Genomic DNA, 57,671 nt, shown 5'->3' on the forward strand with positions numbered 1-57,671 from the left:
AAGCTCCTTGAAGCTATGACCTTGCTTCCTAAGTTCATAGATCTGGACTTTATCCTCATAAGTTAATTTCATAACAAAACACCCCAAAAGTTAGATTTTTTCTGTCTAACTTTTGGGGTGCAGTTCATTTGACAGGAGATTTTTTTATTACAATATTGTAAATATTAGTTTACAGACAATTGACCATCTTTTACTGTAAATACACTGAGATTATCAGGTAAGTTCTGAAGATGCTCTAAACTAGTTGTAGTAATAAAGGTTTGAATGTTTTGAGATATAGTCTCTAATAATTTAAGTTGACGAGTATTGTCAAGTTCACTCATAACATCGTCAAGTAAAAGAATAGGCGCTTCCTTGGTAATACTCTCCATCAACTCAATTTCAGCTAGTTTGATAGAGAGGACAAGGCTACGATGCTGTCCTTGACTGCCAAAACTTGCTTCTATACCGTTGATTAAGAAAATCATATCATCTCGATGAGGACCAACTCCAGTATTCTTCTTAAATAAATCTCTTGATCTACTTTTTTGAAGTGCTGCATAGAAAGATTCTGCTAGTTTTCCCTTGTCAGTGAAGTTTACGGATGGTTGATAACGAATTGACAACTCTTCTAATTGGTCTGAAATATCAAAGTGCTTTTCACGACCAAAAGATTCCATTTTTTTTATAAATTCTTCTCTGTGGACCATCACCCGACAACCGTAGTCTACTAGCTGGTCATCTAGAACAGATAAAAATGTTTCGTCAATCTGATTCGCTGATTTTAAGTAGGTATTTCTTTGTTTGAGCACATGGTTGTAGCTTGACAAGTCTGACAAGTATATGGGTTTGATTTGTCCTAGTTCCATATCTATAAACTTACGTCGGATAGCAGGTGCTCCTTTGACAAGTTGTAAATCTTCGGGTGCAAATAGAACAACATTCATGTGTCCAATATAGTCAGATAGCCGAGCTTGTTTTAAGTGATTAACTTTAGTAATCCGACCTTTTGGAGTCAAGTCAATCTCAAGTGGAACAGTAGCCGTTCGTTTTTGAAGAATTCCAGAAACTTGAAGCTGTTCTTCTTCAAATTGAATTAAATTTTTGTCTGTCTTTGTCCGATGGCTTCTAGTTAAAGCTAAAAAGTAAATACTTTCCAGGAGATTGGTTTTGCCTTGTGCATTTCGACCAACAAATACATTCAATTTAGGATTAAATTCAATTTCAGTATCCTGATAGTTTCGAAATTGTTTGATGGATAAATTTTTCAGCCACATACTTATCTACCTGGGAAACGTGGCGCAGTTTTTGTTTCAGCTTTCTGGGTCTTTTTTGTTGGCTTTTTTTTGACCGTCTTATTCATTTCTTTGACAAGTTTAGCCACACGTTCTTTCTCAAGTTTTTCTTGAAGATATTCTTCCTGTTCTTCTTGACTAGGTTGAGTCAAAATGATGTGGATTTTCAAATCAGGAATGTCGATGGAGTCTCCGATTCTTACTTTTTTCCCACGACGATTTTCCAATTCGCCATTAAAGTAGACAAGATGCTCAGCTAAAAAGGATTTAATGGCTCCGCCACTGTGTATAATACCAAGTTCTTTCAAGAGAGCTTGGAGAGTGATAAATTCTTCAAATAATTTGTATTCCATAGTTCACCTCAATCTTTGGTATTATACCATATTTTACCTTGAAATGGCAGAGGTAAATTCATTAGAAATGAAAGCGATTTTAATTCTAAAAGGAATAAAGAGAACAAGAAAATTTTCTCTTTTCATGGTATAATAGAACTCTATGTAGAAGGAGGTAAGCGATGGAGTTAGTACCTGGAATTGCAGTGCATTTTATCCAATCAAAAAAATTTAAAACTAATAAAATTACTGTGCGTTTCACAGCTCCATTGTCTTTGGATTCAATTTCAAGTCGCATGTTAAGTGCCAGTATGTTTGAAACTGCCAACCAAAGTTATCCAACTGCTCAACTGTTTAGAAAACGTTTAGCAACCTTGTATGGAACTGATTTGTCAGCGCACGCCTATCGAAGAGGACAAAGTCATCTTGTGGATTTGAATATTACCTATGTGCGTGATGAATTTTTAAGTAAGAAAAACGTATTAACTTCTCAAATTTTAGAATTACTGCACCAGGTTCTGTTTACACCATTGTCGGATGAGGATGGATTTGAGAAAAATGCTTTTGACATCGAGAAAAAACAGATCTTATCAAGGCTAGAATCAGAATTGGAAGACCCATTCTTCTTTGCACATAAAGAGTTAGATCAATTGTTTTTCCAAGAAGAATCAATGCAGCTAGTTCCAAAAGATTTGATTTCTAGAATTTCAGAAGAGAATTCAAAAACATGTTTTTCAAGCTATCAAAAAATGCTAAAAGAAGACCAAATAGATATTTTCTTCTTAGGCGATTTTAATGAAATTGAAGTTTTAGAGTTTTTACATAAATTTCCGTTAATAGGTCGTAAATCAGCTGTAAACATTCAATATCAGCAACCCTATTCTAATATTCTTAGAGAAGGTATTGTTAGAAAGAGATTAGGACAGTCTGTTTTAGAGATGGGCTACCATAGTTCAGTGGCATATGGTGATGAAGAACAGATGGCAGTGCTTTTTGTCAATGGTCTTTTAGGAGCCTTTCCTCATTCGAAACTATTTACCCAAGTGAGAGAAAAAGAAGGACTGGCCTATACGGTATCAAGTCATTTGGATCTCTTTAGTGGATTTTTACGATTGTTTGCTGGAATTGATCGGCAAAATCGAAACAAAGTAAGAAAATTGATGAATCATCAGTTACTTGACATAAAAAATGGCAAGTTTACAGATAAGGAAATTGATCAGACCAAACAAATGATTCGTCGATCCTTACTACTTGCTCAGGATAATCAAGATTCTATCGTCGATAAATATTATCTGTCAACTTTTTTTGGGAAGGCGAATCTTGACACAAAATCTTTAATCGATAAGCTTGAACAAGTTGATAGAGAAGCAATTTGTGAAGCAGCAAACAGTTTTAAGTTGCAGGCTATTTATTTTATGGAAGGAGCAGAATGACCAGACCTACTTTTCAAAAGAAATATTATCCTGCTGTAAAAGAAACTTTGTATCAAACTAGATTAGAAAATGGTTTGACAGTTACTTTACTACCTAAAAAGGACTTTAACGAGGTTTATGGCGTTGTAAGTGTCCAAGTCGGTTCTGTTGACACAAGGTTTACAGTGGATGATAAGGACTTACAACAATATCCACAAGGAATCGCTCATTTCTTAGAACATAAGCTTTTTGAAAGAGAAGATTCTGGAGATGTTATGGCAGCTTTTACAGAGTTGGGTGCTGAAAGTAATGCCTTTACGAGCTTTACGAACACTAGCTATCTTTTCTCGACTTCTGAAAATGTTCTAGAGTGTTTAGATTTGCTAGAAGAACTTGTCACTACTTTCAATATGACTGAAGAATCTGTGGAACGCGAAAAGGATATCATTCAACAGGAAAGAGAAATGTATCAGGATGATCCGGATTCTTGTCTATTTTTCAAGACTTTGGCAAATCTCTATCCAGAAAGTTCTTTAGCTTCAGATATTGTTGGTAGTGAAAACTCTATTGATGCTATTTGTTTGGAGGATTTAAAAGAGAACTTTAAAGAGTTTTACAGACCTGTCAATAGTAATATCTTTTTAGTGGGGAATTTTGATTTTGAACTCCTTGAAGATTATTTTGCTAAGAAATCTCATCCTCAAGAAAAAAAACATGAGTTTAAGAGAGAAAAAATACCTTTACATCCTGTAAAGACTACTGAAAGTTTACGGATGGACGTGGCTTCTCCAAAACTAGCAATCGGTATTAGAGGAAATGAAGATATCGGAAGTCGAGATCAGTATCGTTATCATCTTTTATTGAAATTGTTGTTTACAATGATGTTTGGTTGGACTTCACAAAGATTTCAAAAATTATATGAGACAGGTAAACTGGATGCTTCCCTGTCTCTAGAAATAGAAGTTGATCCTCGTTTCCATTTTGTGATATTAACAATGGATACAAAGGAACCTGTGGCACTTTCTCATCAATTTCGTAAAGCTATTCGCAATTTTATGAAAGATGAGGATGTAACTGAGGATCACTTGGATATTGTAAAAACTGAGATGTATGGAGAATTTCTTCATAGTATGGATTCCCTAGAATACATTGCCACTCAGTATCATCCAACCGATACAGGTTCTACCCTGTTTGACCTTCCTAAACTTTTGCAGGAAATTACTCTTGAGGATGTTCTAGAAGCAGGACATGATTTGATAGATAATAGCGACATGGTTGATTGTACAATTTTTCCGATATAATCGCTAGAAAATACACTAGAAAGAAGGAATGTTAAGTATGAGAAAAAAAACAATTGGCGAGGTCTTACGCCTTGCAAGGATTAACCAAGGACTGAGCTTAGAGGAATTGCACAGAAAGACAGATATTCAGCTGGATTTGTTGGAGGCAATGGAGTCAGATGATTTTGACAAACTACCGAGTACTTTTTATGCTCGTTCATTTTTGAGAAAGTATGCTTGGGCTGTTGAATTAGATGAAAATATCGTTCTAGATGCCTATGATTCGGGAAGTATGATTACTTATGAAGAAGTTGATGTAGATGAGATTGAACTTTCAGGACGTAGACGGTCTAATCGAAAGAAAAATTCATTTCTCCCGCTATTTTACTTTGTTCTTTTTTCTTTATCAATTTTAATTTTTGTAACCTACTATGTGTGGAATTATATTCAAACCCAACCAACTGCGTCTTCTGCAGCAACTTATAGTGTTGTGAGTTCAACAAGTAGCTCTAGTAGTGTAGAATCAAGTAGTAGTCAAGCTACTAGTTCATCAAGTTCGAGTGAGGCAACTACTTTGACTGTTTCAGGTCAGGGAGATGCTTTATCAGTGGAATATAAGACATCTAAAGATTCTGCGGAGCTTCAATTATCTGTAACAGATGCAACAAGCTGGATTAGTGTTTCGGATACTGATTTAGCAGGAGGAGTGACTCTTGAACCTAATAATAAAACAGCTAAAACAACCATTTCTAAAGGATCTCCAGTAACCATAACATTGGGTGTTGTTAAAGGAGTGTCGGTGAAAATTGATAATAAGGAAATTGACACTTCAAAATTAACTGGTCAAACTGGTTGGATTACTCTAACATTAAGTTCAAACTAAAGGAAGGATAACATGAAAAAAGAGAATATTCCTAATATGCTTACGCTTGGTAGAATTTTATTTATTCCGATTTTTATTCTCCTTCTATCAGTTGGACCATCTCCTGTGTTACATAAAATAGCAGCAGTTATTTTTGCTATTGCCAGTATCACTGACTATCTAGATGGTTATTTAGCTAGAAAATGGCAAGTGGTTAGTAATTTCGGAAAGTTTGCGGATCCAATGGCTGATAAGTTATTGGTCATGTCAGCCTTTATCATGTTGGTTGGTCTAAAGATGGCACCAGCTTGGGTGGTAGCAGTTATTATCTGCCGTGAACTTGCTGTCACCGGTTTACGCTTGCTCTTAGTTGAAACAGGAGGTACTGTTCTAGCTGCTGCTATGCCTGGAAAAATCAAGACATTTAGTCAGATGTTTGCGATTATATTCTTGCTACTTCACTGGAATGTGCTTGGTCAGATAACTCTTTATATTGCCTTGTTCTTCACAGTTTATTCTGGTTATGATTATTTCAAGGGAAGCGCATATTTGTTTAAAGGAACCTTTCGTTAGATATGGAATCGATTATTGAGATAAAAGACCTGTCTTTTCGATATCAGGCAGATCAAGAACATTATGATGTTCATAACATTTCGTTTCACGTGAAACGTGGAGAATGGTTGTCTATCGTTGGTCATAATGGTAGTGGAAAATCAACGACAGTTCGCTTGATTGATGGTTTGCTCGAGGCTGAATCTGGAGAAATTTGGATAGACGGTGATTGCCTAACTCCAGAAAATGTCTGGGAAAAAAGACGTAAGATTGGTATGGTCTTTCAAAATCCTGATAACCAATTCGTAGGAGCAACTGTTGAAGACGACGTTGCTTTTGGACTGGAAAATCAAGGAATCCCACTTGAAGAGATGAAGAAACGCGTTTCTGAGGCTTTATCATTGGTTGGAATGGCTGAATTTGCTAAAAAGGAACCAGCCCGCTTGTCAGGAGGTCAGAAACAGAGAGTAGCTATTGCAGGTGTTGTTGCTCTGCGACCAGATATTTTAATCTTGGATGAGGCTACAAGTATGTTGGACCCTGAGGGACGATTAGAGTTGATTAAGATAGTCCAGAAGATTCGCAAAGACCATCAGATGACAGTCATCTCCATTACGCATGATCTGGATGAGGTGGCCATGAGTGACAGAGTTTTGGTGATGAAAAAAGGAGAAGTCGAGTCAACTAGCACTCCTAGAGAGTTATTTTCTAGATCGGATTTAGATCAAATTGGCTTAGATCAACCCTTTGTCAACCAATTAAAAGATTCGCTACGCACTAGTGGCTTGAAATTACCAGAGCACTACCTGACCGAGGAGGAGCTCGAGGAGGCTTTATGGGAATTATTCTAGAGAATGTTAGTTATACGTATCAAGAAGGAACGCCGTTTGCCTCAGCTGCCTTGTCCGACGTCAGTTTGTCAATAGAGGATGGCTCTTATACTGCGATTATTGGGCATACAGGAAGTGGGAAATCTACAATTCTACAACTCTTGAATGGTTTGTTGGTTCCTACAGAGGGAAGTGTTCGTGTCTTTGATACATTGATTACACCAACATCCGTCAATAAGCAAATTCGTCAAATTCGCAAACAAGTTGGGTTGGTATTTCAGTTTGCAGAAAATCAAATATTTGAGGAAACTGTCCTAAAAGATGTGGCTTTTGGACCTCAAAATTTTGGAGTTTCTGTAGAAGAGGCAGAAGCTATCGCGCGTGAAAAACTAGCTTTAGTAGGAATCGATGAATCCCTCTTTGAACGAAGTCCATTTGAACTTTCAGGGGGACAAATGAGACGGGTTGCTATTGCTGGAATTTTGGCGATGGAGCCTAGCATTTTGGTCTTAGACGAACCAACAGCTGGTTTGGATCCAATTGGTCGAAAAGAGTTGATGGACTTGTTTAAAAAGCTTCATCAAAATGGCATAACAATTGTTTTAGTAACCCACCTTATGGATGATGTGGCCGAATTTGCTGACCAAGTTTATGTGATGGAAAAAGGGAAATTAGTTAAGGGTGGGAAGCCAAGTCTTGTCTTTCAAAATGTCGAATTTATGGAAAAAATCCAACTGGGTGTTCCTAAAATCACACGATTTGCTCAAAGGCTAGCTGACAGAGGAATTTCTTTCGAACAATTACCGATAACGATAGAGGAGTTTAAGGAGTTTATCAATGGATAATATGATTTTAGGTCGATACATACCAGGAAATTCGATTATTCATCGTCTAGATCCTCGTAGTAAGTTAATAGCAATGATTTTATTGATCATCATTGCTTTTTGGGCCAATAATCCAATTACAAATTTCATACTCTTCATTGCAACAGGCATATTTGTCGTTTTATCAGAAGTTCCCTTATCTTTTTTTATAAAAGGTTTGCGATCTATGTTTTTTCTGATTGCTTTTACAACCCTTTTTCAACTGTTCTTTATATCTGGTGGTCAAGTCTTGTTCGAGATGGGATTTATAAAAATTACAAGCTATGGTATTGAGCAGGCAGGAATTATTTTTTGTCGTTTTGTGTTGATTATCTTTTTCTCAACCTTGCTAACCTTGACGACCATGCCACTTAGTTTGGCAACAGCAGTTGAATCCTTGCTTGGACCTTTAAAAAGATTTAAGGTTCCAGTTCATGAGATTGGGCTCATGTTGTCTATGAGTTTGAGATTTGTACCAACCTTGATGGATGATACGATTCGAATCATGAATGCTCAAAAGGCGCGTGGTGTAGATTTTGGAGAAGGAAATGTAATTCAAAAGGTTAAGGCTATGATTCCTATTTTGATTCCTTTGTTCGCTACCAGTTTGAAACGAGCAGACTCTCTTGCTACAGCTATGGAAGCTAGGGGGTATCAAGGTGGGAATGGACGCAGTCAGTATCGACAGTTAAATTGGATGAACAGAGACAGTATAGCGCTATTATTTGTTTGTGTATTGGGTGCAATTCTATTTTTGCTAAAATCTTAGAATATAATATAAGGTAGAGGTATGAACCATTTTAAAAAATCAAAATATATCATTGTTCTATTTGTCGTTGTATTAGTAGTATCCGTTTTTTTAGTGACAACACAATCAAGTGCAGTTGTAACAAAAGCTGGAGATGGCATTTCATTAGTCGATAGAATAGTGCAAAAGCCTTTTCAATGGCTTTCTTCCGTAAAATCTGATTTAGGTCGTTTGACCAGAACCTATAACGAGAATGAAACTCTCAAAAAAGAACTCTATCAGATGAAGAAGGAAACGAATGAAGCAGACAGTCTGAAGGAAGAAAATGAGCAACTGCGTCAGTTATTGGATATGAAGTCAAAATTGAGTGCAACCAAGTTAATTGCTTCTGACGTCATCATGAGAACTCCTGCAACCTGGAAACAAGAGTTGACAATTGATGCAGGTTCTCAACAAGGCGTGACAAGCAATATGCTTGTGATTGCTGGTGGGGGACTGATTGGAAGCGTGGGAAAGATTGAAGATAACTCTACTGTGGTCAACTTATTAACCAACGCTGAAAATACGGAGAAAATCTCCGTTAAAATTCAGCACGGTTCGACTAGTATATATGGTATTATCATTGGGTACGACAAAGAAAAAGACTTGCTTAAAATAAGCCAGTTAAATAGTAGTAGTGATATCAGTCAAGGAGACAAGGTAGTAACTGGTGGTCTTGGTAATTTTAATGCTACTGACATTCCAGTAGGTGAGGTCGAATCTGTGACGCATAGCAATGACTATCTGACAAGAGAAGTGTTAGTCAAACTTCAGTCTGATTCAATGAATACCAAAGTCGTAGAGTTAGTGGGGAATCCATCATGAGACTGTTGAAGCAGATAGGAATGTTTTTGCTCTTGCCTATAGTTGTATTAATAGACAGTCATTTAGGGCAATTTGTAAATAGTTTTTTTCCACATTTTCAAATTGTGAGTCACTTTATCTTCATCTTCTTGTTGTTTGAAACTATTGAAGTATCGGAGTATCTATTTTTAGTTTATTGCTTATTTATTGGTCTTATATACGATATTTATTTTTTCCATTTAGTAGGGATTGCTAGTCTACTTTTCGTTATAATTGGCGCAATTATTTATAAAAATAATGCGATCATTTTATCAAATAGATGGACTAGACTATTAGCTATTTTAATGATGACTTTCTCTTTTGAATTTGGTAGTTTTCTTCTAGCGCAAATGATTGGATTAACTGCTGAAAGTATAACAGTCTTTATCGTTTATGGTCTAGTTCCGTCAATGATATTAAACTGTCTATGGATGTTAGTTTTCCAGTTTATTTTTGAAAAAATATATCTATAAGAAAGAAACAAAACTGTAATAAAGGCGTAATATTTATTAGGCCTTTTTTTGATATACTAGTATTGTCTTAAAAGAAGGAGTATTCACACTTATGAAGAAAAAAATCCTAGCATCACTTTTGTTAAGTACAGTATTGGTCTCACAAGGAGCTGTTCTTTCAAGTGTTAAAGCAAATACAACAGATGAAAAGATTGCTGCTCAAGATAGTAAAATTAGTAACTTGACAGCTCAACAGAAAGAAGCTCAAAAACAAGTAGACGAAATTCAAACTAAAGTTTCAGCTATTCAATCAGAGCAAGAAAAATTGCAATCTGAAAACGAAAAACTTCAAGAAGAATCTAAAAAACTTGAAGGTGAAATCGCAGAGCTTTCAAAAAATATTGTAGCTCGTAATGCATCGCTTGAAAACCAAGCTCGTAGTGCACAAACGAACGGAACTGCTACAAGCTACATCAATACGATTATTAACTCTGACTCAATCACAGAAGCTATTTCTCGTGTAGCAGCTATGAGTGAAATCGTATCAGCAAACAATAAAATGTTGCAGCAACAAAAAGAAGATAAGAAAGCTATCTCTGAAAAACAAGTTGCAAACAACGAAGCAATCAATACAGTCATTGCTAACCAACAAACACTTGCTGACGATGCTCAAGCTTTGACAACAAAACAAGCAGAATTGAAAGTAGCTGAGTTAAATCTTGCAGCTGAAAAAGCTACAGCAGAAAATGAAAAAACTAGCTTGTTGGAGCAAAAAGCAGCAGCAGAGGCAGAAGCTAAAGCGGCAGCAGAGGCAGAAGCAGCTTATAAAGCTAGACAAGCAAGTCAACAACAATCAGTTGCAGCATCAGCAAATACAAGCTTTGCTGCACAAGTGCAAGCAACTTCAAGTTCTTCATCATCAGATGATGATTCAAGCTACACACCTGTAGCTACTCGTACAACATCACGTCCAACATATAGTACAAATGCTTCAAGTTATCCAACTGGTGAATGTACTTGGGGAGCTAAAACATTGGCACCTTGGGCTGGAGATTACTGGGGTAACGGAGCGCAGTGGGCAACAAGTGCAGCTGCAGCAGGATTCCGTACTGGTTCTCAACCACAAGTTGGTGCGATTGCATGTTGGAATGATGGAGGATATGGACACGTAGCGGTTGTTACAGCTGTTTCATCATCATCAAGTATTCAGGTATCTGAATCTAACTACGGTGGAGATCGTACAATTGGTAACAAACGTGGATGGTTCAACCCAACTACAACTTCTGAAGGTTATGTTACTTACATCTATCCAAACTAATGAAAAAATTGAGACTCAGATTGGGTCTCTTTTCTTATTTATAAGATGGTGAAATCCCAAGTTTGAGTTTTCGCTAAATACCCAAACTAAGTTCCACCGCTAGTACGAGTGGAAGTTAATCTGATAAAAATTGTAAAAAACAGTGGAATTCCGTGTCAGAGTAAGTTCCACTATGGTAGAAGTTAGTCTGAGACGTTTGAGTTTTCATTGAAAAACTAGCAAAATTACTTGAAAAAAAGGCTCAACTATGATACAATGTAATTTGTCGTGTAAACGATAATACTCATTCTTGATGAATTGTGAAGCTGTTGCCTTCAGGTCGTTTTGCAAGCTGAAATCAAGAAGAGGAAAAAAACAAAAAGGAGAAATACTCATGGCAGTAATTTCAATGAAACAACTTCTTGAGGCTGGTGTACACTTTGGTCACCAAACTCGTCGCTGGAACCCTAAGATGGCTAAGTACATCTTCACTGAACGTAACGGAATCCACGTTATCGACTTGCAACAAACTGTAAAATACGCTGACCAAGCATACGATTTCATGCGTGATGCTGCAGCTAACGATGCAGTTGTATTGTTTGTTGGTACTAAGAAACAAGCAGCTGATGCAGTTGCTGAAGAAGCAGTACGTTCAGGTCAATACTTCATCAACCACCGTTGGTTGGGTGGAACTCTTACAAACTGGGGAACAATCCAAAAACGTATCGCTCGTTTGAAAGAAATCAAACGTATGGAAGAAGATGGAACTTTTGAAGTTCTTCCTAAGAAAGAAGTTGCACTTCTTAACAAACAACGTGCACGTCTTGAAAAATTCTTGGGTGGTATCGAAGATATGCCTCGTATTCCAGATGTAATGTACGTAGTTGACCCACATAAAGAGCAAATCGCTGTTAAAGAAGCTAAAAAATTGGGAATCCCAGTTGTAGCGATGGTTGACACAAACACAGATCCAGACGATATCGATGTAATCATCCCAGCTAACGATGACGCTATCCGCGCAGTTAAGTTGATTACAGCTAAATTGGCAGACGCTATCATCGAAGGTCGCCAAGGTGAAGATGCTGTTGCAGCAGTTGAAGCAGAATTTGCAGCTTCAGAAGCTCAAGCAGACTCAATCGAAGAAATCGTTGAAGTTGTAGAAGGCGACAACGCTTAATTCATATAAATAGTAATTACCTAGGAGGGCGGGGCTTAGCCCGGCTCTCCTATTTTTTAAAAATATAGGAGAATCAAAATGGCAGAAATTACAGCTAAACTTGTTAAAGAGTTGCGTGAAAAATCTGGTGCTGGTGTTATGGACGCTAAAAAAGCATTGGTTGAAGTTGAAGGCGATATCGAAAAAGCGATCGAATTGCTTCGCGAAAAAGGTATGGCAAAAGCAGCTAAGAAAGCTGACCGTGTTGCTGCAGAAGGTTTGACTGGTGTTTATGTTGACGGTAACGTTGCAGCAGTTGTTGAAGTAAATGCTGAAACTGACTTCGTTGCGAAAAACGCTCAATTTGTTGAGTTGGTAAACGCAACAGCTAAAGCAATCGCTGAAGGAAAACCAGCTAATAACGAAGAAGCTCTTGCTTTGACAATGCCTTCAGGTGAAACTCTGGAAGCAGCTTATGTGTCTGCAACAGCAACTATCGGAGAAAAAATCTCATTCCGTCGCTTTGCTTTGATTGAAAAAACAGATGCACAACACTTCGGAGCATACCAACACAACGGTGGACGTATCGGTGTTATCTCTGTAATCGAAGGTGGAGACGAAGCACTTGCTAAACAAATTTCAATGCACATCGCTGCTATGAAACCAACAGTTCTTTCATACAAAGAGTTGGATGAGCAATTTGTTAAAGATGAGTTGGCACAATTGAACCACGTTATCGACCAAGATAACGAAAGCCGTGCTATGGTTGGTAAACCAGCTCTTCCACACTTGAAATATGGATCAAAAGCTCAATTAACTGATGAAGTGATTGCTCAAGCTGAAGCTGATATTAAAGCTGAGTTGGCTGCAGAAGGCAAACCAGAAAAAATCTGGGATAAAATCATCCCAGGTAAAATGGATCGTTTCTTGCTTGACAACACTAAAGTTGACCAAGCATACACACTTCTTGCACAAGTTTACATCATGGATGACAGCAAGACAGTTGAAGCTTACCTTGAATCAGTTAACGCTTCAGTAGTTGAGTTCGCTCGCTTTGAAGTTGGTGAAGGTATCGAAAAAGCTGCAAACGACTTTGAAGCAGAAGTTGCAGCTACAATGGCAGCAGCCTTGAATAACTAATAAAAAAGTAAGGAAGCTAATCTGCTTCCTTTTCTTTTGTTGGAAGGGGACCTATATGAATCCTTTTTTTATTTTATACTCTTCGAAAATCAAAATCAAACCACGTCAGCTTCGCCTTGCCGTACTCAAGTACAGCCTGCGGCTAGCTTCCTAGTTTGCTCTTTGATTTTCATTGAGTATTAAAAGGTAAACAAAAAGCCCCATACAAGGGCTTAGTGTATTTAGGAGACTACACTTCGAATTCATAGAGTGCTGTAGATAGGTAACGTTCTCCGTTATCTGGTGCAAGCGCAAGGACTTTTTTACCTGCTCCAAGTTTTTTAGCGACTTCAATTGCTGCATAGATAGCTGCTGCAGAAGAAATACCGACTAAGAATCCTTCTTTTCCACCGATTTCACGGCCAAGTGCAAGAGCGTTATCTGATGTTACACGAACGATACCATCGTAAGCTTTTGTATCAAGTGTATCTGGAATGAATCCAGCAGAGATACCTTGAATTTTGTGAGGACCTGGCTTTTCACCAGACAAGATAGCTGACTCGTCTGCCTCAACAGCAAAAACTTGAATGTTTGAGTTAGCAGTTTTAAGAGCATGAGAAACACCAGAAATAGTTCCTCCAGTACCAACACCAGCAACAAAGGCGTCTAAACCATCAGCTCCGAAATCAGCTAGAATTTCAGCTCCTGTTGTTCTTTCGTGAACCTCTGGGTTAGCTTGGTTATTAAACTGTAATGGTAGGAAACCATCACGCTCAGCAGCAATTTCCTGCGCTTTTGCAATCGCACCTTTCATTCCTTCGCTACCAGGAGTGAGGACTAGTTCAGCTCCATAAGCTTGGATAATTTTACGACGTTCCACGCTCATTGTTTCAGGCATAACGATAACAACTTTGTAACCTTTAGCGGCACCAACCCATGAGAGACCAATACCAGTGTTCCCACTAGTTGCTTCTACAATGGTAGAACCTGGTTTCAATTTACCTTCTTGTTCTGCTTTTTCAATCATGCTTAGGGCGATACGGTCCTTAACTGACGATCCTGGGTTAAAAGCTTCAAGTTTTACATAAACATCTGCTGCACCTTCTGGTACAATGTTATTTAATTTAACAATCGGTGTTCTACCGATGAGTTCTGTGATATTGTTATAAATTGCCATATTAGCACCTCTTTATATAAGATGCTACTAGTATAACGCTAACTTTAACTTTTGTAAAATATAGAAATCCTATCGGAGTGATAGGATTTTTTTATATCAGTGATTCAAACCATTCATATTCAAACGATTATGATAAGCTAAGTCAAATAGATAGGTGTAAAGAGGTACAATATCAGTTTTCTTTGGAAATTCAAATTTGTGAGAATTAAAATGCTCATTGTGAGATTTTAAAAAGGCATTTTCTAAATAAGTAATCGTAATCTCGCTATCATCAATCCCAAGTCCAGCAGTTTCCATTTCAACATTGACGATGTTCATGAGGAAAATTGATTTGATAGACATCTTCCGTCCGGTTGCCCCTTGTTTATCTGTAAAGATGATTCGGATATTAGTAAAGATAATTGAATCACGAATGAGTTTATATCCGCTTTGAATTTCCTCCTTGTCCAATAAATACTGTCCAAATTCTTTGGTAAGAGCCTCTTTACTTTGTTCACTAAAGTTTCCAGCTAATCCCTGAATTAATCTTCCAAAAGCCATATGATATTTCCTTTCTTTACGATAGATTTACAGGTACTTCAACTTCACGTAAACCTTTGTCAGTTAGAGTAACTTTTCCATTGAAAAATTCAATGAGATCAGCCTTGATATCGTCTTTCCTTTCTTTGTCAACGAAAATCATTGTGTCAACTTGGTCTGTAAAGTTTGTCTCTAATTCTATAAGATTATGCTCTTTAAGAAAATTCCCATATTCTTGATACTGGGCATAGGTCATGTGAATCTGTATCCCTGCCTGCTCTTTGATTTCAATAATGCCAATTTCCTTAACTGCTAGGGCAACACTACCAGCATAAGCGCGAATCAAACCACCAGCCCCTAGTTTGATACCACCAAAATAACGAGTAACTACAACACAGACATTAGTAAGGTTGTGATTCTCCAGAACTCCTAGCATAGGAACGCCAGCAGTTCCACTAGGTTCTCCATCATCACTAGTTCGCTTGATTTCACTACGCTCACCGACAATAAAAGCAGAGCAGTTGTGGGTAGCTTTATAGTGTTCTTTTTTGATAGCTGTGATAAAGTCACGAGCTTCTTCCTCACTATAGACACGTTTGGCATGACAGATAAAGCGTGATTTTTTGATTTCTTCTTGGACTTGTCCGTCCTCTTTTATAGTTCTGTATTCCATATTTTTATTGTACTAAAAAATAGCGTAAAGTTCTACATTTTACGAATAAAGAAATATGAAAGTAAATCCAAATTATCTCGGTCGCCTTTTTACCGAGCAAGAATTAAGTCATGAGGAGAGACAACAAGCAAAACAAATTCCATCCATGAAAAAAGAAAAGGGACAACTATCTTGTCAGCGTTGTGGTAGTCAGATAGAAGAGGAATGGCATTTGCCTATTGGTGCTTTTTATTGTCGAGAATGCTTGATTATGAAGCGAATAAGAAGTGATCAAAAACTCTATTACTTTCCGCAAGAATGTTTTCCCAAACAAGATGTACTCAAATGGTCAGGTCAACTGACTCCATTTCAAGAGCGGGTATCACAAGGCCTCCTTCAGGCGGTAGATAAGAAGGAGGCTACCTTGGTACATGCAGTGACAGGAGCTGGTAAGACTGAGATGATCTACCAAGTTGTCGCTAAGGTGATTGATCAAGGTGGAGCTGTTTGTCTGGCCAGTCCACGAATTGATGTTTGCCTAGAGCTCCATAAACGACTACAAAATGATTTTGCATGTGATATTGCGCTACTACATGGGGAGTCGGATCCCTATTTTCGTACACCTTTAGTTGTAGCAACCACTCACCAACTATTAAAATTTTATGAAGCTTTTGATTTATTGATTGTGGATGAAGTGGATGCCTTTCCTTATGTTGATAATCCAGTGCTTTACCATGCTGTCAACAATTGTGTAAAGGAAAATGGATTGAGAATATTTTTAACAGCAACGTCAACAGATGAGTTAGATAGAAAAGTTAAACAAGGGGAGTTAAAGCGTCTCAGTTTACCTCGTCGCTTTCATGGAAATCCTCTCATTGTTCCCAAGCCAATCTGGTTATCGCATTTTAATAGATATTTAGAAAAAAATGACTTACCTCCAAAATTAAAACTTTACATTGAGAAACAGAGAAAGACGGCCTATCCCTTACTAATCTTTGCCTCTGAGATTAAAAAGGGAGAAAAGCTAAAAGAAATTTTGCAGGCGAAGTTTCCGAATGAGAAAATAGGCTTTGTATCTTCAATCACAGAAGACAGATTAGAGCAGGTACAGGCCTTTCGAGATGGAGAGTTGACGATATTAATAAGCACAACTATATTAGAGCGTGGAGTTACCTTCCCTCGTGTAGATGTTTTTGTGGTGGAAGCCAATCATCAACTCTTTACCAAGTCAAGTTTAGTACAAATTGGTGGGCGAGTTGGAAGAAGCATGGATCGTCCTACTGGAGAACTGATATTTTTCCATGACGGACTCAATCTGTCCATTAAGAAAGCCATAAAGGAGATTAAGCAAATGAATCAGGAGGCAGGAGTATGAAGTGTTTATTGTGTGGTAAAAATTTGCAAAAAGAGATAACCTTTACTAACCTGCTCTGTTTGAAAAAGGAGGAGGAACTAGTCTGTGAATCCTGTATTTCGTCTTTCGAGAGCATTGGTGGTAATCATTGTCCGAGTTGTTTTAAAAAAGGAATGTCAATCATCTGTCAAGATTGTCAATTTTGGTGTAAAAAAGGTGTAAAGGTTGATCATGTGGCTCTTTATTCCTATAATCAGGCCATGAAAGAATATTTTAGTCGCTATAAATTTGATGGTGATTATCTTCTTAGAAAGGTATTTTCTGAGACATTGCAAAAAGAGTTAAAGAAGTATAAGAACTATCAGATTGTGATTGTTCCTCTGAGTGACCAGCGTTTAAAAAGCAGAGGTTTTAATCAAGTTGAAGGTTTGATAAAGGATACTGGGTTAGCATATCTGGATATTTTGGTTAAAAAAGAAGTGGAGGCTAGTTCTTCAAAAAATCGATCGGATCGCTTACTTGCAGAATTTCCCTTTTTGCTGAAAGATGGCGTGAAGCTTCCAGAAAATATCTTACTATTTGATGATATTTATACTACTGGAACTACCTTGAATCGTCTTAAAAGTATGCTATTAGAGGCTGGTTGTCAGAATATTAAAACTTTTTCCCTCGCAAGATGAGGAAAAAGTTTGCAAAAAAAATATGAAAGCGTTATAATATAGTTAGAAAAACAAATATGTTTAGAAAGAAGGTACTTATATGATTAAATATAGTATCCGTGGTGAAAACCTAGAAGTAACAGAAGCAATTCGTGATTATGTAGTTTCTAAACTCGAAAAGATCGAAAAATACTTCCAAGCAGACCAAGAATTGGATGCGCGTGTTAACTTGAAAGTTTACCGTGAAAAGACTGCTAAAGTTGAAGTAACCATTCCGCTTGGATCTATTACTCTTCGTGCAGAAGATATTTCTCAAGATATGTACGGTTCTATTGATTTGGTGACAGATAAGATTGAACGTCAGATTCGTAAAAACAAAACTAAAATTGAACGTAAGAACAGAAATAAAGTATCTACAAGTCAACTCTTTACAGATGCTTTAGTTGAGGACTTAGATGTAGCACAACCAAAAGTTGTTCGTTCAAAACAAATTGATTTGAAACCAATGGATTTGGAAGAAGCTATCTTACAGATGGATTTATTGGGACATGACTTCTTCATCTATGTAGATGTTGAAGATGAAACAACAAATGTTATCTATCGTCGAGAAGATGGAGATATCGGTCTTCTAGAAGTTAAATAATCAAAAAAATTAGTCTGTAAAGGTGGTTTACACTAGTGTAAACCACTTTTTAGTTTGGATATTTTACGATTATCTGAATATAGGGTTCCCTCTTTAAAAGTCGCTTTTTGGCTACATTTGTGGTATAATAATGCGCAAGAGGTTTGTAATGAAAAAAAATGAAATAAATCCCTTTTTTATGTATCTGATTGCTATGGTAACCTTTACGATTATGACCATTTTGATTGTATTAGTAAAGGATAATCTGATCACTATAGCAAGTCTATTTTTATTTATTGTATTCTATGTTTTGCTATTTAATTTCCAGAAAAAATATTACAAAAAAACAGATATCGAGCAAATCCAGTATGTCAATCATCAGGCTACTGATAGTTTGAGTGCCCTCCTAGAGCAAATGCCTGTCGGAGTTGTTAAATTAAACATGAACAGCAGTGAGATTGAATGGTTCAATCCCTATGCGGAATTAATTTTAACAACTGAGGATGGAGAAATTGATTTTCCTCAATTTCAAAAGATTTTAAAGAGTTCGATTTCTACTCCAGGGGCTTATGCCATTGTTGGGGAGAAACGATATGCAGTGCATTTAGATAGAAATTCAGGTGTCTTATACTTTTTTGATGTTTCTGGTGAGTATGAGGCTACTGCTGAGCTTGTGACAAGTAGACCGGTAATCGGGATTATCTCAGTTGATAACTATGATGATTTGGAAAATGAAACGTCTGAATCAGACATTAGTCATATTAATAGCTTTGTTGCAAATTTTGTTTCAGAATTTAGTACAAAACATGCCATGTTTTCTCGTAGAGTGAGCATGGATCGGTTTTATCTATTTACTGACTACACTGTACTTGATCACTTGATGCAGGATAAGTTTTCTGTTATTGATACCTTTCGTGAGGAAGCTAAGCAACGAAATTTGCCACTAACGATGAGTATAGGAGTTTCCTATGGTGATGGGAATCATGACCAGATTGGGAAGGTTGCTCTCCTCAATCTCAACTTAGCGGAAGTTCGTGGTGGTGACCAAGTAGTTGTAAAAGAGAATGATGAAACCAAAAATCCAATCTACTTTGGAGGTGGTTCAGCAGCATCTGTTAAACGAACTCGGACACGAACTCGTGCTATGATGACAGCTATCTCAGATAAACTTAAAAGTGTCGATCGAGTTTTTGTTGTTGGTCACAAGAATCTTGATATGGATGCTCTTGGTTCAGCAGTTGGAATGCAGTTGTTTTCGAGTAATGTACTAGAAGATAGTTATGTGGTTTATGATCCTACACAGCTGTCTCCAGATATCGCTCGAGCGGTCAATTATTTGGAAGATGAGGGTGTTTCAAAACTTCTTCCTTTAAATCAAGCGATGACAATGGTTACCAAACGCTCCTTACTGGTGATGGTTGACCATTCTAAGACAGCTTTAACATTATCCAAAGAGTTTTATGACTTGTTTACCCAGACGATTGTCATTGACCATCATCGTCGTGACCAAGATTTTCCAGATAATTCGGTCATTACCTATATCGAGAGTGGAGCTAGTAGTGCTAGTGAACTAGTAACAGAATTGATTCAATTTCAAAACTCTAAGAAGAAACGTTTGAGTCGTATTCAGGCTAGTGTTCTTATGGGGGGAATGATGTTGGATACTAAAAATTTCACCTCTCGGGTAACTAGTCGAACTTTTGATGTTGCAAGTTATCTCAGAACGAGAGGGAGTGATAGCATTGTCATTCAGGAAATTTCAGCTACTGATTTTGAAGAATATCGATTGGTAAATGAACTCATTTTGCAGGGGCAAATGGTACAGCCATCAATCCTGGTTGCTCAAGCTTTGGAGGATAAAGAGTACGATACGGTTGTTATTAGTAAGGCTGCTGATGCTATGCTTGCCATGTCTGGTATAGAGGCCAGCTTTGTACTTGCTAAGAATAGTCAAGGAGCAATCTCCATTTCTGCGCGAAGCAGAAGTAAGATCAATGTCCAGCGAATTATGGAAGAGTTAGGTGGCGGTGGTCACTTTAACTTAGCTGCAGCGCGGTTGACAGATATGAGCCTGCAAGAAGCAGGAGATAAACTGAAAACAGTTATTTTTAATGAAACAAAAGAAAAGGAGTCAGAAGAATGAAAGTAATCTTTTTAGCAGATGTTAAAGGTAAAGGGAAAAAAGGTGAAATTAAGGAAGTGCCAACTGGATATGCACAAAACTTTTTAATTAAGAAAAACCTTGCTAAGGAAGCTACAGCTCAAGCCATTGGTGAGTTGCGTGGTAAGCAAAAATCAGAAGAAAAAGCACATGCAGAGATGCTTGCAGAAGCGAAGGAAATTAAAGCAAAACTGGAAGCAGAAGAAACAATCGTTGAGTTTGTCGAAAAAGTTGGTCCAGACGGACGAACTTTTGGGTCAATTACTAACAAGAAGATTGCAGAAGAATTGCAAAAACAATTTGGTATTAAAATTGATAAGCGCCACATTCAAGTTCAATCACCAATTCGAGCAGTTGGTTTGATTGATGTTCCGGTTAAGATTTATCAAGATGTAACAAGTGTAATCAATCTGCGTGTCAAGGAAGATTAATTTACGATTGGTTGACAATATTGTAAAAGGAAGGAAAGTCTGATGGCAGAAGTTGAAGAACTGCGTGTTCAGCCTCAAGATATCCTGGCAGAACAATCTGTTTTAGGAGCCATTTTTATTGATGAGACTAAACTCGTTTTTGTCCGAGAATATATCGATTCACAGGACTTCTTTAAGTATGCTCACCGTTTGATTTTTCAAGCTATGGTTGATTTGTCTGATCGTGGAGATGCTATTGACGCAACCACAGTTCGGACGATACTAGATAGCCAGGGTGATTTACAAACTATCGGGGGCTTGTCTTATCTGGTTGAGATTGTCAATTCGGTGCCAACCTCTGCCAATGCGGAATACTATGCTAAAATTGTAGCAGAAAAGGCTATGCTTAGACGTCTAATTGCTAAGTTGACAGAGTCTGTAAACCTAGCCTATGAAGCTTCTCAACCTGCTGACGAGATTATTGCTCGTGCAGAAAAAGGCTTGATTGACGTCAGTGAGAATGCCAATCGAAATGGCTTTAAAAATATTCGTGATGTATTGAATATCAACTTTGGGAATTTAGAAGCTCGTTCTCAACAGACTTCGGATATCACGGGTATTGCGACAGGTTATCGAGATTTAGATCACATGACGACAGGTCTGCATGAGGAAGAATTGATTATTTTGGCAGCTCGTCCTGCGGTTGGTAAGACAGCCTTTGCTTTGAATATTGCGCAAAATATCGGAACCAAACTAGACAAGACAGTTGCTATTTTCTCTCTGGAAATGGGTGCTGAAAGTTTGGTCGATCGTATGTTGGCTGCGGAAGGATTGGTAGAGTCGCATTCTATCCGTACAGGGCAATTGACTGAGGAAGAATGGCGCAAGTATACGATTGCTCAGGGTAATCTGGCTAATGCAAGTATCTACATTGATGATACACCAGGGATTCGGATCACAGAAATTCGCTCTCGTTCCCGTAAACTGGCTCAGGAAACAGGTAATCTAGGCTTGATTTTGATTGACTATCTTCAACTTATCACAGGGACTGGTCGAGAAAATCGTCAACAAGAAGTATCTGAGATTTCCCGTCAGTTGAAAATCTTAGCGAAAGAACTCAAAGTTCCAGTTATAGCTCTTAGTCAGCTTTCTCGTGGTGTAGAGCAACGTCAAGATAAGAGACCAGTTTTGTCTGATATTCGTGAATCTGGATCTATTGAGCAGGATGCTGATATCGTAGCCTTTCTCTATCGTGATGACTATTATGATCGTGGTGGTGAAGAAGAGGAAGGTATTCCAAACAATAAAGTAGAAGTGATTATCGAGAAAAACCGTAGCGGTGCTCGTGGAACGGTAGAATTGATTTTCCAAAAAGAATATAATAAATTTTCAAGTATTTCGAAGATGGAGGAAGCAAGATGACAGACGCATTTACAGATGTGGCTAAAATGAAAAAAATTAAAGAAGAAATTAAGGCGCATGAGGGACAAGTGGTGGAAATGACCTTAGAAAATGGTCGTAAACGCCAAAAAAATCGTTTGGGAAAACTAATTGAGGTTTATCCATCGCTCTTCATCGTTGAGTTTGGAAATGTTGAAGGAGACAAACAGGCAAATGTCTATGTTGAATCTTTCACCTATTCAGATATTTTAACAGAAAAGAACTTAATTCATTATTTAGATTAAGGATAATCATGAAAGTGGGAAGTTTCTCACTTTTTTCTTTTTCTTTCGAATGATATAGATGAGGTCAACCTCAAAAATCTAATTATTTGAAGGAGAATACATGACATTTACTAAAGCAGGACATAAAAAGGGAACTTTTCTCAGAAAGACAGCTGTAGGCTCAGCTTCACTAGTTTTAGCAGGTATTTTTTTATTTAGTGGAGGAACTGTTCATGCCAACCAGGCAAACAATGGATCACTAGCACGAGGAGATGATTATCCTACTTATTATAAAAATGGGAGTCAGGAGATTGATAAATGGCGCATGTATTCTCGTCAGTGTACTTCTTTTGCAGCCTTTCGTTTGAGCAATATCAATGGTTTTGAAATTCCGGCGGCTTATGGAAATGCTAATGAATGGGGATATCGTGCTAAACGAGAAGGTTATCGCGTAGATCAGCGCCCAGCAATTGGTTCTATCGCTTGGGATACGAGTGGACAGTATGGTCATGTCGCTTGGGTATCCAATGTTTTTGGTGATATGATTGAAATTGAAGAATACAATTATGGAGTCAGAGAAAGGTACAATCGACGAACGGTAAAGGCCAATTCTATGACTGGATTCATTCATTTTAAAGACGTGGGGAATGCTAGCTCAGGAAATTATCAGTTATCACTCGTATCTAGCGGGACACATATTTTTACAGAAAAAGCAGCCATTATGGATCAGCCATCACTAACAGCAACGATTATCGATTATTACTATGCGGGAGAAAGTGTTCATTATGATCAAACCCTTGAAAAAGATGGGCATAAATGGATTAGTTATATTTCACGAAGCGGGAACAGACGTTATATCCCCTTAACTAAAACAAGTAGCTCTAAAAATGGTTGGGAAAAAGAAGGAACTGTTTGGTATTATTATGAAAATGGTCAGAAAGCAGTCGGTTGGAAGAAGATTAATGGGAACTGGTATCATTTGCAAGCTGATGGTACAATGACGACAGGTTGGTTAAAAGATGGTTCTAAGTGGTATTATTTGAAATCATCTGGCGAAATGCAGACAGGCTGGTTAAAGGATAACGGAACATGGTACTATCTTGAAAGCTCAGGTGCTATGAAGGCTAGCCAGTGGTTTCAGGTTTCAGGGAAATATTATTACGTGAATGCATCTGGAGAATTGGCAGTAGATACGACTATCGATGGTTTCCAAGTTGATAGTAGTGGTGCACGCGTGGAAAAAGCATCCCAATAACTCTTCTCCGCTAATCTAACTCTTCCCGATGGTATTTTTCCCTGCTTTCCTTTATAATGGGTGTATGGACAAGAAAAAATTATTATTGATTGATGGATCTTCAGTTGCTTTTCGAGCTTTTTTCGCTCTTTATCAGCAGCTGGATCGTTTTAAAAATGACAATGGATTACATACCAATGCAATCTACGGTTTTCACCTGATGCTAAATCACCTACTGGAACGTGTCCAGCCAAGCCACATTTTGGTTGCTTTTGACGCAGGGAAGACGACTTTCCGTACAGAGATGTATGCAGACTATAAGGGTGGTCGTGCCAAGACTCCGGATGAGTTTCGCGAGCAATTCCCTTTTATTCGTGAGTTGCTAGATCATCTTGGGATTCGTCATTATGAGTTAGCCCAGTATGAGGCGGATGATATCATTGGTACCTTGGGTCGTTTGGCTGAAAAGGATTCATTTGATGTAACTATCGTCAGTGGAGACAAGGACTTGATCCAGTTGACAGATGAACATACAGTGGTTGAGATTTCTAAGAAAGGTGTAGCTGAGTTTGAGGCATTTACGCCGGTTTATCTTATGGAAAAGATGGGAATCACACCAGCTCAGTTCATTGATCTTAAAGCCCTCATGGGAGATAAGTCAGATAATATCCCTGGCGTAACCAAGATTGGTGAAAAGACTGGGATCAAGCTCTTGTTAGAACACGGATCGCTGGAAGGTATTTATGAAAATATCGATGGCATGAAGGCTTCCAAGATGAAGGAAAATCTCGTTAATGACAAGGAACAGGCCTTTTTGTCTAAAACACTAGCGACCATCGACACGAAAGCGCCAATCGAGATAGGTCTAGATGATTTGGTCTATAGCGGTCCAGATATTGAAAACCTCGGAAAATTCTACGATGAGATGGGCTTTAAACAACTCAAGCAGGCTTTAAATGTATCATCAGCTGATGTGGCTGAGAGTTTGGACTTTACTATTGTTGACCAAGTCAGTCAAGATATGCTAAGCGCGGACTCCATCTTTCACTTTGAACTTTTTGGTGAAAACTACCATACAGATGACTTGATTGGTTTTGCCTGGTCATGCGGAGACAAGCTCTATGCTACAGATAAGCTGGAAATTCTGCAGGATCCGATTCTTAAGGATTTTCTAGAAAAAACACCTCTGAAAGTATATGACTTTAAGAAAGCTAAAGTTCTCTTAAATCGCTTTGGTTTGGACTTGCAGGCTCCTGCTTTTGACAGTCGCTTGGCCAAATACCTTCTCTCTACTGTAGAGAATAATGAAATTTCAACCATTGCTAGTCTCTATGGTCAAACTTACCTAGTCGATGATGAGACCTTCTATGGTAAGGGTGTCAAGAAAGCTATCCCTGAGAGAGAGAGATTCTTGGAGCACTTGGCTCGCAAGCTTGCTGTATTGGTTGAGACAGAGCCTGTCTTACTTGAGAAATTAAGTGAAAACGGCCAATTGGACCTCCTCTATGATATGGAGCAACCTCTGGCTTTTGTCCTTGCTAAGATGGAAATCGCTGGGATCAAGGTTAAAAAAGAAACTCTACTCGAGATGCAAGCTGAAAATGAGCTTGTCATTGAAAAGCTAACTCAAGAGATTTATGAATTGGCTGGTGAGGAGTTTAACATCAACTCGCCTAAGCAGTTGGGCGAATTGCTTTTTGAAAAGCTAGGTCTCCCTATAGAATACACCAAGAAAACCAAGACAGGTTACTCAACAGCAGTGGATGTGTTAGAGCGCCTAGCTCCTATTGCCCCAATCGTCAAGAAAATTTTAGATTATCGTCAAATTGCTAAGATTCAATCGACTTATGTGATTGGTTTGCAGGATTGGATTTTAGCGGATGGCAAGATTCACACGCGCTATGTGCAAGATTTGACTCAGACAGGGCGTCTGTCTAGTGTGGATCCAAACTTGCAAAATATTCCTGTTCGCTTGGAACAAGGTCGCCTCATTCGTAAGGCTTTCGTACCAGAGTGGGAGGATAGTGTCCTTCTCAGCTCTGACTATTCACAGATTGAGTTGCGAGTTTTGGCGCATATCTCTAAAGATGAGCACTTAATCAAGGCCTTCCAAGAGGGAGCTGATATCCATACCTCGACAGCCATGCGTGTCTTTGGAATTGAACGTCCTGAGGATGTGACTCCAAACGACCGTCGCAATGCCAAGGCTGTCAACTTTGGAGTGGTTTACGGAATTTCAGACTTTGGTTTATCCAATAACCTAGGTATCAGCCGTAAAGAGGCTAAGGCATACATCGACACTTACTTTGAACGCTTCCCTGGTATCAAAAATTACATGGATGAAGTCGTTCGTGAGGCGCGTGATAAGGGTTATGTAGAGACTCTCTTCAAACGTCGTCGTGAGTTGCCAGATATTAATTCGCGTAACTTTAACATTCGTGGCTTTGCAGAGCGTACAGCTATCAACTCACCTATTCAAGGCTCGGCTGCAGATATTCTCAAAATCGCTATGATTCAGTTAGATAAAGCCTTGGTAGCAGGTGATTATCAAACTAAGATGCTGTTGCAAGTACACGATGAAATTGTTCTTGAAGTGCCTAAGTCAGAATTAGCTGCTATTAAAAAACTTGTTAAACAAACCATGGAAGAAGCTATTCAACTCAGTGTGCCCCTCATTGCTGATGAAAATGAAGGTGTAACTTGGTATGAGGCCAAGTAAAAAATAAACAATCAAACAAAAAGAAATCCCCTTGAACGTTACTGTTCAAAGGGGATTTTTGCTGAGAAAATTTTGCAAGAAAAGATAAAAGCGATTTTATCTAACTAGTAGTAGACTTACTTGATTTGTTTCTTTTGTTCTTTTTTGGCAAGTACTGGTAGAATCACACCTAATCCAATCAGAATAATTGGGGTCAAGATGTTTGTAAGAAGCGAGAATTGCCAAGCAGTTGGATTCTCAGCGTAGTTAATTTTTGGAACCATACCTAGGATACAAGCAAAGGCAGTAAAGAGGAAGCACCAAGTACCGATAATAAAGCCAAGCTTAGGATTGTTCACAAACTTGTATTCGGCATTTTTGTATGTTTTCCAAGCACGGTTGAGCATCATATAGGCAAGGAATACCCAGAGATAACGCATTGGCATTACGATCGAATTGAGGTTTGTCATCCATTTTACAAGTCCGTCAATTTCCTGAATACCAAAAATTGGGAGGATAATGATGAGACTGACAAGGACGCCTGTAAGGAGGTAGCCGTTAATGAGGACACCTTTTTCAGTACGTTTGCGAAGCCAGCTTGGGATGTAGTCTTCATCAGCGTTATTGAGAAGGATTTGCAATGGTGCGTCAATAGAGAAGGCAAGCGCAGCGATTTGTCCGACCATGTTTGTAAGAGCGTAGATCACGACAAAGAGGTTTCCAACTCCCCAAGAATTTCCTAACATTTGGAAGGCTTGATAAGCACCATTACGCATGAGGTCTTCAGGGATGTTATTGCCATCAAATAGCATTCCCATGGCAACTGATCCGAGGATAGCAGAGAGCCCCACCATGATGGCCATGACAATCATACCTTTTGGAAATTCTTTTGCAGGGTTGCGAGTTTGATTAACATAAGGAGAAATTTTTTCACAACCACCAACTGCAAAGACTAGTAGTGAAATCGTTGTAAAATAAGAAAAATCAAAGTTTGGAATGTAGGTGCTCAGTTGATCCATGTGCGGTGTCGCAAATTGGATGTCTGGTTTAATGAAAGGCAGACCGACAGCCAAAAGCACAAAGAGTAAAGACATAATCAACATAGCACTTCCTGCCAAGCTACCAATGACTTTTAGAGTTGCCAATCCCTTTGTAGAAAGGTAGAGGAAAAGTCCAAAGATTAGCAAGCAGAGAATAACGATCCAGTGGATGTCGATTTGTTTAAGGAATTGTCCGTTACCTTGCAAGGCCCAACCAAGCGGAATTAGAATTCCTTGAGGTTTTTGTGCGAGATAAGGGATATGCACAACCCAGTAGGTCCAAGCAGCAAAGTAGGCGAGACGTTTGGTTGATGTTTTTTCAACCCAGTCACTAACACCGCTTCCGCTCTCCTTAAAGGTAGAACCTAATTGTCCAACGATGAGGGAATAGGGGATAAAGTAGAGTGCGAGGATTAGAACCCAAGATACGACGACTGAAATTCCCTGTTGAGAATAGTTGTTGACGACGTTTCCTAGCCCCCAAACCATGTTGAAGGCAATCAGAGAAACCATCAGCCAATTAAGTTGGTGTTGATCTTTTTTCATAATGTCTCCTTTTCTATTAATTTCAGTATATCATGTTTTTTTGAAAGCGCCTAACAAAATCCGAAATTTCCTATAAAAAATGTAGGGGGAATTTATCAGCTGGAGTTTGTACTTGAGTAAAAGTTATACACAATCTGTGGATAACTTTGTGAAATAAAAAATTGTTTTCCAAATGTTAGTTTAGAAAAAAGAGATAGAATGTATGAGTTGGGTACTAAGCTAGTCGGTTATAAAGACTGATAGAACAGGATATTGAGGGTGTTTTTACTTTAGGATGTCAAAAAAATGGTTGAGAGAAATCGTTTGGAAGTATATGAAATTAATTTGAAAGTTGATTGAAAGTTATACACAATCTGTGGATAACTTTGTGGAGGATTTGGTATAAATCAGAAAATCCCTTTGTACATGACAAAGAGATTTGGCTTATTAGTGATTTGGTAACCAGCTGAGGGTAAAGTCGAGAGATTGGGCGTTTAGCAAATCCTGGTGACCAATACTCTGAACTTCTTTTCCGTCAAGATGGCAGTCTTGTACAAAGTGGAAGTGTTCATGATTTTGTTGCGTACGAATATCCAACCACTGGTTTTTTTCTGCAAGATAGACACGAAGGTGATCAAAGAGCGGAATCCCAAGATCATAGCTTGCTTTTCCTGGACAGGTGGGATAAAGCCCAAGAGTGGACCAGACATACCAAGCCGATAAACTGCCGTTATCCTCATCTCCTGGATAAGCATCCCAGCCAGCTCGAAAGGCTTTTTGACGGAGCGTCTTGATTAAGAGACTGGTATATTGGGGATAATTACTGTAACGGAAAAGATAAGGGATATGGAAACTTGGTTGGTTTGAAATGGCTAGTTGACCAAATGGCGCGGTTGCCATTTCGCTCATCTCGTGAATTTCATATCCATAACCCGTCGTTTCAAAGAGCGGTAAACTTTGACAAACTTTTAAGAGATAGTTGCTAAAGGCTTCTTTTCCACCCATTAGTTGACCAAGTCCAGAAATATCGTGTAAGACACCGAGACTGGCTTGGATGGCTGAACACTCAGCATAATCACGGCCCCAACTATAAGGAGAAAAGTCAGGACGGAAGTTGCCATCTATATCATGCGCCCTCATATATCCTGTCTCAGGATCAAATAGATTCTGATAGTTTTTAGAATAGTGGGCATAGGTTTGTGCCAGCTCTTTTTGACCTAATTTTGTTGCGCAGGTAGAGATGCAAAAATCACTGTAAGCATAGTCCAGTGTATGACTGACACTTTCATGGAAGTCTGTGGATAGGTAGCCTAGCTCTTGGTATTGGGCCAGGCCGTGTCGTCCGTTGATAGTTTTTGGATCTGCCTTAGTCGCAGTTTCAAGCATAGCTTTGAGAAATTCTTCCTCAAGCTCAGGTGCCATGTCTTTACAAGCACTATCTGCAATAAGACCATCAATCAAAGTACCAGGCATCATGCCTCGTTCGTCAGGAGCCAGCCACTTAGGGAGATACCCAGTGTCGCGGTAGCTATTGAGGAAGCCTTCGAGAAACTGACGATAGCGTTCCGGAATAATCAAGGCAAAGAGTGGGAAAGAAGTGCGGAAGGTATCCCAAAAACCATTGTTGGTAAAGAGAAGACCTGGTTTAACTGTTCCTGAAGCGAGGTCCATATGGATGATTTCGCCCTGCTCATTTACCTCATAGAAGGTTTGTGGGAAAAGAAAGAGTCTGTATAGACAATGGTCAAAAAATGTTCGGTCTACTGACCCAGTTTCCACGACATCAAAGCGACCTAGAAGATTTTCCCAACTTGTCTTGGCGTCTTGTTTTGTTTCTTCAAAATCCTGTTTAGGAAGATTAAAGAGGGCTTGTTCTTTGGAAATAAAAGAAGTTGCCAGTTGAACTTGAACTTCCGCTCCAGCCAAGTCAATTCGCCAGTCCTGTCCCTCTTGCGTAATAGAAAGGATTTCTACAGAAAATGCGAGAGCAGTATACATGACGAGGGGACTTTTATTGGTTTCGGTTTCACCTTCTTGTCTCAGGGCCAGAGTTCGCTTATCGACTTGTTCAACTCTCAGTTCATCTGCTGCGTGAAGATAGAGGGAGAGGGCTTTTCCTTGTATCTGTCTTAGATGAACAGAAGCTCCATAGCAAGTAGGACTTAGTTGCATTTCAATCTGATAACGCTCAGAAAAAATCTTTAGAAAATGAGGATTAAAAATAGCACGTTCAAGATTATAAGAAGATTGACGATGAAAGAGAGTGTCGCCGCTGATTTCTCCTGTAACTGGTGTCAGTAAGAGCCAGGAGTAATCACCAATCCAAGGGCTAGGCTGGTGGGTTAGTCGGATACCCTGAAAGATAGGAAGATGGGGGTCAAAAAACCATGATCCTTCCTGGTCACTAGTCTGGGGTACAAAGTAATTCATGCCGAAAGGAACACCTGTGTAGGGTAGGGTGTTTCCTCGTGAAAATGCATGTTTACTGGCTGTTCCAAAACGCGTATCAATGGATTCAAGTATCGGTTTCATAGTGGTTTCCTTCAGTAGTTTTCTACATTATATCAGAAAAAGGATACTTTTAGAAAATGACTTCAAAATATAACAATTTTGTAGAATAATGACTAACATTTGTGTATATATTTTCTGGACTAAAAGCTATATACTGAAAATGAAAATTTGTTTGAAAGAGGCAAAATAGTTTATGGTTTATTCTAAAGAAATCGTCAGAGAGTGGCTAGATGAGGTAGCGGAGAGTGCCAAGGAACATCCTGAATGGGTGGATGTCTTTGAGCGTTGCTACACAGACACTTTAGACAATACAGTTGAGATATTGGAAGATGGGTCAACCTTTGTACTGACTGGGGATATCCCAGCTATGTGGCTCCGTGACTCAACTGCTCAGCTAAGACCTTACCTTCATGTGGCTAAAAGAGATCCTCGTTTGCGTCAGACCATTGCTGGTTTGGTCAAACGTCAGATGACTTTGATTCTCAAAGATCCCTATGCCAACTCTTTCAATATTGAGGAGAACTGGAAAGGCCACCACGAGACAGACCATACAGACTTGAATGGCTGGATTTGGGAGCGCAAGTATGAAGTGGATTCGCTTTGCTACCCATTGCAGTTGGCTTACCTCCTTTGGAAAGAAACGGGTGAGACGAGCCAATTTGATGAAACTTTTGTTACAGCGACCAAGGAAACTCTCCATCTCTGGACGGTTGAACAAGATCACAACAACTCACCATACCGATTCGTTCGTGATACCGACCGTAAGGAAGATACCTTGGTAAATGACGGCTTTGGTCCTGACTTTGCCGTGACAGGAATGACCTGGTCAGCCTTTCGTCCAAGTGATGACTGCTGTCAGTATAGCTACTTGATTCCGTCGAATATGTTTGCAGTGGTTGTCTTGGGTTATGTCCAGGAAATCTTTGCAGAATTGAATCTAGCTGATAGCGAGAGTATCATTTCTGACGCTAAACGTCTGCAAGCTGAAATCCAAGAAGGAATCGAAAATTATGCCTACACCACTAACAACAAGGGCGAGAAGATCTATGCCTTTGAAGTAGACGGTTTAGGAAATGCTAGCATCATGGACGACCCTAACGTACCAAGTTTGTTAGCTGCTCCCTATCTTAGTTACTGTGATGTGAACGATGAGGTCTATCAAGCCACTCGTCGCACCATTCTCAGCCCTGAAAATCCCTACTTCTATCAAGGAGAATACGCTAGCGGACTTGGAAGCTCTCATACCTTCTATCGTTATATCTGGCCGATTGCCCTATCAATTCAAGGCTTAACAGCTACAGATAAAGCTGAGAAAAAATACTTGCTAGACCAACTAGTTGCCTGTGATGGTGGAACAGGTGTGATGCACGAAAGCTTCCACGTAGACGACCCGACACTCTACTCACGCGAATGGTTCTCATGGGCCAACATGATGTTCTGCGAATTAGTCTTGGATTACCTAGATATTCGCTAATGAGCTTTTGCTCGACAGATTCTTGTACAGAATCACAAATCTATTTTTAAATTTAAGTTAGAATGAGGTTTTACTCATGGAAAATGTTGTTGTACATATCATCTCTCACAGTCACTGGGATCGTGAGTGGTATCTACCTTTTGAAAGTCACCGTATGCAGTTGGTGGAACTTTTTGACAATCTTTTTGATCTTTTTGAAAATGATCCTGAGTTCAAGAGCTTCCACCTGGATGGACAAACCATTGTCCTCGATGACTATTTAGAAATTCGCCCTGAAAACCGTGACAAGGTGCAGCGTTATATCGACGAAGGCAAATTGAAGATTGGTCCTTTCTATATCTTGCAGGATGATTACTTGATTTCCAGTGAAGCTAACGTCCGCAATACCTTGATTGGACAAGCGGAATGCGCTAAATGGGGCAAATCTACTCAGATTGGCTACTTCCCTGATACCTTTGGAAATATGGGGCAGGCTCCTCAAATCCTTCAAAAATCAGGTATTCACGTAGCAGCCTTTGGTCGCGGTGTCAAACCAATCGGATTTGACAATCAAGTCCTCGAAGATGAGCAATTTACCTCTCAATTTTCTGAGATGTACTGGCAAGGAGCTGACGGTAGCCGTGTACTCGGTATTCTTTTTGCCAACTGGTACAGTAACGGGAATGAAATTCCAGTGGATAAAGACGAGGCTTTGACTTTCTGGAAGCAAAAATTAGCAGACGTCCGTGATTATGCATCGACCAACCAATGGTTGATGATGAACGGCTGTGACCACCAACCTGTACAGAGAAATATTAGTGAAGCCATTCGTGTGGCAAACGAACTCTTCCCTGACGTGACCTTTATTCATAGCTCATTTGACGAATATGTCCAAGCACTGGAAAGTGCCCTTCCTGAACAATTATCAACGGTCACAGGTGAGTTGACTAGCCAGGAAACGGATGGTTGGTACACCCTTGCCAATACCTCTTCTTCACGTGTTTATCTCAAACAAGCCTTCCAAGAAAATAGCAACTTGTTAGAGCAGGTCGTAGAACCATTAACCATTATCACTGGTGGACACAACCACAAGGATCAATTAACCTATGCATGGAAAGTGCTTCTGCAAAATGCACCACACGATAGTATCTGTGGCTGTAGTATTGACGAAGTTCACCGTGAAATGGAAACTCGTTTTGCAAAGGTTAATCAAGTCGGAAACTTTGTCAAGAGTAACCTTCTTAATGAATGGAAGGGGAAATTGGCAACTCAAAATGCTGAGAGCGACCACCTCTTTACCGTTGTCAACACAGCTTTACATGACAAGGTTGATACAGTTAGTGTTGTAGTGGATGTTGTGACTTGTGATTTTAAAGAATTGCATCCGACTGAAGGTTACAAGAAGATGGCAGCCGTGACCTTGCCAGATTACCATGTTGAAGATTTGGATGGCCATGTCCTTGAAGCCAAGATTGAAGATTTGGGAGCAAGTTTTGGCTATACTTTGCCTAAGGATAAATTCCGCCAACCATATATTGCACGCCAAGTGCGCGTGACAATCCCAGTCCACCTTGCTCCGCTTTCTTGGGCAAGCTTCCAATTGGTCGAAGGTCAAGTAGAATACAGAGATGGTATTTATCAAAATGGAGTCATTGATACCCCATTCGTAACTGTCAGTGTAGATGAAGGAATCACAGTCTATGACAAGACTACAAACGAAGCTTACGAAGATTTCATCCAATTCGAGGATCGTGGAGATATCGGCAACGAGTACATTTACTTCCAACCGAAAGGAACTGAGCCAATTTATGCTCAATTGAAGGGATACGATGTCCTAGAAAACAATGATCGCTATGCCAAAATCTTGCTCAAACATGACTTGACTATTCCAGTTAGCGCAGATGAAAAATTGGATGCTGAACAAAGAGGTATCATCGAGTTCATGAAACGAGATGCAGGTCGTTCAGAAGAGTTGACAACTATTCCTCTTGAAACAGAAATGACTGTCTTTGTGGACAATCCACAGATTCGCTTTAAAACTCGCTTTACTAATACAGCCAAAGACCACCGCATCCGTCTCTTGGTGAAAACTCATAACACTCGTCCAAGCAATGATTCTGAAAGCATCTATGAAGTTGTGACAAGACCAAATAAACCAGCAGCTTCTTGGGAAAATCCTGAGAATCCACAACACCAACAAGCCTTTGTCAGCTTGTATGATGATGTTAAAGGAGTGACAGTATCCAATAAAGGGTTGCACGAATACGAAATCCTTGGAGACGACACCATGGCTGTAACCCTTCTCCGTGCTTCAGGCGAACTTGGTGACTGGGGTTACTTCCCAACGCCGGAAGCTCAGTGCTTGCGAGCTATCGAAGTTGAGTTTGCAGTAGAATGTCACCAAGCAGGGGAACGCTTCTCAGCTTTCCGTCGTGCCAAAGCCTTCCAGGTGCCATTTACAGCTCTTCAAGTTGCAAAACAAGAGGGTAGCGTTGCTGCAACAGGTAGTCTCTTCAACCATGCAGCACTGAACTTGCCACAAGTCTGCCCAACAGCCTTTAAAGTTGCTGAAAATGAAGAAGGATACGTTCTTCGTTACTACAATATGAGTAATGAAAATGTACGTGTACCTGAAAGTCAACATCTCTTCCTTGACCTACTTGAACGACCATACCCAGTTCATAGAGGTCTCATTGCACCGCAAGAGATTCGTACAGAATTGATCAAAAAAGAAGAAATTTAATTTCAAAAAGATAACATAAAAAGAAAGGAGGAGCGAAAAAGTAAGAACAGACTGCTGATTCGCTCCTTTTTACAGGTAAAAGCAATGACCATTGCAACGATTGATATCGGAGGGACTGGGATTAAGTTTGCTAGTCTCACTCCTGATGGAAAAATTTTAGATAAGGCCAGCACCCCAACTCCAGAAACTCTAGAAGATTTGTTGGCTTGGTTGGACCAACGCTTGTCAGAACAGAACTATCGTGGAATTGCCATGAGTGTGCCAGGTGCAGTTAATCAGGAAACAGGTGTGATTGAGGGGATTAGTGCCATTCCTTACATCCATGGATTTTCTTGGTATGAGGCCCTTGCTCATCACAAGCTTCCAATCCATCTAGAAAATGATGCCAACTGCGTTGGACTCAGTGAATTGTTGGCTCATCCTGAGATTGAAAATGCAGCCTGTGTCGTGATTGGTACAGGAATCGGTGGGGCTATGATTATCAATGGTAAGCTTCACCGAGGACGTCATGGCTTGGGCGGTGAGTTTGGCTATATGACAACCATCGAACCGGCGGAAAAGCTCAACAACTGGTCACTACTAGCTTCTACAGGAAACATGGTTCGTTACGTCATTGAAAAATCTGGTCAGTCTGATTGGGATGGCCGCAAGGTTTACCAAGAAGCGGCAGCCGGCAATGCTCTTTGCCAGGAAGCCATTGAGCGTATGAATCGTAATCTGGCTCAAGGACTGCTCAATATCCAGTACCTGATTGACCCAGATGTGATTAGCCTAGGTGGCTCTATCAGTCAAAACCCAGATTTTATCAAAGGTGTGCAAAAAGCAGTAGACACCTTTGTGGAAAGATATGAAGAGTATACAATTGCTCCAGTCATTCAAGCTTGCACCTATCACGCAGATGCCAATCTCTACGGTGCCCTTGTCAACTGGTTACAGGAGGAAAACCAATGGTAAGATTTACAGGACTTAGTCCCAAACAAGCGCAAGCTATTGAAGTATTAAAAAATCACATCTCCCTACCGGATGTAGAGGTGGCAGTCGCTCAGTCTGACCAAGCTTCTATCTCTATCAAGGGTGAGAATGGGCAGTATCAACTGACCTACCGCAAACCTCATCAACTCTACCGCGCTTTATCTGTGCTAGCAACAGCTTTGGCAGAAGGTGACAAGGTAGAAATTGAAGAACAAGCTACTTACGAAGATTTGGCTTATATGGCTGACTGTTCCCGAAATGCGGTGCTCAATGTCGCTTCTGCCAAGCAGATGATTGAAGTCTTGGCTCTCATGGGGTACTCAACTTTTGAGCTCTATATGGAAGACACCTATCAGATTGAGGGACAACCCTATTTTGGTTATTTCCGTGGAGCATACTCAGCTGAAGAGTTACAGGAAATTGAAGCCTACGCTCATCAGTTTGATATGACCTTTGTCCCATGTATCCAGACCTTGGCCCACTTATCAGCCTTTGTCAAATGGGGTGTCAAGGAAGTGCAGCAACTTCGTGATGTAGAGGACATTCTCCTCATCGGCGAAGAAAAAGTCTACGACCTGATTGACGGTATGTTTGCGACGTTATCTAAACTACAAACTCGCAAGGTCAATATCGGGATGGATGAAGCTCACCTAGTTGGTTTGGGGCGTTATCTTATCCTGAACGGTGTGGTTGATCGTAGTCTCCTCATGTGCCAACACTTGGAGCGCGTGCTGGATATTGCAGACAAATACGGTTTCCACTGCCAGATGTGGAGCGATATGTTCTTCAAACTCATGTCAGCAGACGGCCAGTACGACCGTGATGTGGAGATTCCAGAGGAGACTCGTGTTTACCTTGACCGTCTCAAAGACCGTGTGACCTTGGTTTACTGGGATTATTACCAAGATAGCGAAGAAAAATACAATCGTAACTTCAGTAACCATCACAAGATTAGCCAGGATATCGCCTTTGCAGGTGGTGCTTGGAAGTGGATTGGCTTTACACCTCATAACCATTTCAGCCGTCTCATTGCGGTCGAAGCAAACAAAGCCTGCCGTGCCAATCAGATCAAAGAAGTCATTGTGACTGGTTGGGGAGATAATGGTGGTGAAACAGCCCAGTTCTCGATCCTACCGAGCTTACAAATCTGGGCAGAACTCAGCTACCGCAATGATTTAGAACGTCTGTCAGCTCATTTCAAGACCAATACAGGATTATCCGTTGAGGACTTTATGCAGCTTGACCTGGCCAACCTCTTACCAGACTTGCCAGACAATCTCAGTGGAATTAACCCTAACCGCTATGTCTTTTATCAGGATGTCCTCTGTCCAATCCTTGACAAGCACATGACTCCTGAACAGGACAAGCCACACTTTGCTCAGGCAGCTGAGATTCTTACTGACATTAAAGAAAAAGCAGGTATCTACGCTTATCTCTTTGAAACTCAGGCTCAGTTGAATGCTATTTTAAGTAGTAAGGTTGATGTAGGCCGACGCATCCGTCAAGCCTATCAAGCAGGCGATAAAGAGAGCTTGCAGCAAATTGCTAGAGAAGAACTACCAAAATTAAGAAGCCAGATTGAAACCTTCCACAAGCTCTTTAGCCAACAATGGTTGAAGGAAAACAAGGTCTTTGGTTTGGATACAGTAGATATCCGTATGGGTGGGCTCTTGCAACGCATCAAGCGAGCAGAAAGTCGCATTGAAAACTACCTGGCAGGCGAAATCTCTCGTATTGACGAACTAGAAGTAGAGATTCTTCCATTTACTGACTTCCACGCAGACAAGGACTTCGCAGCAACGACAGCCAACCAGTGGCATACCATCGCGACAGCTTCGACTATTTATACAACCTAGAAATTTATCACAGATAGCCAAACATCTCCTTTTAAATAAATGGAGATGTTCTTTGATTTGGAGCTAGGGAAGGAGTATAATGAAAGTATAAGGATAGTTTGGAGGTCTGACCATGAAAAAGCTACTACTAGTCCTAGGTGCAAGTATGCTAGTTTTATCTGCTTGTCAAAAGACGACAGAAGATAGCGCAACTAGTTCGTTAACACCAAAAAACCAACAAACCAAGGAAGTAACAAACTATTTTCACTACCTAGCGGATTCCTATCAAAAGGCTCTTTTCCACGAAAAAGAAGACAAGGATACAAGTGTTCAATCACCCATGGCTGCTACGGTTGTAGCCATGGAAGAGCTCCAGCAATCTAATCCGACTGACCAAGCCTTGATTATGAAGAACTACTCGGATTTTCAGAAGCTAATCCAATACAACACGGAAAAGTGGCAGGAAGAGTTTGCAAGCTGGGCTGCTTCTATGGGACAGTCCTATTATAGACTAGAGCATAGAAACTTTGACGAAAAAAATGAACTCATCAAACAATTGGAAACAACCACTGTCTCTCAGAAAAGAGTCAGATGGAATATTTTCGGGGTATCCAGTGACAACGCCTATGATTACTTGGTTTTGGATGCCTACTATGATGATCAGGACAAACATTTCTACTTATTTACACTGAAAGATGGGCAAGCACAGGTCTTACATGCCGATAAGACTTTAGAAACTATCAGTGCTGCAAACTTTGAAGAGACTGAAAACACAGATTTAGCACAAGGCTTTAAGGAATTTCTATTAAAAACAAGCGTAGCTACAGAGAATGAGCCAGATATAGACAATAGTTCTCTAACAGACAAGATAAAAATAGCCATGGAATCCTACTCAGATAGTAAGGGTGAAAGATTTAAGTCAACTAGCCTAGCAACATATGGTCGCTATTATGGGCTTGCAGTTCCGGATCAGATGATGCAATTTGGGCAAGTCGATGGAGTCAAATATACTTTTAAATGGCATGGCTATACTGCTGGTCTTGGAGAAAAACGATTTGAAATCTTGGCCTGTTATGTAAATGAAGCAGGGACAGAAGTGATTCTCTTTGGCTACAAGGATGGTCACCCAACTATTTTACATACTGAGGGGGAACCAGAGATTTATAAAAACGAAGCAGGTGCTATTATAGATGCCCAGGTTCATTTTGTTGATTTTCACCAACCGATATTAGAACAAGTTTTCAAGTAACAAATATGGGCAACACCTCTTGCAAGCAAGACGTTTCTCGTGAAACATCCTTCTTATATAAAAAAGTTCTCCACATAAAATAATTTGTGGAGTTTTTTCTATAATTAGTAGTTTAAACTATCCTTAAAATAAGAGTATACTCTTATTGTAAACGTTATCAAATCTAAAAATTGTGAGATTATCAAGTTTTAGAAAAATAAAAAGGGAGGAAATTATGAACAAGTTTTCAAAAACCTTGAGAGATAACTGGATTTTTCTCTTAATGGTTCTACCAGGGACACTTTGGTTGATCTTATTCTTCTACATCCCGGTATTTGGAAATGTGGTTGCCTTCAAAGATTACCGAATGACTGGCGAAGGGTTTGTCCACAGTATTATAAATAGTAAATGGGTCGGACTAGACAACTTCAAGTTCTTGTTTAGTTCAAAAGATGCCTTTGTTATCACTCGAAATACTGTTCTTTACAACCTTGGCTTCATCTTTATCGGTTTGATTGTATCGGTTGGTATTGCCATTATCCTTAGTGAACTTCGCTCTAAGCAAATGGTTAAAATCTACCAAACATCTATGTTGTTCCCTTACTTCTTATCTTGGGTTATCATCAGTTTCTTTACAGATGCTTTCCTAAACATCGATAAAGGGGTTATCAACCACGCCTTGGAAGCTCTTGGCATGAAGGGGATTAACTTCTACGCTGACATCAGTATCTGGCCTTATCTTCTCCTCTTCCTAGGTATTTGGAAAGGCTTTGGATACAGTAGTGTTATGTACTATGCAACAATCATGGGTATTGATCCAACCTACTACGAAGCAGCAACAGTGGATGGTGCTAGCAAATGGCAACGTATCCGCAACGTAACCATCCCTCAGTTAACACCACTTGTGACAGTATTGACCATCCTTGCAGTCGGAAACATCTTCCGTGCAGACTTCGGTCTCTTCTACCAAATCCCTCACAATGCTGGTCAGCTCTATAGTGTAACAAACGTATTGGACGTCTATGTCTTTAACGGTTTGACTCAGACAGCAGATATCGGTATGGCTTCAGCAGCAGGTCTCTACCAGTCAGTCGTTGGTTTGATTTTGGTTATCCTATCAAACTTACTAGCACGACGTGTAGATCCTAACTCAGCCCTATTCTAGAAAGGAGGAGCATATGGCAAAAAAAGTTCAAAAAGCAAAAATTGATAATGTTGGCATACACTCCTTCAGCAAGAAAGCAGATATCTTCTTTAGTATCATATCTGGTTTGCTAGCCTTCTCTTGTATCTTGCCTTTCATCTTTGTTATCATTATCTCAGTTACAGATGAGAAGAGTATCGTTCAATATGGATATAGCTTCTTCCCATCACAATTTGGATTAGATGGTTTTGAGTTTTTGGCTCAGTTTAAAGATAAGATTTTACAAGCGCTCTTTATCTCAGTATTTGTAACAGTAGTTGGGACATTGACAAACGTCTTTATCACAACAACTTACGCCTATGCCATCTCACGTTCAACATTTAAGTATCGTAAATTCTTTACAATCTTCGCTCTCCTCAGTATGTTGTTCAATGCTGGTTTGGTACCAGGCTATATCGTAGTGACTCAATTGCTTCACCTTGGTGATACCATTTGGGCCTTGATCGTTCCGATGCTTCTCTCACCATTCAACATCATGTTGATGCGTTCCTTCTTCAAGAAGACCATCCCAGAAGCAATCCTCGAGTCAGCTCGTATCGATGGAGCGAGTGAAGCTCGTATCTTCTTCCAAATCTGCTTGCCGCTCTCACTACCAGGTATCGCAACGATTACACTATTGACAGCGCTTGGATTCTGGAATGACTGGTTTAACGCCCTTCTTTACATCAAGAGTGACAACTTGTATCCATTGCAATATTTGCTCATGCAAATTCAAAACAACATGGATTACATTGCCAAGTCAGTTGGTATGTCAGGACAACTTGCAGTTGCCCTACCAAAGGAAACAGGTCGTATGGCCATGGTTGTAGTTGCAACCCTACCTATCGCGATTCTCTATCCGTTCTTCCAACGCTACTTTGTAAAAGGTTTGACCATCGGTGGTGTTAAAGAATAAGGAAATCTGAGAAACCGTGTTTCTCCCCTAACCTTGATTTTTCTAGCTAAGAAAAATCAACAATCTCAACTTGTTAATAACTTTAAAAATAAAAAAAGGAGTTTTTATAATGAAAAACTGGAAAAAATATGCTTTTGCATCTGCTAGCCTTGTAGCTTTAGCTGCTAGCCTTGCTGCTTGTGGAAACCTTAAAGGAAACAGCCAAAAAGCTGCTGACTCAGCATCAGGTGACAAACCTGTTATCAAAATGTACCAAATCGGTGACAAACCAGATAACTTGGATGAATTGCTAGAAAATGCAAACAAAATCATCGGAGAAAAAGTTGGTGCTAAATTGGATATCCAATACCTTGGTTGGGGTGATTACGGTAAGAAAATGTCAGTTATCACTTCATCAGGTGAAAACTACGATATCGCATTCGCAGATAACTACGTAGTAAACGCTCAAAAAGGTGCTTATGCTGACTTGACAGAATTGTACAAGAAAGAAGGAGCTGACCTTTACAAAGCACTTGACCCAGCTTACATCAAAGGTAACACTGTAAACGGTAAAATCTATTCAGTTCCAGTTGCGGCTAACGTTGCGTCTTCACAAAACTTCGCCTTCAACGGCCCACTTCTTGAAAAATATGGAATTGATATCTCAGGTGTAACTTCATACGAAACACTTGAACCAGTATTGAAACAAATCAAAGAAAAAGCTCCAGATGTAATGCCATTCGCTGTTGGTAAAAACTTTATCCCATCAGAAAACTTTGACTACCCAGTTGCAAACGGACTTCCATTCGTCATCGACCTTGAAGGCGATACTACTAAGATCGTTAACCGTTACGAAGTTCCTCGTTTCGTAGAACACTTGAAGACTCTTCACAAATTCTATGAAGCAGGATACATTCCAAAAGACGTAGCAACTAGCGATACTTCATATGACCTTACTCAAGATACTTGGTTTGTTCGTGAAGAGACAGTAGGACCAGCTGACTACGGTAGCAGCTTGCTTTCTCGTGTTGCTAACAGAGACATCCAAATCAAACCATTTACTAACTTCATCAAGAAAAACCAAACAACTCAAGTTGCAAACTTTGTAATCTCAAACAACTCTAAGAACAAAGAAAAAGCAATGGAAGTGTTGAACCTCTTGAACACTAACCCAGAACTCTTGAACGGACTTGTTTATGGACCAGAAGGCAAGAACTGGGAAAAAGTTGCAGGTAAAGAAAACCGTGTTAAAGTCCTTGATGGATACAAAGGAAACACTCACATGTCAGGATGGAACACTGGTAACAACTGGATCCTTTACATCAACGAAAACGTTACAGATGAGCAAATCGCACAATCTAAGAAAGACTTGGAAACTGCAAAAGAATCTCCAGCTCTTGGATTCATCTTTAACACTGACAGCGTGAAATCTGAAATTTCAGCTATCACTAACACTATGCAACAATTCGATACAGCTATCAACACTGGTACTGTAGACCCAGAAAAAGCTATTCCAGAATTGATGGAAAAACTTAAATCTGAAGGTGCTTACCAAAAAGTATTGGATGAAATGCAAAAACAATACGATGAATTCTTGAAAAACAAATAATCTCAAGAACAATTGATTTCGTGTATTCATTCCTAAAAGATGCGATCACTGCCTTGTCTGGATATTTCCAGACGGGGTGGTGATTCTTTTTAGAGCAAATACATATAATTATCTGTATTTAAAATCAGATATTTACTCTTACATATAAGTTGGGACACAGACATATGAAAAAATTCCATCTACTCTTTAAAATCAGTGCAATCTTATCTTACTTATTTTTCGTATATGGACTCTCTCAGCTAACACTTGTGGTCCAAAACTACTGGCAATTTTCTTCTCAGATTGGGAATTTTTTCTGGATTAAAAATCTTGTCAGTCTAGTCTTCATCGGACTGATGGTATGGATATTAGTCAAGACAGGTCATGGATATCTTTTTGTTATTCCTAAGAAAAAATGGCTGTGGTATACAGTGCTGACAATTCTCGTAGCTGTGCTTCATATAACATTTAATTTCCAAACGGCTAGACATGTTCAGTCTACCTATGAAGGTTGGGCTGTGTTAATCGGTTATAGTGAGACAAATTTTGCCGAGTTGGGACTCTACCTGTCCTTATTTTTTCTAGGGCCTCTGATGGAAGAGTTGATTTATAGAGGATTGCTCCAACATGCCTTCTTTAAAGATTCGAAATTTGGGCTTGACCTGATTCTTCCTTCGGTTTTATTTGCTCTTCCTCACTTTACAAGTTTTCCCAGTGTACTAGATATTCTTGTTTTTGCGACGTTTGGAATCCTTTATGCGGGTCTAACTCGCTATACCAAGAGTATCTATCCCGGTTATATCGTTCATGTTATCAATAATATCGTAGCTACATTGCCGTTTTTGCTAACCTTTCTTCATCGAATATTCAGCTAAAACAAGACCTGTTTCCAGGTCTTGTTTTCATTTTTCGGTCAAATAAATTGCATTCGCTTTCTTGAGGGAGTATACTGGTATAGTTGAATGAAAAATTCTGATAATTTAATCTTAGAAAAGAGAAGCAAATGTCAAAAGATATTCGAGTTTTACTTTACTATAAATATGTTCCTATCGAAAACGCAGAACAATTTGCGGCTGACCACTTGGCTTTCTGTAAATCAATCGGCCTCAAAGGTCGTATCCTAGTCGCTGACGAAGGGATTAACGGAACCGTTTCTGGTGATTACGAAACAACGCAAAAATACATGGACTACGTTCACAGCCTTCCAGGTATGGAAGACCTCTGGTTCAAGATTGACGAAGAAAGTGAGCAAGCCTTCAAGAAGATGTTTGTTCGCTATAAAAAGGAAATTGTTCACCTTGGTTTAGAGGATGATAACTTTGATAACGACATCAATCCTCTTGAAACAACAGGTGCTTACTTGTCACCAAAAGAATTTAAAGAAGCCCTCCTAGATGAAGATACAGTTGTCCTTGATACTCGTAATGACTATGAGTACGACCTTGGACACTTCCGTGGGGCTATCCGTCCAGACATCCGCAACTTCCGTGAATTGCCACAATGGGTTCGTGATAACAAGGAAAAATTCATGGACAAACGTGTCGTCGTTTACTGTACAGGTGGAGTCCGCTGTGAGAAATTCTCAGGCTGGATGGTACGTGAAGGCTACAAAGATGTTGGCCAATTGCATGGAGGAATCGCGACTTACGGGAAAGACCCAGAAGTTCAAGGGGAACTTTGGGATGGGAAAATGTACGTCTTTGACGAACGTATCGCAGTCGATGTCAACCATGTCAATCCAACCATTGTAGGGAAAGATTGGTTTGATGGAACACCATGTGAACGCTATGTCAACTGTGGAAATCCATTCTGTAACCGCCGTATCTTGGCATCAGAAGAAAATGAAGACAAGTACCTTCGTGGATGCTCACACGAGTGTCGTGTTCACCCACGTAACCGCTATGTTTTAGAACATGAATTGACACAAGACCAAGTCATCGAGCGTTTAGCAGCGATTGGTGAGAACTTGGATCATTCTGAAGTCGTATAATAGTATCAACAGTCCTTGATAAGGGGCTGTTTTTCTATGCTTTTGACTAAAAAATCTTAAATTTGTTTCTGCATCTTTCAGGAAAATGGTGTATACTATATGTAAACGATTTCAAAGGAGACCATTATGGTGAAGACATTTTTTATTCCAAATAAACAAAGTATTTTAGGACAACAGGAGATTCTTACAGCTAAATCAATCTTAGCCTTTGTAGATGGCTTAGAGTCACATAGTTATGATGCTGTCTATCTTCGTCAACCCCTCAATCGCCTTGAGTATATCGAGTGTGGAATCGTAGGCAAATCTCAATTTCTCTTTAAGGTACGATATCTAGATGCTCAAAAAGGCTATCAAGTAATCATTCCTGATTTGATTACAAGAGCTGACTGGGAGATTGTAGAAGCTTTCTTACAAGCCTTGTCTAGCAAGGTTGGTGAAGCAGTTGAAGGCTTGGAAGACTTTGATTTGGAAAACTATTTCCAAGAAACTGTTAAAAACTATCTATCTGATAAGGCTGCTCGTTTGGCCTTTTGCCAAGGTATTCTATCACCTGTCTACTTTGATAAGAAGGATTTAGAAAGTTTCTTGGAAGAAGATGGCTTGGCACGTTTTGAAGAGTTAGTTAAGAGGGTTCAAGGGTCAGATGCTTTTCCTTCCAGCGCTAAATTTTATCCAGATGGTGAAGGTAAGGTTCATGGGGTCTATCACCTAGCTCAGGGAGTAAAAACCATTTTGCCAAAAGGTCCTGTTGTTCCTGTACCTTATGTTGAACAGTTGGCTGGTAAGAACCTTGTCTGGGAGATTGACTTGGTAAAAATCTCTGGAGATGGTTCTAAGCCTGAAGACTATGAAGCAGTAGCCAGACTGGATTATCAAACCTTCTTAGAAGCTCTTCCAAAAGAACTTTATCAGGACTTGGATGCCAACCAAATAGTGGTAGGACCAATCTTAGGGGAAGATTTTGAATATTTAGCAAATAGATAAATAAGGAATCTGTGACAAAAGTTTCTATAAAGTTAAAAAGCGGACAAGATTAGTTTTCTGATTATCAGAATTCTGTCTTGTTCGCTTTTTTTGTTTTTAAAATTTTATAGTAATGATCCTCTAAAGTTAATATCTTTCAATCTCGCTACCTTTATCTTACATAAAAGCTAGGATTCGGAGATAGTCAGAAATCAGTGCCATTTCTGCTAGGAAAAAGAGAAATAGGACGCTTCCGTTGACGAGGACTGCGAAGAGAAGACGGTAGAAAGGATCAGTTTTACTATCCTTACTCGGTCTTGAGATGATGTAGAGGTTGCCAAGTAGGACCATACCTAGACTAATGAGGCTGAGAAGAGCTGCAAAGCGTAGGCCGTTAAAGAAGGCAAAGAAGCTAGCGACTCCTGTGAGTAGGATAGGAAGGGCGAAGAGCCTACTGTACTCTTGAAAGGCTCTTTCCAGTGTCCAATCGCTGTCCTGATCTACAAAACGTTTGACTACGAATCCACCCATAAGGATAGAAAAGAAGAAGAGACTTGTCGCTACTAAAATAGAGAAGACAGAAAAGAGATTGAGAGATGGGAATTGTTCTACGAAGTTGGCATCGATGCTTGCCATGCGACCATAGTAGCTATGTTTGGCGTGGTAAACAGTAAAGAGGAAACTCGTAGTAGAAAAGATAGTTAGGAGTGCAAAGGCATTATAACTATGTTTTTTATCTGTATCAAAACAAGCTGTCGGCTCTTTAAGAGCACCTAGTAGCCAGGTCCAAAAATCAGCCAATTCTTCTTTGAAGATTGCAGTTTTTGTAGGTGTAGGGTCTGGTAAAAATGGGCTTTCCAAAGATTTGCTGGTTAAAGGTTTGCTTGTCTGAAAAACTTCTTTAACAGGTTTTTCTGACTTATCTATCTTTTCTGATTTTTCAGCGAGCTCTTCAGTCTCTACAATTTCCTCACTAGTTTCCATATCTTCTGAATTGGCTTGAGGATTTTCCTCAACTACTGGTGATTCTTCCTTTGTATCTGAATCTTCTTCAAGGAGAACTGGGTCGGATGGGCTATCTTTTTTATCATTGTTGGCTGTTTTCTCGAAATCAGCACTTTCAAACCATTCTTGAGTCATGATGGGACCTCCTTTTTGATTAGTAACTTTTTATTCATGATGTCTATAAGAAGGCGAGCGAACATCCTCTTTTGGTAGATTGATGTCTTGACCAGCTTTTGCGACAAGTAAATCTTGCGTATCTTTTTTCTCTACTTTGTAAGGATTTGAGAATTCTTCATCTTCCTTGTTTTCCTCGTTTGGATTATACCCTTCCCGACTACGATGATAGATGGAACCATGGTCAGAAGAAAGTTCTACATTAATTCTCTCAAGTTCTTTTTTAGCTAGCTTGATGACCATATCTTTTTTTGACTCTAGCTCTACCTTACCATGTACTTGAATATCCTCAGCAGAGATATGTTCATGGTCTGCTTGGATGCGGCTATCTGTTAGACTGGTTTCAAATACATTGACAATTCCAGTTGTGATCAGTTGGCTATTTTTAATCTCGCTATCAGTGATACGAAGGAGATATCCATTTGACAGAATCTTGGCATTGCTGATTTTTGCATTGGAAATCGAAAGGATATGATGGTTGACTTGAGCTGTAAGATTTTTTAAGTCCTTTCCTCTTGGTAATGAGAGAACAACTTCATCATTGCGACTAGAGACTCCGCTTACGATAAAGAGGATACCCTGAATACTAGAACCAACAGAAGGACGTGTAGTTGACTTGGTGTCGGAAATTTCAAGAGTTTTTTCTTTGCTAGAATGTTGAAGATTCTCTTTTTCAGAGACAGTTGGATGATACTGGATGTGAATCTTATCATCATTTGACTCCGTAATAACTAGAGAATGTTGTGTTAGTGAGATGTTAAGATTTTCGATATCTTGATCAAATGTGAGCTCTTCCATTCGGCTCTCAAAGACTGGATTTTGAGACATTGCAAGGAGGCTTCTGACACCATCGGTTTGGATGCCGATGATCATCATGGAAAAACCGATGATACTGGTAACAACACCAAAGATAAGAAATCCTTTTGTCCATTTACGCATGTCTTTCACCTCTCTTTCCTCTATTAAGAATCCATTGGATGAGTCGAAGGACTAGTAATCCAAAGAAACGTGCTACATAGGAAGTCGCTAGTAAGACTAGAGACGAAGCTCCGATCGCTAGTAAACCTCCACCAAAAATCAGTATAAAAGCAGATGTCGATTCAGCCAGAACGTAGAAGCTTTCAAATAGGAGAACGCCTCCTAGGATTAGTCCAGCTACTGATACAGCAAAGAAGGCTATAAGTACGCTGACAGCAGCGATAAAAATCCCGATGATAGCCATGAGAAGAGCAATTCCGACTGGAATTCCGATAGGAGCTGCAAGAAGGGCTAGTAGAGCGATGCGTAAAATATGGCGGTCGTTCTTGCTGGAATTTTCTTCGTTGATTTTCTTATCAAGAAGTGTAGTCAGGACATCATGGGCAGCTTCTTTTGGACTTCCCAGGCTAGTGATAAGTTCCTCCTCACCTTCTGGACCCGCATCATCAAAGAGTTCTTTGAAGTAATCCATGGCTTCAATGCGATCAGATTGAGGAAGCTTCATCAGATAGGCTTCAAGCTGATTCAAATATTCAGTTCTTGTCATGGCGAATGCTCCCTTCTATGATGCCATTGATAGTGTCAGTGTAGAGTGTCCATTCTTCTCTGAGTACAAATAGTTGCTCCTCCCCAATCTCTGTCAAGGAGTAGTACTTCCGCATCCGACCTTGGTATTCGCGAGAGTATGTAGTCAGATAGCGGTTGGTATCCAGTTTTTTCAAGATGGGGTAGAGGGTAGATTCCTTGATTTTGGCAATGAGTTTAATGGTTTGGCTAATCTCATAACCATAGGAATCCCCTTGTTCTAGGATGGCCAAGATGAGAAATTCAATCAAAGCCGCTGATGTTGGAAAATACATGGGGCACCTCCTTTTTTAGTATGTAAAAATTTTATATATAATTATTCTACACATACATCATACATCTAAATGTAAGCCCTGTCAAGTAATATGTGTAAAATTTTTATATATAAAAAATCTCCTAGTAAAAACTAGAAGATTAGAGGATTTTATCCGCTCGATCCACCATAAAGAGGGCGATTGTCATGATAATATCAATTATTAGAAGAATCAGTACCGCTGGAACCCAAGACTGGAACATGTTAAAACTGTAACCAAAGAGAGTTGGTCCAAAGGCCGCTAGAATGTAACCACCGGTCTGGGCAAGTCCAGATAATTGAGCCGTTTTTTCAGGTGAGCTTGTTTTAATAGAAAAGCAAACCATGAGATAGGGGAAAAGTGCGCTACAGGCCGTGCCAATCAAGAGGTGAGCCATCAGCCAATAAAAGAAATTACTACTTGGGTATAAAAGCATGGCAATTCCTAGCATACCAGCCAGAGAGATGACTGCTAACATGATTTGACGGTTATGATTTGACAAACGCGTCGTTAAACTTGGAATGGTCATGGAGAAGGGAATGCTAATTAGTGAAAAGATAGAAGCCAGAAGTCCGGCATCCGTATGAGCTAGCCCTGCACTGATGGCCATGGTTGGCAACCAGGTCATGCTGGTATAGAAGAGCAGGGACTGCAACCCACCGAAGACAATAATAGCCCAAACTTGCTTGCTTTTTAGGATATTCTCTTTTTCTTTTTTATCTTCATGCCCTTCTAGGAAATGATTGTGGCCATGGTTAGGAAACCAGACCAATAAGGTTAGCAGGCAGACCATGGACAGGCAGAGAATCAGCCCCTTCCAAGATGTTGCCTGAGTAATGGGTACAGAGAGGTAGGAAGCTAGTGCTGTCGCGATTCCCATAGTCGTCACATAAACCGTTGTCAGGAAGCTAATCTTTTGTGGGTAGTTTGCTTGAATCATACTAGGAAGAAGTACGTTAAAAATAGCGACACTTGCTCCGATGAGTAAGGTTCCCAGATAGAGAAGGGGAAGATTGAAGATACGAATCACTGAACCGATGGTTAAGATGAGGAGGCTGTATGTAAAAAGGTGCTCGAGTCCAATCTTTTGAGCCAAACGCGTCGCAAAAGAGGAGAAAAGAGCAAACATCAGGAGAGGAAGGCTGGTCAAAACCCCAAGTGAGCTGACCTCAACTCCTAAACCTTGAGCAATATCTCCCAAAACAGTTGGTAAGGCCGTAAAAGGAGCTCTTAAGACCGCTCCGATTAAGATAATTCCTAGAATAAAAAAGAGTGATCGTTTTTTCATGTGAACCTCAATAAACTGATTTTGATAACAGCTTATTTTAAGGCTTTTTCCCATAGATGTCAAGATGGTGTGAGAAACTCCGCTCCTTAGTTGAGCGAAATCATGGGTAAAAAGAAGGAGAGATTTACTAGTTTTTTTCTGGGATTCAAATAAAAATAGGAAAGTCTGAAAAATTGTGATAAAATAGTGAAAGAAAATATATACATTGGAGAAAAACTGTGTCTGAAAATAGGAAATTTAGCGTCTTGATGTCCGTCTACATCAAAGAAAATCCTGTCTTTTTAGAAGAGGCTGTAAAAAGTATCTTACATCAAACGCTCAAACCTAGTGAAGTGGTTATCGTTGAAGACGGTCCACTGACACCTGAACTATATCAAGTGTTGGAAAAATTGGTAGCACAGTCAAGTATTCCAATCAAACGTTGTCCGCTTGAACAAAATCGTGGCTTAGGTTTGGCGCTACAGTATGGTGTTTTGCAGTGCCAGTATGACATTATTGCCCGTATGGATACGGACGATATCGCTGTTGAAGATCGTTTTGAACAACAGTTTGACTTGATGGAAAAGGAAAACTTGGACTTGCTGGGTGGTCATATCGCAGAATTCATCGATCAACCTGATGAAATTGTTTCTTACCGTCGTGTGCCGACTAAGCACGAAGAGATTATCGCCTACCAACGTATGAGAAGTGCCTTTAATCATATGACGGTTATGTTTAAAAAAGAGATGGTTCTCAAGGCAGGTAACTACGAAGATGGGCTCTATATGGAAGACGATTTGCTCTGGCTTAATATGATTAGCGCAGGTGCTCGAACTGGAAATGTGGATCAGATTCTTTGTAAGGTGCGCGTGGGAGCGGGGATGTTTGAACGTCGTGGTGGCCTTCGCTATCTCAAACTCTATCGCCAAGCACGTCAAAGAATGCACGCGCGTGGACAGATTTCTTATGGCGAATATCTGAAAAGTGTGTTAATCCAAGTTGTCGTTGCCCTATGTCCAGGATTTGTCCGACAGTTTATATTTTTAAAACTATTGAGAAAAAGTAAATAGCTAATCAGTTAAAAAAACCTCTAGTAATTACTAGAAAATGTGATTTTGTGTAGGAGGATACCATTCACATGAATAAAAAAATGACAGATTATGTAATTGATCTGGTTGAAGTGTTAAATAAACAACAAAAACAAGTCTTTTGGGGGATTTTTGATGCTGCCAGCATGATTTCCTCAATCATTGTTTCTTATATCTTGTTTTATGGATTGATCAATCCAGCTCCTGTGGACTATGTCATCTATACAAGCTTGACCTTCCTTTTCTATCAAATCATGATTGGATTCTGGGGGCTCAATGCTAGCATTAGTCGCTATAGCAAAATCACAGACTTTATGAAGATATTCATCGGAGTAAGTGTCAGCAGTATCTTGTCCTATCTCCTTTGCTATGCCTTCTTGCCACTTTTCTCTGTACGTTTTATCGTTCTCTTTATCTTGCTCAGCACCTTCTTGATCTTGCTCCCACGTATTACTTGGCAGTTGATCTATTCAAGACGCAAAAAGAGTGATGGAGAAGGGGAACACCGTCGTACCTTCTTGATTGGTGCAGGAGACGGTGGGGCTCTCTTTATGAACAGCTACCAACATCCTACGAGTGATCTTGAGTTAGTGGGTATTTTGGATAATGATGAAAAGAAAAAAGGTCAAAAACTAGGTGGAATCCCAGTCTTAGGATCTTATGAACAGTTGCCAGAACTCTCTAAACGTCATCAGATTGAAAAAGTTATCGTTGCGATTCCTTCTCTCGATCCATCAGAGTATGAGCGTATCCTAAAAATGTGTAACCAACTTGGCTTGAAGTGTTATAAGATGCCCAAGATTGAGTCGGTTGTACAAGGATTGCATCCTCAGGTAGGTGGTTTCCAAAAAATCGATATTACTGACCTTTTGGGACGTAAAGAAATTCAACTAGATGAGTCACGTCTAGGCTCAGAAATTACTGGAAAAACCATCTTAGTGACAGGTGCAGGAGGTTCTATCGGGTCTGAGATTTGCCGTCAGGTTAGTCGCTTTAATCCAGAGCGCGTGGTTCTCTTGGGGCATGGGGAAAACTCTATTTATCTGATCTATCATGAATTGATTCGTAGCTTCCAAGGAATTGACTATGTTCCTGTGATTGCAGACATCCAAGACTACGATCGCTTGCTTCAAGTATTTGAGCAGTACCAACCAGCCATTGTTTACCACGCTGCTGCCCATAAGCACGTGCCAATGATGGAACGTAATCCAAAAGAAGCCTTTAAAAATAATATCCTCGGAACTTACAATGTTGCCAAGGCAGTTGACGCCGCTAAGGTACCGAAGATGGTTATGATTTCGACCGATAAGGCCGTTAATCCACCAAACGTAATGGGAGCTACCAAACGTGTGGCAGAGTTGATTGTTACAGGATTCAACCAACGTAGTCAATCTACCTATTGTGCGGTTCGTTTTGGGAATGTTCTTGGTAGCCGTGGTAGTGTGATTCCAGTATTTGAGCGTCAGATTGCAGAGGGTGGTCCAGTGACTGTGACGGACTTCCGTATGACTCGTTACTTTATGACCATTCCAGAAGCTAGCCGTTTGGTGATCCATGCAGGAGCTTATGCTAAAGATGGAGAAGTCTTTATCCTTGATATGGGCAAACCAGTTAAGATTTATGATTTGGCCAAGAAAATGGTTCTTCTCAGCGGACGTACTGAAAATGAAATTCCGATTGTAGAAGTGGGGATTCGTCCAGGTGAGAAACTCTATGAGGAGTTGTTGGTATCTACTGAATTAGTTGATAATCAAGTCATGGATAAGATTTTTGTTGGTAAGGTTAATGTCATGCCACTTGAAGTCATCAATCAAAAGATTGAAGAATTCCGTGCCTTGCAAGGTTCAGAGTTGAAGCAAGCCATTATCGGTTTTGCCAATGAAACAACTCACGCTGATTCATAATAAAAGTAAGGTATTATCCCTAGAATTCTTTTTGACAGGAGGGAAGGGATAGTATCTTTTTTCTAGATTTGGAGAGACTTTCAGAGTTTTTTGAACAAACTTGTTATTGAATAGATATAGTAAATAAAAAATTAGGAGTAACTTATGATTAACGCTTATAAGAATTTCTTTAAAGGTTATGTAGATTTTACAGGCCGTTCAACACGTTCAGAGTTTTGGTGGGTTTGGTTAACAAACATACTACTTCTTATCCCTCTCTACTCAGCATACTTTAATGTTATATTTAGCGAAGGAAGCGAGGGTGCTTTTCTTGCCTTGGGTGGCCTTGCTATTATTTACATGATTTTTGGTCTGGCACTTTTCTTGCCTTGGCTTGCGTTGACAGTTCGTCGTCTCCGTGACGCTGGTTTCCATTGGGCACTCATTTTCGTTGGCTTTATCCCAATGGTTGGAGGAATTGCTTTACTAGTCTTGTTAGCTATGCCAAGCAAGGAAGTAGAGGTAGTAATCCTTAATAAAGCTGAAGAAGTTGAAGAAGTTGTGGAAGTTTCACCTTTCGAAGAACCAGACAACAAATAGGATAGTCAAACTTTACCATCTATTTAGCTGACTAGCATTCTTCCTACTAGTAGGTAAATCACTAACACTCCCATATCCATTTGTGGATTGAGGAGTGTTTTATTTTGTAAATATTTGTGATTTCTAGCAGTATCTGATAGACTAAAATATACAACTAAACAATTAGGAGTAACTTATGATTCAGGCATATAAAAATTTCTTTAAAGGTTATGTAGATTTTACAGGCCGTTCAACACGTCCAGAATATTGGTGGGTTTGGCTGATGAATAATATTTTGTTCCTACCCCTGTATATATTCTATTTTCAAATGGCCTGGAATGATGCTGGAGAAACAGATCCTATTTTAGGAGTAGCAATCATAAGTATTTATATGATTTTAGGTATAGTGTTCTTTACACCAAGTCTTGCTGTAAAAGTTCGTCGGCTAAGAGATGCAGGCCTTCACTGGGCTTTCATCTTCCTTTACTTCGTTCCAATGGGTGGTATTGCTCTTTTAGTTCTGCTAGCCATGCCAAGTAAGGAAGTAGAAATAGTAACAATCAATAGATCTAAAGAAGTTGAAAGCGAAGAAGTTTCCCCTTTTGAATAATTGGACGAGTACGGGGAATGTCATTCTCCTCATTATGATCAGACAAAAAGCTCCCAAACCTAACTTTTAGGCTGGGAGTCTTTTGTTTAACGTTTTAATTGTAGATGCTGTAAAATGTCTGCCGGGTGGTGAGCAATCCAGTCAGGATTATAGCCCATGAGGTCTTTCTCCTCACCGAATCCCCAGGTTACCGCTAGTTTTTTAATGCCAGTTTCTTGGGCACCAATCATATCAAACTTGGTATCTCCGATAATAATGACTGTTTCGGGCGCTAGATGATGAGTTTCCAGAGCCTGACGAATGACATCAGCCTTGTGTAGGGCTTGAGGGCTTGAACCATAAATGCCATCAAAGAAGTGGTCAATCCCAAAATTGCTAGTCATATCAACTGCGGTTGGTGTATTCTTCGTAGTAGTGATATAAAGAGGATAATGCTCAGCTAGTTCTACAAGTAAATCTTTGATATGTGGAAAGAGTTGGGCTTCGTAAACACCCTTTTCCTTATAATAAGAACGATAGAGCTGGATGGCTTCCTCTATCTGCTCAGCTGGTAAACAACTAGCAAAGCTGGTTTCTAGTGGAGGTCCCATAAAACCTCGAATGGTTTTGGCACCAGGACTAGAAACTCCAAGTTGGTCAAAGGTATAGGTGAAACCATTATGGATACCGATAGAACTATCAACTAGCGTTCCATCTAAGTCAAAAAAGATAGCAGATATAGATGACATTGATTCTCCTCAAAATGATGAAATTATTCGCCGAAGATTTCTTTTTGAAGGCGACGACCTGTAGGTGTGGCAGCGAGCCCCCCTTCAGCAGTTTCACGAAAGGCAGTTGGTAAGCTAGATCCTACTTGATACATGGCGTCAATGACCTCATCAACTGGAATTTTTGATTCGATACCAGCCAGAGCCATATCGGCTGCGATGAAGGCAAAACTTGCTCCCATGGCATTCCGCTTGACACAAGGAACTTCAACCAAACCTGCAACGGGGTCACAGATTAGGCCGAGCATGTTTTTGATAACGAAGGCGATAGCCTGGCTCGCTTGATAAGGTGTTCCGCCTGCAGCTAGAGTTAGGGCAGCGGCACTCATGGCTGAAGCTGAACCGACTTCGGCCTGGCAGCCACCTTCGGCTCCCGAGATAGAAGCGTTGTTAGCAATCACGAGTCCAAAAGCACCTGCAGCGAATAAGAAGTCTAGTTGTTGTTCATGAGTTAAATCCAACTTTTGAATAGCAGCAGTGAGAACGGCTGGAAGGCAGCCTGCACTACCAGCAGTAGGTGTTGCACAGACCAGTCCCATCTTGGCATTGTGTTCATTAACGGCGATAGCATTACGGGCTGCAGACAAGACAGTGAAGTCTGATAGGGTCTTTCCTTTTTTGATGTAGTGGTCAAGCTTGGCAGCGTCACCACCTGTCAAACCACTACGAGATTTTTTTTCACTAAGACCAAGCTCAACTGAAGCTTTCATGACTTCAAGGTTGCGCTCCATGAGAAGGAGAACTTCTTCTCGTTCACGACCTGTTAGCTCAAACTCGGTCGTAATCATGAGTTCAGCAACATTTCCTTGAAAATCAAGTTCGGCTTGTTCGACTAATTCTTTGATAGAATAAAACATATTTTCTCCTATTGAAAGAAATTGACATTATGCAAATGAGGAATTTTACGAATCTCTTCGATAGATTCATCACAGTTGCGGCTATCAACTTCAATAATCATAATGGCTTTCTCACCAGCTTTTTCTCGGGTTACATTCATTTGGGCGATGTTAATGTCAAAGCGAGAGAGGGCCTCTGTTACGTGAGCAATCATACCAGGAACATCCTGATGAACGATGATAATGGTAGGAGTGTTCATGTTGAGGGATACGGCAAAGCCATTGAGCTCTGTTACCTGGATATTTCCACCACCGATTGAAATTCCTGTCACACTGATGGTCTTGTGCTCATTCTTAACAGTGATTTTCGTAGTATTTGGGTGAGGGGCGTTACTGTCTTTCTGGATGGTCCAGACAATTTTGATGCCACGCTTGTGGGCAATTTCTAAACTATTTGGAATTTCTGGATCATCTGTGTCCATTCCTAAGATTCCAGCGACCAGGGCGAGATCAGTTCCGTGCCCGCGATAGGTTTTTGCAAAAGAATTAAAAAGCTGGAACTCGACCTCGGTTGGAGTATCGTCAAAGATAGAAGAGACGATTTTACCGATACGAACAGCTCCTGCCGTGTGACTACTAGATGGGCCAATCATGACTGGCCCAATGATATCAAAGACAGATTGAAAACGAAGTGATTGCATCTGTTTCCCCTTAAAAAGATTCTTAACTCTATTATATCAAAGATTAGATGCAAGCGCTCAATTCCATGATAAAATATCTAAAATCCCCATAAAGCCTATAAAATCAAGCCTTTTGTAACAAAAAGAGGCTATTTAAGTGAAATAAAACATAGTCTTGTAACATTTCTACATAAAACCGTCAAGAAACAGTAATAATAGTAGGGTATGATGGAAATATAAGAAAGAAGGAGAATCTTTTAATATGAAATCAACAACTAACAAAATTAAAACAGGACTTGTAGGAGTAGCAGCAGCGCTTGCTTTCCTTGCACCATCACTTACTTTTGCACAAGAAACAACAACTTACACAGTAAAATCAGGTGACACTCTATCAGGAATCGCTGAAAAATACAATACAACTGTTGAAAAATTGGCAGAAAAAAATAAGATTAAAGATATTCATTTGATCTATGTAGACCAAGTATTGGTTATTGATGGTGAAGCACCAGCAACTGCAACTACGACAGCAGAAGCTCCAGTAGCAGCACCTGCAGCTACTGAAACAACAACTTATGAAGCACCAGCAGCAAGTGTAACTGTAGCAGAAGAAACTTCAGCATCAACTTCAACCGTCAGCGGATCTGAAGCAGAAGCTAAAGAATGGATCGCTCAAAAAGAATCAGGTGGTAGCTACACAGCTACAAACGGACGTTACATCGGACGTTACCAATTGACAGATTCATACTTGAACGGTGACTACTCAGCTGAAAACCAAGAACGTGTAGCAGATGCTTACGTTGCAGGACGTTACGGTTCATGGGCAGCTGCTAAGAACTTCTGGCTTAACAACGGTTGGTACTAAGAACTAACTAGCAGAATAAGATGCAAAAGTCGAGGGATTTCCTCGACTTTTTTATATTTCCTTTGCTTGATAACAGGTCTCTACTTCCTTTTTGAGGTGAGATAGCATTGAGGTTTCATTAGTTAACTCCAGAAGGGAGAAGCCCTTTTGAATAAGATGATCATTACTAGTACAAATACCTATTCGAACATAGGCGATAGCTAAAATATCGTATCTTTTCTTTTTCTTGGCATCCTCTAGTAAGGTGTAGCAGATTTGTTGACAGGTATTTTTATCTTGATTGTACAAGTAAATGGTGGACAGATTGAGTAGGATTGTCATTCGTAATTCATATAAATGTCGATAGTTTTTATATTCTTCCAAGCGCTGCAAGATTTGTTCAGTGATGAGGTGGAGGTGTTCGATGGGAAAGCTAAAAAGTATGGTATTGAGGATTTTTAGGTCACCTTCATACCATGTATCTTGTTTTTCAATTTTTTCCCAAAGCTTTTTGACCGTTTGTTCCACTTGGATTGAAAGCTGTCCTGTTCCATGTTGACGGATATAAATAACAACTTCCAGCATATCTCTGATTTCCTCTATAGGGAGATCGTGATGGACCTTGAGATAGTCTTGGCATGTTTCAAATAAGTTGACTAGACTACTGGTACCAAAGATGGAACTCGTATTGAGATAGGTTTGCATGATTTCTGTTCGCTGGCTTGGCTGATAGAGATGGCAGATGTATTCAAACTCTTCAAAACTCATATTGATTTGACGGAGAAGAAACTCCATGTTTTCATATTTGGGAGTTGCCTTGCCACTTTCAAACTTGGAAAGGCTGGTTCTTGAAAGGCCATTTCCACAGACCTCTTCTTGTGTCAATCCTTTTGACTCACGTATGTCTTTATATACTTTCCCGAAATCATAGCGCATGATTTCCTCCTTTT

53 protein-coding genes are annotated in these 57,671 nt (G+C 39.7%); 37 read left to right on the forward strand and 16 right to left on the reverse strand.

What is annotated here, in order from left to right:
- Positions 1-164: 164 nt before the first annotated feature.
- Together recF and yaaA are read right to left on the reverse strand one after the other, a co-directional pair.
- Positions 165-1,256 carry a DNA replication/repair protein RecF gene (gene recF, locus QM928_RS03735; RefSeq protein WP_371608106.1) on the reverse strand — a complete coding sequence of 364 codons (1,092 nt, stop codon included), beginning with the start codon at positions 1,254-1,256 and terminating at the stop codon, positions 165-167.
- 2 nt (positions 1,257-1,258) lie between these two features.
- A complete protein-coding gene (gene yaaA, locus QM928_RS03740) occupies positions 1,259-1,627 on the reverse strand; it encodes a S4 domain-containing protein YaaA (RefSeq protein WP_075231086.1) in 369 nt (122 codons plus the stop codon).
- Between the two features lie 161 nt (positions 1,628-1,788).
- Here yaaA and yfmF point away from each other — a divergent pair, with 161 nt between their 5' ends.
- The 12 genes from yfmF (at position 1,789) to tsf (ending at position 13,080) form a co-directional block, all read left to right on the forward strand.
- Positions 1,789-3,039, forward strand: coding sequence for an EF-P 5-aminopentanol modification-associated protein YfmF (gene yfmF / locus QM928_RS03745; protein ID WP_371608105.1), 1,251 nt, complete (start codon positions 1,789-1,791; stop codon positions 3,037-3,039).
- Entirely contained in the window at positions 3,036-4,319 is a 1,284-nt protein-coding gene (gene yfmH, locus QM928_RS03750; RefSeq protein WP_371608104.1) for an EF-P 5-aminopentanol modification-associated protein YfmH, read from the forward strand. The genes yfmF and yfmH overlap by 4 nt, the downstream gene beginning before the upstream one ends.
- Positions 4,320-4,356: 37 nt before the next feature.
- On the forward strand, positions 4,357-5,181 hold the full coding sequence (gene rodZ / locus QM928_RS03755) for a cytoskeleton protein RodZ (protein ID WP_414294541.1): 825 nt from the start codon (positions 4,357-4,359) through the stop codon (positions 5,179-5,181).
- Positions 5,182-5,193: 12 nt separating this feature from the next.
- On the forward strand, positions 5,194-5,733 hold the full coding sequence (gene pgsA, locus QM928_RS03760) for a CDP-diacylglycerol--glycerol-3-phosphate 3-phosphatidyltransferase (protein ID WP_049530373.1): 540 nt from the start codon (positions 5,194-5,196) through the stop codon (positions 5,731-5,733).
- A gap of 2 nt (positions 5,734-5,735) precedes the next feature.
- Positions 5,736-6,563 carry an energy-coupling factor ABC transporter ATP-binding protein gene (locus QM928_RS03765; protein ID WP_414294542.1) on the forward strand — a complete coding sequence of 276 codons (828 nt, stop codon included), beginning with the start codon at positions 5,736-5,738 and terminating at the stop codon, positions 6,561-6,563.
- Entirely contained in the window at positions 6,548-7,387 is an 840-nt protein-coding gene (locus QM928_RS03770; protein ID WP_414294543.1) for an energy-coupling factor transporter ATPase, read from the forward strand. Before QM928_RS03765 ends, QM928_RS03770 begins: the two co-directional genes overlap by 16 nt.
- Positions 7,380-8,174, forward strand: a complete 795-nt coding sequence (locus tag QM928_RS03775) for an energy-coupling factor transporter transmembrane component T family protein (protein ID WP_414294544.1) — start codon at positions 7,380-7,382, stop codon at positions 8,172-8,174. The genes QM928_RS03770 and QM928_RS03775 overlap by 8 nt, the downstream gene beginning before the upstream one ends.
- A gap of 21 nt (positions 8,175-8,195) precedes the next feature.
- Positions 8,196-9,017 (forward strand): rod shape-determining protein MreC, encoded by an 822-nt coding sequence (gene mreC / locus QM928_RS03780; protein WP_414294545.1) that lies wholly within the window; start codon positions 8,196-8,198, stop codon positions 9,015-9,017.
- Entirely contained in the window at positions 9,014-9,508 is a 495-nt protein-coding gene (gene mreD, locus QM928_RS03785; RefSeq protein ID WP_153224649.1) for a rod shape-determining protein MreD, read from the forward strand. Before mreC ends, mreD begins: the two co-directional genes overlap by 4 nt.
- A 91-nt stretch (positions 9,509-9,599) precedes the next feature.
- On the forward strand, positions 9,600-10,805 hold the full coding sequence (gene pcsB / locus QM928_RS03790; protein ID WP_153224650.1) for a peptidoglycan hydrolase PcsB: 1,206 nt from the start codon (positions 9,600-9,602) through the stop codon (positions 10,803-10,805).
- A gap of 373 nt (positions 10,806-11,178) precedes the next feature.
- Positions 11,179-11,961, forward strand: a complete 783-nt coding sequence (gene rpsB, locus QM928_RS03795; RefSeq protein ID WP_000268462.1) for a 30S ribosomal protein S2 — start codon at positions 11,179-11,181, stop codon at positions 11,959-11,961.
- A gap of 78 nt (positions 11,962-12,039) precedes the next feature.
- Positions 12,040-13,080: a translation elongation factor Ts gene (tsf, locus tag QM928_RS03800; RefSeq protein ID WP_000808094.1), complete on the forward strand. Its 1,041-nt coding sequence runs from the start codon at positions 12,040-12,042 to the stop codon at positions 13,078-13,080.
- Between the two features lie 229 nt (positions 13,081-13,309).
- Here tsf and cysK read toward each other — a convergent pair whose 3' ends face one another.
- The 3 genes from cysK to QM928_RS03815 form a co-directional block, all read right to left on the reverse strand.
- Positions 13,310-14,236 carry a cysteine synthase A gene (gene cysK / locus QM928_RS03805; RefSeq protein WP_153224651.1) on the reverse strand — a complete coding sequence of 309 codons (927 nt, stop codon included), beginning with the start codon at positions 14,234-14,236 and terminating at the stop codon, positions 13,310-13,312.
- 96 nt (positions 14,237-14,332) lie between these two features.
- Positions 14,333-14,776, reverse strand: coding sequence for a PH domain-containing protein (locus QM928_RS03810; RefSeq protein ID WP_414294546.1), 444 nt, complete (start codon positions 14,774-14,776; stop codon positions 14,333-14,335).
- Positions 14,777-14,792: 16 nt separating this feature from the next.
- A complete protein-coding gene (locus QM928_RS03815) occupies positions 14,793-15,428 on the reverse strand; it encodes a YigZ family protein (RefSeq protein ID WP_414294547.1) in 636 nt (211 codons plus the stop codon).
- A 55-nt stretch (positions 15,429-15,483) separates the two neighbouring features.
- Between QM928_RS03815 and QM928_RS03820 the strand changes: the two genes are divergently transcribed.
- From QM928_RS03820 to polA, 9 genes are all read left to right on the forward strand, one after another.
- Positions 15,484-16,782 (forward strand): DEAD/DEAH box helicase, encoded by a 1,299-nt coding sequence (locus QM928_RS03820; protein WP_414294548.1) that lies wholly within the window; start codon positions 15,484-15,486, stop codon positions 16,780-16,782.
- Positions 16,779-17,441: a ComF family protein gene (locus tag QM928_RS03825; RefSeq protein ID WP_414294549.1), complete on the forward strand. Its 663-nt coding sequence runs from the start codon at positions 16,779-16,781 to the stop codon at positions 17,439-17,441. Before QM928_RS03820 ends, QM928_RS03825 begins: the two co-directional genes overlap by 4 nt.
- Before the next feature lie 79 nt (positions 17,442-17,520).
- Positions 17,521-18,063 carry a ribosome hibernation-promoting factor, HPF/YfiA family gene (gene hpf, locus QM928_RS03830; protein ID WP_045762429.1) on the forward strand — a complete coding sequence of 181 codons (543 nt, stop codon included), beginning with the start codon at positions 17,521-17,523 and terminating at the stop codon, positions 18,061-18,063.
- A 148-nt stretch (positions 18,064-18,211) separates the two neighbouring features.
- Positions 18,212-20,185, forward strand: a complete 1,974-nt coding sequence (locus QM928_RS03835; RefSeq protein WP_414273472.1) for a DHH family phosphoesterase — start codon at positions 18,212-18,214, stop codon at positions 20,183-20,185.
- A complete protein-coding gene (gene rplI, locus QM928_RS03840) occupies positions 20,182-20,634 on the forward strand; it encodes a 50S ribosomal protein L9 (protein WP_414294550.1) in 453 nt (150 codons plus the stop codon). Before QM928_RS03835 ends, rplI begins: the two co-directional genes overlap by 4 nt.
- A 42-nt stretch (positions 20,635-20,676) precedes the next feature.
- Positions 20,677-22,035, forward strand: coding sequence for a replicative DNA helicase (gene dnaB / locus QM928_RS03845; RefSeq protein WP_414294551.1), 1,359 nt, complete (start codon positions 20,677-20,679; stop codon positions 22,033-22,035).
- Positions 22,032-22,298, forward strand: coding sequence for a Veg family protein (locus tag QM928_RS03850; protein ID WP_000128621.1), 267 nt, complete (start codon positions 22,032-22,034; stop codon positions 22,296-22,298). Before dnaB ends, QM928_RS03850 begins: the two co-directional genes overlap by 4 nt.
- A gap of 100 nt (positions 22,299-22,398) precedes the next feature.
- Entirely contained in the window at positions 22,399-23,532 is a 1,134-nt protein-coding gene (locus QM928_RS03855; protein ID WP_414294552.1) for an SH3 domain-containing protein, read from the forward strand.
- A gap of 64 nt (positions 23,533-23,596) precedes the next feature.
- On the forward strand, positions 23,597-26,230 hold the full coding sequence (gene polA, locus QM928_RS03860; protein WP_414294553.1) for a DNA polymerase I: 2,634 nt from the start codon (positions 23,597-23,599) through the stop codon (positions 26,228-26,230).
- Between the two features lie 116 nt (positions 26,231-26,346).
- Here polA and QM928_RS03865 read toward each other — a convergent pair whose 3' ends face one another.
- On the reverse strand, positions 26,347-27,795 hold the full coding sequence (locus QM928_RS03865) for an APC family permease (protein ID WP_153224660.1): 1,449 nt from the start codon (positions 27,793-27,795) through the stop codon (positions 26,347-26,349).
- Positions 27,796-28,221: 426 nt separating this feature from the next.
- Positions 28,222-30,306, reverse strand: coding sequence for a GH92 family glycosyl hydrolase (locus QM928_RS03870; protein ID WP_414294554.1), 2,085 nt, complete (start codon positions 30,304-30,306; stop codon positions 28,222-28,224).
- A 172-nt stretch (positions 30,307-30,478) separates the two neighbouring features.
- Here QM928_RS03870 and QM928_RS03875 point away from each other — a divergent pair, with 172 nt between their 5' ends.
- The 11 genes from QM928_RS03875 to QM928_RS03925 all read left to right on the forward strand — a co-directional run bounded on the left by QM928_RS03875 (position 30,479) and on the right by QM928_RS03925 (position 45,156).
- On the forward strand, positions 30,479-31,759 hold the full coding sequence (locus QM928_RS03875; RefSeq protein WP_414294555.1) for a glycoside hydrolase family 125 protein: 1,281 nt from the start codon (positions 30,479-30,481) through the stop codon (positions 31,757-31,759).
- A gap of 76 nt (positions 31,760-31,835) precedes the next feature.
- A complete protein-coding gene (locus tag QM928_RS03880) occupies positions 31,836-34,481 on the forward strand; it encodes an alpha-mannosidase (protein ID WP_414294556.1) in 2,646 nt (881 codons plus the stop codon).
- Positions 34,482-34,565: 84 nt separating this feature from the next.
- Positions 34,566-35,435, forward strand: a complete 870-nt coding sequence (locus QM928_RS03885) for an ROK family protein (RefSeq protein ID WP_414294557.1) — start codon at positions 34,566-34,568, stop codon at positions 35,433-35,435.
- On the forward strand, positions 35,429-37,309 hold the full coding sequence (locus QM928_RS03890; protein WP_414294558.1) for a beta-N-acetylhexosaminidase: 1,881 nt from the start codon (positions 35,429-35,431) through the stop codon (positions 37,307-37,309). The genes QM928_RS03885 and QM928_RS03890 overlap by 7 nt, the downstream gene beginning before the upstream one ends.
- Positions 37,310-37,421: 112 nt before the next feature.
- The gene (locus tag QM928_RS03895) at positions 37,422-38,537 is read left to right on the forward strand and encodes a DUF4767 domain-containing protein (protein WP_075231019.1); all 1,116 of its coding nucleotides are present in this window, start codon (positions 37,422-37,424) and stop codon (positions 38,535-38,537) included.
- A 214-nt stretch (positions 38,538-38,751) separates the two neighbouring features.
- Complete coding sequence (locus QM928_RS03900; protein ID WP_075228964.1) at positions 38,752-39,681, forward strand: ABC transporter permease; 930 nt, start codon at positions 38,752-38,754, stop codon at positions 39,679-39,681.
- A gap of 13 nt (positions 39,682-39,694) precedes the next feature.
- Positions 39,695-40,615 carry a carbohydrate ABC transporter permease gene (locus tag QM928_RS03905; protein WP_414273480.1) on the forward strand — a complete coding sequence of 307 codons (921 nt, stop codon included), beginning with the start codon at positions 39,695-39,697 and terminating at the stop codon, positions 40,613-40,615.
- Positions 40,616-40,724: 109 nt separating this feature from the next.
- Positions 40,725-42,203, forward strand: coding sequence for an ABC transporter substrate-binding protein (locus QM928_RS03910; protein ID WP_414294559.1), 1,479 nt, complete (start codon positions 40,725-40,727; stop codon positions 42,201-42,203).
- Between the two features lie 164 nt (positions 42,204-42,367).
- On the forward strand, positions 42,368-43,057 hold the full coding sequence (locus QM928_RS03915; RefSeq protein ID WP_414294560.1) for a lysostaphin resistance A-like protein: 690 nt from the start codon (positions 42,368-42,370) through the stop codon (positions 43,055-43,057).
- 128 nt (positions 43,058-43,185) lie between these two features.
- Positions 43,186-44,172, forward strand: coding sequence for a rhodanese-related sulfurtransferase (locus tag QM928_RS03920; protein ID WP_075228420.1), 987 nt, complete (start codon positions 43,186-43,188; stop codon positions 44,170-44,172).
- Between the two features lie 126 nt (positions 44,173-44,298).
- Entirely contained in the window at positions 44,299-45,156 is an 858-nt protein-coding gene (locus tag QM928_RS03925; RefSeq protein ID WP_414294561.1) for a DUF4299 family protein, read from the forward strand.
- A 156-nt stretch (positions 45,157-45,312) separates the two neighbouring features.
- Here QM928_RS03925 and QM928_RS03930 read toward each other — a convergent pair whose 3' ends face one another.
- From QM928_RS03930 to QM928_RS03950, 5 genes are all read right to left on the reverse strand, one after another.
- Positions 45,313-46,275 carry a DUF6574 domain-containing protein gene (locus QM928_RS03930; protein WP_414294562.1) on the reverse strand — a complete coding sequence of 321 codons (963 nt, stop codon included), beginning with the start codon at positions 46,273-46,275 and terminating at the stop codon, positions 45,313-45,315.
- Between the two features lie 30 nt (positions 46,276-46,305).
- A complete protein-coding gene (locus QM928_RS03935) occupies positions 46,306-47,253 on the reverse strand; it encodes a DUF4097 family beta strand repeat-containing protein (RefSeq protein WP_414294563.1) in 948 nt (315 codons plus the stop codon).
- Positions 47,246-47,839, reverse strand: a complete 594-nt coding sequence (locus QM928_RS03940; protein ID WP_414294564.1) for a DUF1700 domain-containing protein — start codon at positions 47,837-47,839, stop codon at positions 47,246-47,248. The genes QM928_RS03935 and QM928_RS03940 overlap by 8 nt, the downstream gene beginning before the upstream one ends.
- Positions 47,826-48,152: a PadR family transcriptional regulator gene (locus QM928_RS03945; RefSeq protein WP_006149048.1), complete on the reverse strand. Its 327-nt coding sequence runs from the start codon at positions 48,150-48,152 to the stop codon at positions 47,826-47,828. Before QM928_RS03945 ends, QM928_RS03940 begins: the two co-directional genes overlap by 14 nt.
- A gap of 139 nt (positions 48,153-48,291) precedes the next feature.
- Positions 48,292-49,458 carry a CynX/NimT family MFS transporter gene (locus QM928_RS03950; RefSeq protein ID WP_414294565.1) on the reverse strand — a complete coding sequence of 389 codons (1,167 nt, stop codon included), beginning with the start codon at positions 49,456-49,458 and terminating at the stop codon, positions 48,292-48,294.
- 248 nt (positions 49,459-49,706) lie between these two features.
- On the opposite strand from QM928_RS03950, the gene QM928_RS03955 reads away from it, so the two are divergent.
- The 4 genes from QM928_RS03955 (at position 49,707) to QM928_RS03970 (ending at position 53,597) form a co-directional block, all read left to right on the forward strand.
- Positions 49,707-50,507: a glycosyltransferase gene (locus tag QM928_RS03955; protein ID WP_414294566.1), complete on the forward strand. Its 801-nt coding sequence runs from the start codon at positions 49,707-49,709 to the stop codon at positions 50,505-50,507.
- A gap of 68 nt (positions 50,508-50,575) precedes the next feature.
- Positions 50,576-52,429, forward strand: a complete 1,854-nt coding sequence (locus QM928_RS03960) for a polysaccharide biosynthesis protein (protein WP_414294567.1) — start codon at positions 50,576-50,578, stop codon at positions 52,427-52,429.
- Positions 52,430-52,573: 144 nt separating this feature from the next.
- Positions 52,574-53,008, forward strand: coding sequence for a DUF805 domain-containing protein (locus QM928_RS03965; protein ID WP_414273487.1), 435 nt, complete (start codon positions 52,574-52,576; stop codon positions 53,006-53,008).
- A 175-nt stretch (positions 53,009-53,183) separates the two neighbouring features.
- A complete protein-coding gene (locus tag QM928_RS03970; RefSeq protein ID WP_371608068.1) occupies positions 53,184-53,597 on the forward strand; it encodes a DUF805 domain-containing protein in 414 nt (137 codons plus the stop codon).
- 86 nt (positions 53,598-53,683) lie between these two features.
- On the opposite strand, the gene QM928_RS03975 is transcribed toward QM928_RS03970, so the two are convergent.
- The 3 genes from QM928_RS03975 to sdaAB are packed head-to-tail and all read right to left on the reverse strand — an operon-like array spanning position 53,684 to position 55,901.
- The gene (locus tag QM928_RS03975; protein ID WP_371608067.1) at positions 53,684-54,325 is read right to left on the reverse strand and encodes an HAD hydrolase-like protein; all 642 of its coding nucleotides are present in this window, start codon (positions 54,323-54,325) and stop codon (positions 53,684-53,686) included.
- Between the two features lie 23 nt (positions 54,326-54,348).
- On the reverse strand, positions 54,349-55,221 hold the full coding sequence (gene sdaAA, locus QM928_RS03980) for an L-serine ammonia-lyase, iron-sulfur-dependent, subunit alpha (protein WP_045762454.1): 873 nt from the start codon (positions 55,219-55,221) through the stop codon (positions 54,349-54,351).
- Positions 55,222-55,229: 8 nt separating this feature from the next.
- Complete coding sequence (gene sdaAB / locus QM928_RS03985; protein WP_001191178.1) at positions 55,230-55,901, reverse strand: L-serine ammonia-lyase, iron-sulfur-dependent subunit beta; 672 nt, start codon at positions 55,899-55,901, stop codon at positions 55,230-55,232.
- A gap of 241 nt (positions 55,902-56,142) precedes the next feature.
- On the opposite strand from sdaAB, the gene QM928_RS03990 reads away from it, so the two are divergent.
- Positions 56,143-56,742 (forward strand): LysM peptidoglycan-binding domain-containing protein, encoded by a 600-nt coding sequence (locus tag QM928_RS03990; protein WP_414294568.1) that lies wholly within the window; start codon positions 56,143-56,145, stop codon positions 56,740-56,742.
- Positions 56,743-56,793: 51 nt separating this feature from the next.
- Here QM928_RS03990 and QM928_RS03995 read toward each other — a convergent pair whose 3' ends face one another.
- Positions 56,794-57,657 carry a helix-turn-helix domain-containing protein gene (locus tag QM928_RS03995; RefSeq protein WP_414294569.1) on the reverse strand — a complete coding sequence of 288 codons (864 nt, stop codon included), beginning with the start codon at positions 57,655-57,657 and terminating at the stop codon, positions 56,794-56,796.
- Positions 57,658-57,671 lie beyond the last annotated feature (14 nt).

This window comes from Streptococcus infantis (genome assembly GCF_047460405.1).
GTDB lineage: Bacteria > Bacillota > Bacilli > Lactobacillales > Streptococcaceae > Streptococcus > Streptococcus infantis_Q.

What these genes read in the sequence shown, in the direction of transcription:
- QM928_RS03955 (WP_414294566.1), top strand. Translation starts at nt 49,707, where the DNA reads ATGTCCGTCTACATCAAAGAAAATCCTGTCTTTTTAGAAGAGGCTGTA.
- pcsB (WP_153224650.1), top strand. Translation starts at nt 9,600, where the DNA reads ATGAAGAAAAAAATCCTAGCATCACTTTTGTTAAGTACAGTATTGGTC.
- rpsB (WP_000268462.1), top strand. Translation starts at nt 11,179, where the DNA reads ATGGCAGTAATTTCAATGAAACAACTTCTTGAGGCTGGTGTACACTTT.
- QM928_RS03940 (WP_414294564.1), bottom strand. Translation starts at nt 47,839, where the DNA reads ATGACAAGAACTGAATATTTGAATCAGCTTGAAGCCTATCTGATGAAG.
- QM928_RS03835 (WP_414273472.1), top strand. Translation starts at nt 18,212, where the DNA reads ATGAAAAAAAATGAAATAAATCCCTTTTTTATGTATCTGATTGCTATG.
- QM928_RS03875 (WP_414294555.1), top strand. Translation starts at nt 30,479, where the DNA reads ATGGTTTATTCTAAAGAAATCGTCAGAGAGTGGCTAGATGAGGTAGCG.
- QM928_RS03855 (WP_414294552.1), top strand. Translation starts at nt 22,399, where the DNA reads ATGACATTTACTAAAGCAGGACATAAAAAGGGAACTTTTCTCAGAAAG.
- QM928_RS03970 (WP_371608068.1), top strand. Translation starts at nt 53,184, where the DNA reads ATGATTCAGGCATATAAAAATTTCTTTAAAGGTTATGTAGATTTTACA.
- QM928_RS03935 (WP_414294563.1), bottom strand. Translation starts at nt 47,253, where the DNA reads ATGCGTAAATGGACAAAAGGATTTCTTATCTTTGGTGTTGTTACCAGT.
- QM928_RS03990 (WP_414294568.1), top strand. Translation starts at nt 56,143, where the DNA reads ATGAAATCAACAACTAACAAAATTAAAACAGGACTTGTAGGAGTAGCA.
- QM928_RS03910 (WP_414294559.1), top strand. Translation starts at nt 40,725, where the DNA reads ATGAAAAACTGGAAAAAATATGCTTTTGCATCTGCTAGCCTTGTAGCT.
- QM928_RS03820 (WP_414294548.1), top strand. Translation starts at nt 15,484, where the DNA reads ATGAAAGTAAATCCAAATTATCTCGGTCGCCTTTTTACCGAGCAAGAA.
- yfmF (WP_371608105.1), top strand. Translation starts at nt 1,789, where the DNA reads ATGGAGTTAGTACCTGGAATTGCAGTGCATTTTATCCAATCAAAAAAA.
- QM928_RS03960 (WP_414294567.1), top strand. Translation starts at nt 50,576, where the DNA reads ATGAATAAAAAAATGACAGATTATGTAATTGATCTGGTTGAAGTGTTA.
- dnaB (WP_414294551.1), top strand. Translation starts at nt 20,677, where the DNA reads ATGGCAGAAGTTGAAGAACTGCGTGTTCAGCCTCAAGATATCCTGGCA.
- sdaAB (WP_001191178.1), bottom strand. Translation starts at nt 55,901, where the DNA reads ATGCAATCACTTCGTTTTCAATCTGTCTTTGATATCATTGGGCCAGTC.
- yfmH (WP_371608104.1), top strand. Translation starts at nt 3,036, where the DNA reads ATGACCAGACCTACTTTTCAAAAGAAATATTATCCTGCTGTAAAAGAA.
- QM928_RS03825 (WP_414294549.1), top strand. Translation starts at nt 16,779, where the DNA reads ATGAAGTGTTTATTGTGTGGTAAAAATTTGCAAAAAGAGATAACCTTT.
- QM928_RS03770 (WP_414294543.1), top strand. Translation starts at nt 6,548, where the DNA reads ATGGGAATTATTCTAGAGAATGTTAGTTATACGTATCAAGAAGGAACG.
- QM928_RS03945 (WP_006149048.1), bottom strand. Translation starts at nt 48,152, where the DNA reads ATGTATTTTCCAACATCAGCGGCTTTGATTGAATTTCTCATCTTGGCC.
- QM928_RS03995 (WP_414294569.1), bottom strand. Translation starts at nt 57,657, where the DNA reads ATGCGCTATGATTTCGGGAAAGTATATAAAGACATACGTGAGTCAAAA.
- QM928_RS03925 (WP_414294561.1), top strand. Translation starts at nt 44,299, where the DNA reads ATGGTGAAGACATTTTTTATTCCAAATAAACAAAGTATTTTAGGACAA.
- QM928_RS03890 (WP_414294558.1), top strand. Translation starts at nt 35,429, where the DNA reads ATGGTAAGATTTACAGGACTTAGTCCCAAACAAGCGCAAGCTATTGAA.
- pgsA (WP_049530373.1), top strand. Translation starts at nt 5,194, where the DNA reads ATGAAAAAAGAGAATATTCCTAATATGCTTACGCTTGGTAGAATTTTA.
- QM928_RS03920 (WP_075228420.1), top strand. Translation starts at nt 43,186, where the DNA reads ATGTCAAAAGATATTCGAGTTTTACTTTACTATAAATATGTTCCTATC.
- rodZ (WP_414294541.1), top strand. Translation starts at nt 4,357, where the DNA reads ATGAGAAAAAAAACAATTGGCGAGGTCTTACGCCTTGCAAGGATTAAC.
- QM928_RS03815 (WP_414294547.1), bottom strand. Translation starts at nt 15,428, where the DNA reads ATGGAATACAGAACTATAAAAGAGGACGGACAAGTCCAAGAAGAAATC.
- QM928_RS03965 (WP_414273487.1), top strand. Translation starts at nt 52,574, where the DNA reads ATGATTAACGCTTATAAGAATTTCTTTAAAGGTTATGTAGATTTTACA.
- QM928_RS03870 (WP_414294554.1), bottom strand. Translation starts at nt 30,306, where the DNA reads ATGAAACCGATACTTGAATCCATTGATACGCGTTTTGGAACAGCCAGT.
- QM928_RS03880 (WP_414294556.1), top strand. Translation starts at nt 31,836, where the DNA reads ATGGAAAATGTTGTTGTACATATCATCTCTCACAGTCACTGGGATCGT.
- tsf (WP_000808094.1), top strand. Translation starts at nt 12,040, where the DNA reads ATGGCAGAAATTACAGCTAAACTTGTTAAAGAGTTGCGTGAAAAATCT.
- QM928_RS03775 (WP_414294544.1), top strand. Translation starts at nt 7,380, where the DNA reads ATGGATAATATGATTTTAGGTCGATACATACCAGGAAATTCGATTATT.
- yaaA (WP_075231086.1), bottom strand. Translation starts at nt 1,627, where the DNA reads ATGGAATACAAATTATTTGAAGAATTTATCACTCTCCAAGCTCTCTTG.
- QM928_RS03900 (WP_075228964.1), top strand. Translation starts at nt 38,752, where the DNA reads ATGAACAAGTTTTCAAAAACCTTGAGAGATAACTGGATTTTTCTCTTA.
- cysK (WP_153224651.1), bottom strand. Translation starts at nt 14,236, where the DNA reads ATGGCAATTTATAACAATATCACAGAACTCATCGGTAGAACACCGATT.
- mreD (WP_153224649.1), top strand. Translation starts at nt 9,014, where the DNA reads ATGAGACTGTTGAAGCAGATAGGAATGTTTTTGCTCTTGCCTATAGTT.
- QM928_RS03915 (WP_414294560.1), top strand. Translation starts at nt 42,368, where the DNA reads ATGAAAAAATTCCATCTACTCTTTAAAATCAGTGCAATCTTATCTTAC.
- QM928_RS03895 (WP_075231019.1), top strand. Translation starts at nt 37,422, where the DNA reads ATGAAAAAGCTACTACTAGTCCTAGGTGCAAGTATGCTAGTTTTATCT.
- QM928_RS03810 (WP_414294546.1), bottom strand. Translation starts at nt 14,776, where the DNA reads ATGGCTTTTGGAAGATTAATTCAGGGATTAGCTGGAAACTTTAGTGAA.
- QM928_RS03885 (WP_414294557.1), top strand. Translation starts at nt 34,566, where the DNA reads ATGACCATTGCAACGATTGATATCGGAGGGACTGGGATTAAGTTTGCT.
- sdaAA (WP_045762454.1), bottom strand. Translation starts at nt 55,221, where the DNA reads ATGTTTTATTCTATCAAAGAATTAGTCGAACAAGCCGAACTTGATTTT.
- polA (WP_414294553.1), top strand. Translation starts at nt 23,597, where the DNA reads ATGGACAAGAAAAAATTATTATTGATTGATGGATCTTCAGTTGCTTTT.
- QM928_RS03765 (WP_414294542.1), top strand. Translation starts at nt 5,736, where the DNA reads ATGGAATCGATTATTGAGATAAAAGACCTGTCTTTTCGATATCAGGCA.
- recF (WP_371608106.1), bottom strand. Translation starts at nt 1,256, where the DNA reads ATGTGGCTGAAAAATTTATCCATCAAACAATTTCGAAACTATCAGGAT.
- QM928_RS03865 (WP_153224660.1), bottom strand. Translation starts at nt 27,795, where the DNA reads ATGAAAAAAGATCAACACCAACTTAATTGGCTGATGGTTTCTCTGATT.
- mreC (WP_414294545.1), top strand. Translation starts at nt 8,196, where the DNA reads ATGAACCATTTTAAAAAATCAAAATATATCATTGTTCTATTTGTCGTT.
- QM928_RS03905 (WP_414273480.1), top strand. Translation starts at nt 39,695, where the DNA reads ATGGCAAAAAAAGTTCAAAAAGCAAAAATTGATAATGTTGGCATACAC.
- hpf (WP_045762429.1), top strand. Translation starts at nt 17,521, where the DNA reads ATGATTAAATATAGTATCCGTGGTGAAAACCTAGAAGTAACAGAAGCA.
- QM928_RS03950 (WP_414294565.1), bottom strand. Translation starts at nt 49,458, where the DNA reads ATGAAAAAACGATCACTCTTTTTTATTCTAGGAATTATCTTAATCGGA.
- QM928_RS03975 (WP_371608067.1), bottom strand. Translation starts at nt 54,325, where the DNA reads ATGTCATCTATATCTGCTATCTTTTTTGACTTAGATGGAACGCTAGTT.
- QM928_RS03930 (WP_414294562.1), bottom strand. Translation starts at nt 46,275, where the DNA reads ATGACTCAAGAATGGTTTGAAAGTGCTGATTTCGAGAAAACAGCCAAC.
- rplI (WP_414294550.1), top strand. Translation starts at nt 20,182, where the DNA reads ATGAAAGTAATCTTTTTAGCAGATGTTAAAGGTAAAGGGAAAAAAGGT.
- QM928_RS03850 (WP_000128621.1), top strand. Translation starts at nt 22,032, where the DNA reads ATGACAGACGCATTTACAGATGTGGCTAAAATGAAAAAAATTAAAGAA.